A 57,671-nucleotide genomic window follows, 5' to 3' on the forward strand; every position below is an offset into this window, starting at 1 on the left:
ATTAATAAAAAATTTAAAGTAAGCAGAGTCAAAGGTTTCTTAAGCTTCGCTGCTTTACTTTAATTGAATGGCTAAGTTTTTGGCGAGTTTTTCAAATGCACCAATTACTCTTTCATACTCATCTATTTCTATTGTTTTTTTCTCCATCCCAATCACTTTTTCAAAATGAACTACAAGTAGTTTTTTCGAATTAATGGTATCGATAAACTCAATTGTTACAGACAATTTAGCAGGTTCTAATGCATAACCCGGATAAATCCAGGTTAAATTCACCTTCATTAAATAGGGAGAATCAACAACAATTTTACGTTCTCCTTTTTTAAAATAATTATTAAAATAATTTATAAATGCCGGATTATAATATTGATCCCGGTTTGAAAACCAATCCCGTCTGAAAGCTGCAGCTTTTTCAGGATTAGCTTTTCTTTTTTCCATTTTTTCTTTTAAAAAGTCTTCTTCTGATTCAAAACCATGAACTTGAATATTTTCATAATTAAACGCTACGTTGAAGGATTTAATATCACTTATGTTTTCAAATCCCCCTTCATATATTTGATATCTTTGAGCATAACTAAATGATGTAAAAACAATTGAAAAAATAATAATTACTTTAATTTTTCTATACATAATTTTTAAGTCTTCAATTTAATATCCTGAAAAAGCTTTCAAATACTCTTTTATTTAATAAACTCAACTGCCTTAACTAAAGCTTCAGCAATTCCGTTAGCATTTTTACCTTTTCCTGATGCAAAAAATGGTTGTCCTCCTCCATTTCCTTCAATATACTTTCCTAATTCCTTAATCACAGCATTTGCATTTAAGCTTTTGCCTGCTACCAATTCTTTAGCAATATAACAGTGAATGTTTGGCAAACCGTCTTCTACTGAAGCCAGGAACACAAACGAATCTGCTTTTGAACTTCCTAAAGCCGAAGCTAAATCTTTTGTCGAAGCCATGCTTAAATCTACTTGTTTGGCAAGGAAATTTACGCCGTTTATTTCCTGAAAATCTTTTTCAAGTTCCGTTTTTAAGGCTCCAACTTTTTCCTTAAGCAACTGCTCAATTTGTTTTTTCAGTTTCGCATTATCATCCTGCAAAGAAGCCACTGATTTTAAAATATCCTGTGGATTTTTTAATGTTTCTTTTATTTCAGCTAAAATATTCTCCTGATTTTGATAGAAATCTTTTACGGCATCACCTGTAATCGCCTCAATACGACGAATTCCAGCTGCAACTGCACCTTCAGAAATGATTTTGAAATGCCAGATTTCTGCTGTGTTTTTTACGTGAATTCCACCGCAAAGTTCTTTACTCTCACCAAATTCAATCATACGGACATTATCTCCGTATTTCTCTCCAAATAAAGCCATTGCACCTTTATCCAATGCTTCTTTAATCGGAATATTTCTGTGTTCTACCAATTGCAATTGTGCCTCAATCTGCGCATTTACACTTGCTTCAACCTGACGCAACTCCTCATCTGAAACTTTAGAAAAATGTGAAAAGTCAAAACGTAAATAGTTCGGATTTACCAGGGATCCTTTTTGCTCTACGTGAGTACCTAGAAGGTTTCTCAAAGCCAAATGCATTAAATGCGTAGCCGAGTGATTTTTAGAAGTTGAACCTCTCAAATCGGTATTTACTTTTGCTGTAAAACCAGCCTCAATATTTTCCGGCAATTGTTTTGCAAAATGCAGAATCAGGTTATTTTCTTTTTTTGTATCAATGATTTCGATAGTCTCATTGGCAGAAACCAACGTTCCCTTATCTCCAACCTGACCTCCGCCTTCCGGATAGAATGGCGTGTTGTCTAAAACAATCTGGTATAGAATTCCGTCTTTTTTACTGTCAACTTTACGAATTCTGGTAATCTTTACGTCATTCTCTAACTGATCATAACCCACAAAAGTCTCTACATTTCCCGGAATTAAAACCGACCAGTCTTCCGTTGAAACTTCTGAAGCGGCACGCGAACGATTTTTTTGTTCCTGCATTGATGCATCAAATTCCGCTTCGTTTAAAGACATATTTTTTTCTTTCAAAATCAAGGCAGTCAAATCTTTTGGAAAACCAAAAGTATCATACAATTCAAATGCTTTTGCTCCTGAAACTTCAGCGCCTTTCGTTTGCGCAATTACATTATCCAACAACTGTAACCCCTGATCTAAAGTCCTTAAAAAAGAAGCTTCCTCTTCACGGATTACGTTTGTAACCAATTGCTGTTGTGCTTTTATTTCCGGGAAAAATTCTCCCATCTGATTGGCTAAAACCTCTACCAATTTATTGATAAACGGCTCTTTGGTGTTTAAAAATGTAAATCCGTAACGAATCGCACGACGCAAAATTCTGCGAATCACATAACCCGCTCCTGTGTTTGATGGCAATTTTCCGTCTGCAATTGCAAACGCTACCGCACGAACGTGATCTACAATTACACGAATGGCAATATTGGTTTTGTTTTGTTCTTCGCTGATGTTTTTAATTTCATCAGAAGTATATTTTAATCCCGTAATTTGTTCTACTTTTTCGATAAGAGGTGTAAAAACATCGGTATCATAATTAGACGTTTTTCCCTGTAATGCCATACACAAACGCTCAAATCCCATTCCGGTATCCACGTGCTGTGCAGGAAGTTTCTCTAATGAACCATCCGCTTTACGGTTGAATTCCATGAATACATTATTCCAGATTTCAACTACCTGCGGGTGATCATTATTGACAAGGCTTTTTCCTGAAACCTGTGCTTTTTCTTCTTCAGAACGTAAATCAACGTGAATTTCAGAACAAGGTCCGCAAGGTCCCTGATCGCCCATTTCCCAGAAATTGTCTTTTTTATTTCCAAGGATAATACGGTCTTCATCGATTAATGTTTTCCAGATATCCCATGCTTCCTGATCGAAAGGCACATTATCTTCTTTACTTCCCTCAAAAACAGAAACATAAAGATTTTCTTTTGGAATCTTATAAACTTCTGTAAGTAATTGCCAAGCCCAATTGATCGCTTCTTTTTTGAAATAATCTCCAAAAGACCAGTTACCAAGCATTTCAAACATGGTATGGTGATAGGTATCAAAACCTACATCCTCAAGATCGTTATGTTTTCCTGAAACACGAAGACATTTTTGCGTATCGGCTATTCTTTTACTTTTTGGTGTTCCGTTTCCTAAAAAGTATTCTTTAAACTGGGCCATTCCCGAGTTGTTGAACATAAGGGTTGGATCGTCTTTAAGAACGATTGGAGCAGATGGAACGATTAAGTGTCCGTTGCTCTTGAAAAAGTCTAGAAATTGTTTACGTACGTCTTGTGATTTCATATTTTATTAATGTGCCAATTTGAAAATGTGCCAATTAGATAATTACTGAATATGCTAATTTGAAAATGTAAAAATTTTAAATTAAAAAACTTACGTCCTTAAACAATAAATCATCCAATTCATACATTATCTAATTATCAAATTAACTCAATTATCTAATTATTTTATTCTTGAAAAAAAGCGGCGAACAACTGAAACATTTATTAAATTTGTTCGACTAACAATTTTACAAGCTGCAAAAATAGGGTATTTTAAAATATGGCGAAAGTAAAATATTATTACGACTCAGAAAATCTGGCTTATACAAAAATAAAAACCAGAAAGAGAATCAAAATCGGTTATGCTTTGTTGTTTTTACTGGCCTCAGCGCTGTTTGGATTTTTAGTTTTCGTTCTTTTGGTTAACACTCCTTATTTTGAAACTCCAAAAGATCGTCTGCAGTCACGTGAAATTGAAAATTTGAAGTTGCAGTATTCGATTCTGAATAAAAAAATGGATGAAATTAATGAGGTAACGGAAGCGATAGAAGACCGGGATAATAATATTTACAGGGTTTATTTTAACAAAGCTTCAATTCCCGATTCTATACGAAAATCAGGTTTTAAGGACCTGAAGCGATATAAAGATTTAGAAGGCTATAACAATTCGCAACTGGTACTGAATACGACCAAACGAATTGATAAACTTTCGAAACAATTGGCCATTCAGTCCAAATCACTGGATGAGATTTTGAAATTGGCGAGTGTCAAAGGAAATTTGCTTTTGGCAATTCCTGCCATTCAGCCAGTCCGAAATGAAAATTTAAAACGGGTTGCTTCAGGATTCGGGTATCGAATTGATCCTTTCACGAAGGTGCGAAAAATGCATAACGGAATGGATTTCACGGCCAGTACAGGCTCTCCCGTGTATGCAACAGGTGATGGTGTCGTGGCAAGAGCTGACAATACAGCGTCAGGTTTTGGAAATCATGTGGTCATCAGGCATGGTTTTGGATATGAAAGTCTGTACGCGCATTTAAGCAAATACAACTGCAGAACCGGACAGCATGTCAAAAGAGGCGATGTAATTGGCTATGTAGGAAGCACAGGGCGTTCTGAAGGCCCTCATTGCCATTATGAAGTGCATAAAGATGGAAAAGTGGTGAATCCGCTGAATTTTTATTACGGAAATATTTCGGCAGTAGAATACGTTGCCATTTCACATATGGCCAATCAGGAAAACCAGTCATTAGATTAACACTGCAAAAAGTAGTAAGTTTGAAGTAAAATACAGAAAAATATAAATCATGCATATTGAGCTTTCTAAAGATAAAAGATATTTCAGCATTGGCGAAGTTGCCAAAGCCTTTAATGTCAACGCATCTTTGATCCGATTTTGGGATAGCGAATTCGATATTCTGAAACCTAAAAAGAATGCAAAAGGCAACAGGATGTTTACACCGGATGATATTACCAATTTACAGTTGATTTATCATTTGGTAAAAGAACGTGGTTTTACACTTGAAGGAGCCAAGACCCATTTGAAGGAAGGACAAAAGAAAACATTAGATAAATTCGAAATAATACGTAAATTAGAGTCCATAAAAACACAATTAACAGAAATCAAAAACGAATTATAACATAATTATTAAAATTAGAAACCAACTTAAATCAAACAAATATGAAAAAATGGTTAATCCCCGTAGGAATTATTGTAGCACTAGTTGCTATTATCGCTTTTTGGTCAATTGGAATTAAAAACACCGGATTAAAGTACAATCAGGCAGTGAATAAAGAATGGGGAAATGTACAAACGGCATACCAACGAAGAAATGATCTTATCGGGAATTTAGTAAATACGGTAAAAGGTGCTGCTGATTTCGAAAAATCAACTTTAACAGCAGTTATTGAAGCCCGTGCAAAAGCAACATCGGTAACAATTGACCCAAGTAATGTAACACCGGAACAATTAGCACAATTTAATCAGGCTCAAAGTGGAGTTTCTTCCTCTTTATCAAGATTATTGGTTTCTGTAGAGCAATATCCAACACTAAAGGCAAACGAAAATTTCCTTAAATTACAGGACGAATTAGCCAGTACGGAAAATCAGATTCTAACAGCGAGAACACGTTTCAATGAAACAGTTCAGGAATATAACGGTTACATCCTTTCTATACCAAACAAATGGTTCTTAGATTACAAAGAAAAACCATATTTCGAAGCCGTTACAGGTGCTGACAAACCAGTCGAAGTAAAATTCTAAGGTTAGATTCTTAGATTTTTAGACTTCTTAGAAAAATTAGATTAGAAGTTTGTAAATCTGCTTTTAAAAATCAAATAAGATAGTATCGATTAATTCTTTTAGAACTTTATTCTAACAAGAATTAATCTTCATTTAAAAATAATTTCAATGTCAAAAGTAGAAGATTTTTTAACCAAGGATGAAGAACTAATAATTGTTGAAGCGATTCGCGTGGCCGAAAAAAATACTTCTGGCGAAATTAGAGTACATATAGAAAAAACTAGTTCTAAAGCTCCGTTTGAAAGAGCTTTAGAACTTTTTCATGAATTAAAAATGGATGAAACCCAATTACAAAACGGGGTTTTATTTTATTTTGCTGTCGAAGACCAAAGCTTTGCCATTTGCGGCGATAAAGGCATAAATGATGCTGTTGCCGATGATTTTTGGGATTGTACAAAAGATGCAATGACAGAACAATTTAAATTAGGAAATTTCAAACAAGGCATTGTTGATGGGATCCTGAATGCAGGCGAGCAATTGAAAAAATATTTTCCGTGGTCTGACGGCGATACAAACGAATTATCTAACGAAATCTCAAAAGGTTAAATAAATGAAAATTTTCCCAAACAAAACATCCAATTCAAAAGGAATTTTTCAATTATCCTTTCTGTTTATAGCCTTTTTTACCTCTACTTGTATTTTTGCACAATTTACAATTCCGGAAAAACCAAGTTTTCAGACGTCAGTTTATGACTATGCCAACGTTTTAAGTAAAACGGAAAAAGCACAATTAGAAGAAAAGCTTATACGATATTCTGACTCTACCACCACTCAAATAGTTGTCATTACCATTGAGAGCCTAAAGGGTGAAGATGTCAGCCAGTTAGCAACCAAATGGGGACAAACCTGGGGAATTGGAGGAACAGCAAAAGAAGACAACGGGGTTATTATTTTATTGGCTAAAGCTGAAAAGAAAATAGCGATTAATCCAGGCTACGGAGTTGAAGATCGTTTAACAGCCGGACTTGGAGGAACTATAATTCGAAATATCATTATTCCGGAATTTAAAGCCGGAAGTTTTTACAACGGACTGGACAAAGGAACTGATGCTATAATCGATGTCTTTAAAGGAAAATTCAAAGGAGAGCGAAAACAAGCCAAAGGCAAAAGTTTCCCCATATTGCCCTTTATCATAATTGTTGTAATTGTATTAATTTTACTGTCCCGAAATAAACGAGGCGGAGGAGGAAATTCAGGCAATAATGGCGGAGGTCCGAGCCTGATGGATGTAATTCTGTTAAGTAGTCTTGGCAGAAGCAGTGGCGAAGGCGGATTCGGTGGCTTCGGAGGCGGATCATCAGGTGGTGGCGGTGGAGGCTTCGGCGGTGGTTTTGGCGGCGGAGGTTTCTCAGGTGGAGGCTCTAGCGGAGGCTGGTAGGGTTTTAGTCGCAGTATTCAGTCACGGTTTACAGTCGCAGTCGAAAACTTATAATTCATAATTTATAATTCATAATTCAATACAGATGTTATCACATAAAGCAAAATATGCCCTTAAAGCCTTACTTTATTTAGCAGAACAGGACGAAAATCACATTTCTAAAACAATAGAAATTGCTGATGGTGCCAACATTCCCAAAAAGTTTTTAGAGCAGATTTTACTGGATCTGAAACGAGGGCGTTTTGTGAGCAGTAAGCAGGGAAAATTTGGCGGATATTATCTGATAAAATCTAAAAATGATATTACTTTGGCTGAAATTCATCGTTTATTTGACGGTGCAATTGCGCTTTTACCTTGTGCTTCGTTAAACTTTTACGAACCCTGCTCCGACTGTAAAACTGAGTCAGAATGCAGCCTACATCATGGTTTAGTGCTTATTAGGGACAAAACTTTAAAAGCTATGGAAGGGATCACTATTGCCTCACTGGTGAAGAAATAAAAAAATATCTTCTAAACTATACTATATTTATAGAATTTATATATATTTGCAAAAAAAATTAACAAACAATTCCAAAATTCTAACCTATGAAAGTACATTCCAGTCTGTCAGATGTATTGAAAAATCTTTTGCAAAACAGTCAATTCACAACAGTGAAAAACCATTCTTCTTTAATGTGTATGTGTTGGTAAAAAAAATTTAATTTAAATTCTACTAATTACATATACTTAATATAAAATGAAAACATCTATAAAAAATATACTTACACTATTGTCTTTTTTAACCTTCTCTATCGCATTCGCTCAAAACATAGAAGGTGTCGTAACAACAAATGAAAATATACCTTTGGAAGCTGCCAATGTTGTAATAAAAGGAACAACTTTCAGTACCATTACAGATGCCAGCGGAAAATTCAGCATCAATACACAGGGAAGGCTTCCCCTGACGCTTTTAATTCAATACACAGGTTACACAACAGCAGAATACAATGTTTCTACTTTACCGGCAACTCCTTTACTGGTAACTCTTAACGAAGAAAATAAACTGGTAGAAGTAGTCGTTTCTTCAAGACGCCGTATCGAAAAAGTTCAGGATGTGCCAATTGCCGTTTCGGTTATTACGGGTAAACAGGCTGAGCAAACGGGTGCTTTTAACGTAAATCGTATTAAGGAACTGGTACCATCTGTTCAATTGTACTCTTCAAATCCAAGAAATACAGGAATCAATATCAGAAGTTTAGGTTCACCTTTCGGACTTACCAATGACGGAATAGATCCTGGTGTTGGTTTTTATGTGGACGGTGTTTATTATGCCCGTCCGGCTGCCACAACACTTGATTTTATCGATATCGAACAAATTGAGGTATTACGCGGACCACAAGGATCGTTATTTGGTAAAAACACGACTTCGGGAGCTTTTAATATTACGACACGTAAACCAAGTTTTACCTCTGGTGCAGACTTTGAAGTGAGTTACGGAAATTATGCTTTTTTACAGGCAAAAGCCTCTTTTACAGGAGCTTTGGGTAAAAAAATAGCGGGTCGTTTGTCTTTTTCAGGCACACAACGTGACGGTCTAATTGATAATGTCGCTACAGGAAGAGCTACCAATACACTCAATAATCAGGGAATCAGAGGGCAATTGCTTTATACTCCTACAGAAAATACAAATATTATACTGGCAGCAGACATTACAACACAGCGTCCTGACGGATATGCACAGGTTGTTGCGGGTGTTGCTCCTACTCAACGTGCTCCTTACCGCCAATTTAATGCAATTATAGCTGATTTAAATTACCAATTACCAAGTCAGAATGCTTTCGACCGTAAAATTGATCATGATACGCCTTGGCGTTCCGGACAGGATATGGGCGGTATTTCTCTTAACATTGATACTAAAATCGGAAGTGGAACACTTACGTCTACTACGGCCTGGCGTTTTTGGAATTGGGATCCTTCAAATGACAGGGATTTTACAGGATTGCAGGTATTGGCCTTATCTCAAAACCCTACAAGACAGACACAATTTACACAAGAAGTTCGTTATGCAGGTCAGCTTAGCTCCAAATTGAGCGGCGTTGTGGGTGTCTTCTTTATTGATCAGACTTCACAAACCAATGGTACCGAAGAATCCGGAAATGCACAATGGAGATTCTCTCAAAGTTCTACAAGCAATTTATGGAAAACTCCGGGTCTTTTTGAAGGATACGGAATCAAAACAGATGCCCGCATAAGAGCATCAAGTGCAGCCGTATTTGGCCAATTGGACTGGGCTATTACAGAACGTTTACATGTACTGCCAGGTTTACGTTATAACTTTGATAAAAAAGATGCAGATTACACCCGTACCACTTACGGAGGATTACAAACAACAGATCCGGCATTACTTGCTTTGAAAAAACAAGTGTACAGCGACCAGGCTTTTGCATCAAATACAGACAATACCGATTTCTCCGGAAACTTAACAGTTTCTTTTAAAGCTACAGACAAAATCAATGCTTATGCTACTTTTGCAAAAAGTTACAAACCGGTTGGTGTCAATGTAGCGGGACTTCCAACCAATTCAGCTGGTGCTCCTTTATTGGAACTTGCCGTAATTAAACCGGAAGAAGTAAATCATTATGAAGTTGGCGTAAAAACGTCTCCTTTTAAAAACTCAATTTTTAATTTAACGTTCTTTAATACGGACATTAAAAATTTCCAAACTAACGTTCAGGCAGCAGAATTAGGTGTCAATCGTGGTTATCTTGCCAATGCTGATAAAGTTCGTGTAAGAGGTGCTGAACTGGATGCGAGTTTTGTAGTGAGCCAGCATTTAACGATCAATGGAGCCGCAACTTATACAGACGGTACATATGTGAAGTTTACCAATGCACCGCTTCCTTTAGAAGAAACAGGAGCTTCAGTAGCCTTTAAAGACGTTTCAGGAACTAATTTACCTGGTGCATCAAAATGGGCAGGATCTTTAGGCGGTGAACTTTCTGATAATGCCCGATTCTTCGGAAATGCGGGTAAAGTTTTCGTAGCAGTTGATTCTTATGCTCGTTCTGAATTTTCATCAAGTCCTTCTGCTTCAAAATATTTAGTAGTTCAGGGATATGCTCTTTTTAATGCGCGTCTGGGTTTCCGTGCTTCTCAGGGATTATCAGTTCAGTTCTGGGGACGTAACCTTCTGAACAAGGATTATTATGAGCAATTATTACCTGCAGGAGGAAATACAGGACAATATGCAGGTGTTTTAGGCGATCAAAGAACGTACGGAATCACTTTAAAATATTCTCTGTAAACAATTTTGTTTTTTTGTTAATAGCAATTAACGGGATGCGTGATCTAAAACGTATCCCGTTTTTTTATAAGAGATCTGTATTGAAAATCACAAAATAGCTTTCAAAACGAATTTAAAAACCTATCTTAATTTCTGTAAATACTTTCGGGTTTGCCTATATTCGCAGCCTGAATTTATACAGATTAGATGAAAATCCTCCAAATAGTATTCCTTTTAGGGTTTACAAGTCCCTTTTTGCTGGCTCAGACAAAGACGGATCAACAAACCCTGACCTGGATTCGGTACTACAATATCTTTCCTCTAACCGAAAAATGGGCCATTCACTCTGAGTTTGACAATCGCAGTTTTGTCAATCCTGTTCATGAAAATCTTTTTGTGATACGTATTCAGGGTCGTTACAGAGCCACTAAAATAATAGATTTAGGCGGTGGATTTGCTTATTTTAATGTCAACACTCAAGATCCCTATACCGATCCAAATTTTTCAGTTCCGGAATACCGGGGCCAGCAGGATATTACCTTTATTACTGATAAAGCAAAAATCACTTTCCATAACCGTCTACAGCTTGAAGAACGTTTTATTCAAAAAGCGACTAAAACGGAACTACTGGACGATTATTCTTTTTCTCTTCGATTCAGATACCGATTACAGTCGATGTTTACACTTTGGGAAAAAGACAAACGCAGCATAAAAGGAACTATTTCTGATGAAATTTTATTCAATTACGGGAAAGACAATAAAAGAAATACCTTCGACCAGAACCGTATTTATGCTGCTTTACGCTATCATTTCAATCCCAATATCGGATTAGAACTGGGCTATTTAAAAAGCTTTCAGAGACGTTCAAGCGGTATCGATTTTTACGATCGTGACATTATCCGATTTACTGTTTATCATCGGATTAACCGAAAAACAAAAGCTTAAATTTTTACATTTCTCTTTGTCTTCTTTTTGATTCTTTTTCTTTCGAGGCAAAATTTCCAATTTTATAAGACAAGGAAAACATTACATATCTTTTTAGAACGGTATTCTCTTCATCCCGAATTGAGGTTGCAGAAATGGTTCTTACAGCACTCTGATTTTGATTCAGGATATCATATACTTTTACTTTTGCGTAGATTTTTTTATCAAAAAAGCCATACGACAAACTGGTATTCCATAAGAAAAAATCTTTCTTGAAATTACCTGAAATATTTGAATTGTAATTGTAACCGAAATCATTTCCAAAAATCAGATTGGCCGGCCAGTAGGAAGTCGTCTGCAAATTGATTCTGTGTACTACATTTGAACTCGCGTCCCTGGTAAAGTTCTCATATTTGGTTTCATTATAAGATAAACTGTACGATGGCGAAATCGTGAGCAAATCTCCGTATTCGTAAGTCAGGTAAACTCTTGGCGTTACTGCTGTAGATTTAGCCGTATAAACGACTGCATTTGTATATCCTTTATCAAAGGAATAACTTCCGTTGATTCCAAAGCCGTATCTCAAAGCGTGAGCATCTCTTTTTACAGACTGATTCCAATTGGCACCAACGGAAGCAATATAAGTTCCGGAAATATTGGCATAGGTTGTTGTTCTTTTTCCGCTATCATCGTAAATAGAAGTAGAAACTACATCATTATTGTAGTAATCCCCCTTTACATATAAGCTATAACCGGATCGCGTACGGAAATCGAAATTTTTAAAATCGATACTGGCCGTATTTTTTTCAATCGGATCCAGATCCGGGTTACCAATTAAGGTATTTAACGGATTCGTCAGATTCAGCACCGGCATTAACTGAACTGCAGACGGAAGTGCGTTCGAATAATCGTATCTAAATGTCAGGTTTTTTGATCGGCTGAATTTATATCGAAGCTGAAGGTTTCCAAAAGGCAAAGCATATTTTTTATTCAGATCGGTCTCCTTATTTTGGTATAAAGAGTAATTATCATAACCGATAATTGACGTTTTCGAATTCATGTTCAGGGTGAATTTACTTTTCTGCCACGTAATCCCAAATTTAGGACTTACCGAATTTTGACTTGAAGTGGTATAATTCGTCAGCGATTCATTCAAATCCGAATAAGAATCTGTTGCTGCGTTAAAATTGAACGTTTTAGCATCGTTTACGCTACTTGCCCAATCCAGATTAGAACCAAATCTAATTCTGAGCGAATCCGTAACGGGTTCTGTGTATTCCACATCAAAAGAATACGAATCAGAACTGCTGTTATTTTTGCTGTTCTGGTTTCTTTCATCATTTGGTTTGTTGTCCTGATAAAAAATGGTCTCAGAAACATTAAATCCGTTTGAATCACTTCTTGAATTGCTGTTGTTGAAAACCAAACTCAGGTTACGTGCTGCTTTCTCAAAAGTTTTATTGAAATTAATACTATTGGAAAAATTGGTGTTTGAGCTTTCGTTGTACGAATCTGCAGTACTTTCGTTTAAAGACTGTCCATTTTCATCTTCCGAAAAAGTGGAAGACGACGACTTGCTGTTAGCATGTGATTCATTCAGTTTCGGAGCCACAACCAGTCGGGTTGTCGGGTTGATTTTATATTCTAATTCAAAATTAGCATTATTCCCGGTGTTTTCATTTCTCGTTTTGGAATCTGCAGCTGTCAGGATATTTCCTGTTGGCAAAAAACTAATCTGATTGGACTTGCTTTCGTTTTTATTAACCGAATTCGAAAAATTATAACTGCTCATAAATTCCAAATCTTCCGTCCAGTCATCTGAATAATTAATTCCGGCCAGATTCGATTGTGTAATTCCTTTCCCGCTTCCGGAACCTGAACCCTTAGAACTAGTCTTACTATTTCTTCCGCCACCCATATTATCAAATACCTCATCTTGCGAAAATCCCGTAGAGTTGATATTATTGGAGGAGGCCAGAACACTTATCTTTTGTTTGTTTTTAAAGAAGTTCAGAATCAGACTGCTTTCATAACGATCGTCAGAGCCATATCCGCCGAGGATTTTCCCAAAGAATCCTTTATTTTTCTTTTCGTCGATAGTGATATTAATGCTCGAATAATCTGAAGTTGATTCCTGCTTAGAGAGTTCTTCTTTTTTAGTCTTAAAATCCGAAACCTGAATTTTCTTTATGATTTCCGCAGGCAGATTTTTTAAGGCAATCGCGCCATCTTTATCAAAAAAAGTCTTTCCGTTCACCAGAAGCTGTGTCACTTCCCTTCCGTTTACGGTTATTTTGCCATCGTTATCCACATCAAAGCCGGGCAATTGTTTCAATAAGGTTTCTACATTAGAATCCGGACGTACTTTGTAGGAAGCGGCATTAAATTCTAAAGTATCTTTTTTGATGGTAATGGGAGGTGCTTCTGTTTTGATGACCACATTATCAAGGGCGTTTACACTTTCAAGCAGGTATAATTTCCCAAAATCCTTACTTTCCAAAAGTTCCTTTTGTTCTTCAACCAAAGGCTGATATCCCATATAATTCACTTTTAAGAAAACCGGTTTTTCAATTTTTTTAGTATTAATCCTGAAAACGCCATTCTTATCCGTAGTAGCATATTCAAGTACAGTAGAATCTTTTACGGTTGTAAAATACACGGTAGCCATTTCGAGAGGCAATTGTGTATTGATATCAATTATAGTCCCTTTAATAGTAATATCATTTTGAGCACTTGCAGAAAAATAGGCTAGAAAAAAGAATACAAGGTAAGACAGTCTGGTCATAAGATAATTGATTTGAATAGTAAGACTACAAAAAAAAGAAAAGGTTTAATTATGACTTTAACATTTATTTAAGCCTTCTGAAAAGACATTTGAAAAACTCTTTTGAAAATCTTTTTCGCCTAATGCAATTTCAATATAAAAACCTGAAAAACAATATTTTAAATCACTAAAAAAGGGGGAAATTGCCCGATTAAAAACGGTATTTAGCCTGATCTCTATTGTATCAAAATACAGAACCTTTGTTATCAATAATTTAAAAAAATAAGGAGCGTTCAGAAAATCCTAAAAAGAGTATGACAGAAAAGTCGAAAACTGATTAGAGTAGGCAATTTAAAAACAAATAATTATGAACACTATTTTTAAAGGTTCCTTAAGGGGATATGTTTGCGAAGACTGTCGCGAATTTATATCAAATGTTGACGTTTTATTATACTTGCCGTATAAAGAAAGACGTTTACCAGATTCACCTGCTAATGCAAAAGACGCATTTCATGTAGTTACCAAAGAAGAAGCAGAACAAAGAAAAGGACTACTTATAGACAAAAAAACAACGGATATAAATGGAGATTTTGAGTTTGAAATTAACGAAAGATACCTTAATTCGGATTTCGATATTGACTTTGTCTGTGGTTCCGTTCCGCCAAAACATCCCAAACCAAAAAGAGAGGAACTGGTACAATTTCATATCACCACTTTATCGATGGAAGCAGAGCTTGAAAAACAAGCACAAGACCAAAATTCCAGATGGAATTATACCATCGCTCATAAATGGTGGTGCTACATTAGAGGTCACTTCTTTGATGCGTGGGTTATTTGCGGCCATTTGATGAACTGCAAAACAAATAAACCTATCGCCAATGCAACAGTTACGGCAATGGATGCGGATTTCCTGACCGATGATACTTTAGGAGCTGCAACAACCGATGCTAACGGACATTTTAGAATTGATTATTCGGCTGCAGATTTTAAAAAGACCTTTTTATCTCCGTGGATCAATGTAGAAACCGATCCCAATTTTCTTTCCTTCGAAAGTGGTCCGGATGTTTACTTCAAAGCCGAATTGGCCGGAACTAAATTAATTGACGAAACCAAAGCAGATGCACGCAAAAATGTGGGCTACTGCCTATGTGTCAATTTATGTTCAGAAATAGGGGTGACTCGTCCCGAAGAAACTTTTCCCAGTGCGTGGTCAGGAATTGGAAATGCGTTCAGTTCTTCTTACGGAACAGGTATTCATGATTTTGATGTTAATGGTTTTGCCGGTTCAGGTAAGAACGTTTTATTTTCAACAATACGTTTAACGGGACAGGCAGCTTTAAAATCAGCATCTGGTTATCCAATCGAATATCGTTTTAGAGTTAGCCATACAACCGATTTAAATACTGCGGCCAGCCTTCCCGAAGCAAATTTTACTAAAACTGTTGGCGTTACCCCTGGTTTGTTTGTTAAAAGCACTGTTTCTAAATTAAGCCGTATCGTTCCTGCTCCTCTTCTTAATGAAATTTTTGTGGAAAGCGATCAAAGTGATTTTGATGCTGAAGGCTGGTTTGATGTCAATCATGCCATTGAGAGAACCTTAATTAGCGTTGGTTTAACGCCCGCAGATTTAGCGCTGTACAATGTTATAGAAGAAGACACACTAATTTCATTGGATACCACTACGTTAACGACGGAGCCAAATGTTCCGAATATTTTTAATGCAGGGCAAATTGTTCCTGATGCAAACAAAATTGATATGGAAAAAATTGCCATACGATTTGAAATCCGTGAGGTAATAAACAAAGCCGCTAATGATTTTGGAGTGATTGGAGGCGATGGAAAAACGCTGAATTCTATTGTAATTAATAATAATCCGATATACAAAAAGCTAGCTATTAAAGAACTGGAAGACAGTACACTTTGCAGTCCGATTACCGGAATTATACATCTGAAATATACCTTATACCATCCCTATTTATCGACCTGCTCTTTAACAATAAAAAAGAATAGCGATACTGACGAAACCTATATCAATGATGGTGTAATTGATAATCCTGTCCTAGTGGATCAAAGAACCAATGCCAGTTCTGAAATTAACAATCCGCCGACTATGGCACGCTGTACTTACATCGTAAGGCTTTATTCCTCTACCAGAAAACACAATGGTGATTATGGTGATTCTGATGGCAGCTGGCCGGAAGAGCAATTATTCTTTTATAATGGTTAACTGATACGAATGACCTAAAACAAAAAGCAACATTTTCAAATTTGAAAATGTTGCTTTTTATCTTTCTGAAAGAGAATTTTATTTCTCTCTGATATAAATATCAATTGGCACTCCTGAAAAGTCCCAATTTTCTCTAATCTTATTTTCAAGATATCTCTTATATGGTTCCTTAACGTACTGTGGCATATTGGCAAAAAACACAAACTGAGGAGTCAATGTTGGCAACTGCATACAATATTTAATTTTCACGTACTTTCCTTTTGTTGCCGGCGGCGGATAAGCTTCAATCACCTTCAGCATAAATTCGTTGAATTTAGAAGTTGGGATTCTTTGTTTTCTGCTTTCAAAAACCTGAACCGTAGCTTCCAGTGCTTTCAATAAACGCTGTTTCGTCAAAGCCGAAACGAACAAAATCGGCACATCTGTAAAAGGCATTAATTCTTTTTTGATTTTCTCTTCGTAATCACGAGTTGACATGGTATCTTTTTCTACTAAGTCCCATTTGTTTACTAAGATCACAACACCTTTACGGTTTTTCTCTGCCAGCCAGAAAATACTTTGATCCTGACCTTCAAATCCACGGGTTGCATCGATAACCAATATACAAATATCTGCATGCTCAATCGCACGAACCGAACGCATTACAGAATAAAATTCTAAATCTTCCTTCACCTTCGCTTTACGACGGATTCCCGCAGTATCCACTAAGTTAAACTCAAAACCAAAACGATCAAATTTGGTATCAATTGCGTCACGTGTAGTTCCTGCAATATCGGTTACCATAAAACGTTCTTTACCAATTAATGCATTGATAAAACTTGATTTCCCTGCATTTGGACGTCCCACAACAGCAAAACGAGGTAAAACCACTTCTTCCTGAACAGGTTCCGGTTTTACCGGGAAAGATTCAATTAGAGCATCTAATAAATCTCCGGTTCCGCTTCCTGAAATACTGGCAAAAGTAAAATAGTCTCCTAAGCCAAGATTGTAAAACTCCAATGCGTCTTTCTCACGCATCGCATTATCTACCTTGTTCACAGCCAATAAAACTGGTTTCGTCACCTTACGCAACAAGCGTGCAACTACATCATCCATTGGTGTAATCCCTTCCTCAACATCTACCACAAAAATGATAACATCAGCTTCATCAATAGCAAGCTCCACTTGTTTACGGATTTCACCTTCAAATACGTCATCACTTCCGCGAACATATCCGCCGGTATCAATTACAGAAAACTCTTTTCCGTTCCACTCGCTTTTACCGTAGTTTCTGTCTCTGGTAACTCCTGAAACTGAATCTACAATAGCTTCTCTTCTTTGTATCAGCCTATTAAAAAGGGTTGATTTCCCTACATTAGGTCTTCCTACTATCGCAACAATGTTATTCATTTTTTTGAATTTTAGATTTTGGATTTTAGATTTTAGATTTTTAGTTCCCTAAAATTCTATCACTTATAAATCCAAAATGCTGTATTTTAATTTTTTGCAAAGGTAGGTAAAAAAGTGGCTAAGTCGCTAAGTTTCTAAGTACCTAAGTTTTTTATTCTTTTTCCTGTTATATTAAGGAGTGTTTTCAGGAGCTATTTCCTGCTATCCGTTTCAATCTTTTGTTGCGCTAAAGCTTCACAAAAGGATTTCCACTTCTATCAGGGCTAGGGATTCAGTTTTCAGTTTTAAGTCTCAGTTAAAACAAACGCCTGAAATTTCAAAACCTAAAATAATCTGAATATCCGTTTTTATAATTTCAAATCTGAAACCATTATCAATTCCAATTCAAAACTGAGACTGAACACTGCGACTGAAAACGCTCTTATTGGTTATACCCAAATCGTTTCAGCATGTTCGCGTTGCTTCTCCAGTTTTTATTAACTTTTACAACCAGTTCAATGTGGATTTGTTTTCCGAAGAATTTTTCCAGATCGGCACGGGCTTCGGTACCTACTTTTTTCAAAGCAGCGCCTTTATGACCAATGATGATTCCTTTTTGGGTTTCGCGTTCTACCATAATGATTGAACGGATTCTGATGATATTTTCGTCTTCAAAGAATTCTTCCGTTACAATTTCAACTGCATATGGAATCTCTTTACTGTAATTCAATAAGATTTTCTCGCGGATAGTTTCGTTTACGAAAAAACGTTCCGGTTTGTCTGTTAACTGATCTTTTGGATAATAGGCCGGTGATTCCGGTAACAATTCGATGATTCGTCCGAAAACTTCCGGCACATTAAAATTCTGCAAGGCTGAAATTGGAAAAATCTCTGCGTTTGGTACTTTAGCTGTCCAAAAAGCTACCTGCTCTTCCAGTTGTTCCTGATTGGAGTTGTCAATTTTATTCAACAATAATAAAACCGGGATTTTAGCGTGAATGATTTTATAAAAGAAAGCTTCGTCTTTTAAGTCCTGCTCCCCTATCTCTACCATGTAAACCAGAATATCCGCATCTTCAAAAGCCGACTTCACGAAGTTCATCATCGATTCCTGCATTTCATAAGCCGGTTTGATGATCCCTGGAGTATCCGATAATATAAGTTGAAAATCCTCGCCATTTACGATTCCAAGAATACGATGGCGTGTTGTTTGTGCTTTTGATGTAATGATTGATAATCTTTCTCCAACAAAGGCGTTCATCAATGTTGATTTTCCAACGTTTGGATTTCCTATGATGTTTACAAAACCTGCTTTATGTGACATTTGCGTAATATTTATTTTTACTCCGTACAATTCGACCTACGGTCTAGGGTGCAAAGGTAATCATATCAACTCAATACAGAAAATAAAACATTTTTTAAAGTTTTCGTTGTTTTTCTCAGAAATCGGCGTATCTTTGCACCCGAAACATCGCGGGATAGAGCAGTAGGCAGCTCGTCGGGCTCATAACCCGAAGGTCACAGGTTCGAGTCCTGTTCCCGCTACTAAGAAAAACACCACTCCATAAAAGTGGTGTTTTTTCGTTTACAACACTTTGTATTTATGGAAGAATTTGTGGTTTACATTCTTTATTCTGAAAAATTTAATAAAAGTTATACTGGTTATACTTCTAATTTAATTGAAAGATTTAAATCTCACAATTTTCTTGAAACAAAAGGATATACTTTAAAATTTAGACCCTGGACTGTTATTCATGTTGAATTTTTCAAATTTAAAGCTGAAGCTTTGAAAAAAGAAAAATATTTAAAAACAGGAGCTGGAAGGAATTTACTAAACAACTAATTCAAAAATCATAGCTCATCGGTCTCTTATCCGCCGCAGCGGACACAGGTTCGAGTCCTGTTCCCGCTACTAAGACAAAAAGCTTCAGAGAAATCTGGAGTTTTTTTTGTTTAATACTATTTGACACCGTTTCATTGTGTTCACGATCGGGACGCACTTTCCAGCCGGGGAAATTATATTTTTGAAATGTTGTGATTTATTCATACTTTACGTTAAACTTGCTGGTAAAGTCCTGACACTAAAATAGGTGTAATATCTGATAAAAAGGATGTTTTACCGGATATTTTTTTATCTTTGAAACTCACAATTTTAACCCAAATGGTTTTATCTTTGAGCCTTTAGAAAATGGATACTATTATGGAACAGAAAATACATCAGGGAAGAAACGTTAAGCGTTTCAGGGAAATGCTTGGCATCAAGCAGGAATCATTGGCTTTTGATCTGGGAAATGACTGGAATCAAAAGAAAATTTCTATGCTGGAGCAAAAAGATGTAATTGAAGACGATATACTTAATCAAATCTCGGAGGCATTAAAAATTCCCGTGGAAGCTTTTCAGAATTTTGATGAGGAACAAGCAGTAAATTTAATTTCGTGTAATTTCTCGGATAATGCAATGTTCAATAATAGAATTGAAGTTTTTAATAACAATCCGATTGAGGAGATCAAAAAACTTCACGAAGAAAAAATTGCTTTGTTTGAGCGTATGCTGAAAGAAAAAGATGAAATGATGGCAAGGCTTGAAAAATTGATTACTAAATAATCATTGATATAAGATATATTAATTTCATAAAGAGACTTTAAAGTCTCTTTATTGTTTTGCAACCACTTCATTTTACCTCCTAGAATTACCGTTGTTTATATTCTTTCTCCTTCCGATCTAATTTGTGTAAAGTCTTCATATTTGGTAAAATACTCTAGTCCTAAAACTAATAGTATCGCACTTGCATTATATACTTTCTGCATTATGACTGCCAAATCCAAATAACCAAACCCAAACAGGAAAAAGAAACAGTAAAAAGTCAATAAGCAAATAATACAGCAAAATTTAAGCAAATGAAGTTTTGACTTGAGGATAAATACAGTGATAATAAATAAACCAAACAAGGTTAAAATAATCGATATTGCTCCCAGGTCATGCAAGGGGGTTGCAATTAAGAAAATAAATAATATATTGGTCACGCCTATAAATTTTAAAATATTGGCCCATTGTCCTGAAGGTATTTTTTTTGACATATTGATGAAAAAAATTCCATATCCAACCGAGTAGAATGCCATTCCGACAATTGCCCAAATCCTGCCAGGGTTTTCTGAACCATTTATCGCCTTTGTTGCAAACAAATTGCTTAGGAAATTTTTTGACCACTGAAACCCTATAGAATTTTTGTCAAGCAATGAGCCACCCGGATAAAATAAGGTTGCTACTACTATCAAAATCACGGAAATTGCCAAGCATATTAAAACCGAATATTTCTTAATCATTTGCTTAATTCTTAAAATTTCCATTTTTCGACTAAGTGACTTGTTAGTTAGTTTGCAATGACCGCTAACATTCTTGTACTAAAGCGGGTTTGGGACTAAATTAAGCTCTATTTTCGGATTTGCCAAATCATTCCAAATACAAAATCCGATATGCGAAGTCTCCTGACTTCTTACCCTCTCCAATATTCTATTTTGATTGTTACTAATTTTTTCAGACTTCTCCTTGTCGATTGTCTTTATTGGTGAGAAGTCAGGAGACATTCGCCAGCTTTCCATAAGAATGTTTAGCGAAGCTAGTGACAACAATATTTTCAGAATCATTAAAAAAAAGTAAAATATTTTTTTGTGTATTTTAAAAATAGTTGCATTTTTGCACCCGCATTAGAAAAACAGGCCCGTTCGTCTATCGGTTAGGACGCATGGTTTTCATCCATGTAAGAGCGGTTCGATTCCGCTACGGGCTACTAAGACAAAGCTTCAGAGAAATCTGGAGCTTTTTTTTTAAATGTAAATTGTCGCGCCTGTATTCTGTTCCGGCACGTCATTGAATCCTATGTTTGAAAATAATTAAAAAAGCCCCAATTTGCCTAATTTTATTTTTAATCTAAAAGTAACCAAGTTATCCTGGCCTTTAATATCAATTCTTTTGATTTCGTAGTGATCTTTAAACGGAAAACTATTTGGACGATTCCCTATTCTTAAGCCAAATTTTATATTGTTCTTAGCCAATATTTGTTTAAAATGTGCATTCTCATTACCCTTTCTAGGATAATTGCCATGTGGGTAAGCCAGAACCGGATATACTTTTAAGTCATTATTGATAATCACTTCTTCACATTTCAGAAAATCGCTTTCTATTTCTAAAGTCGATAATGAACTGTATTTTTTATGCTCATAGGAATGATAACCTAACTCTATTCTATCGCTGTCTAATCCTTTTAACTGCTCGATTGTCATGATTTTATTTTTGAAAATCCCTGCGTTATTTATCCATAAATCTGTTTTTCCGATATAAAAAAAAGGGATAAAAAAACTAGCCTTTAAGTTGTATTTTTCTAATAGCGGAACAGCATAAATAAGTTGATTTTCAGTAACATCATCGAACGTGATTACAATGCTTTTTTTGGGAATAGCTTTCATTTTCTCCAATTCTTCAAAATGAAATGTTTGGAAATTATTGTTTTTTAAATACTGAAACTGCTGCTCTAATTTTTGCAAAGGAACGGTCAATTTATTGCTTTCAGTTTCACTAATGTTATGGTACATTAAAATGGGAAGTAGGGACATTATTATTATTTAATTTATGAGACAAAATCTTAAAACGCACTACTTGTTTTGTTTTTGAATTTTCAAAAGTTTTAAGTATTTCATATAAGAAAAGAAACTCTGAATCATGGCAAATGTTAGCCCATTGATGCCATTAAAAACACCTTTCTTAAAAAAATAGCAGCGAACAAAAGCAACCGTTCCGTTAAGAAGGGGCTTGTAAAATTTTATTCTTTTACCCTGATCGAAAAGCTGTTGCGCCTGCCAGGTAGAATATTGATTCTTTTTTATGATAATCTGACTAAGAGAATCCCAAGCGTAATGCAGAATATGTACCGGCACCTTTTTAACTCTATGGGCCACCACCCTTTGATGAACAATTGAATTGGATGGATGTGCTGTCTTTTTATTAAATAGCCGAACGGTGTGATCGGGATACCAGCCTGAGAAATCGATCAGTTCATCCGCTAAAAAGTTTTTTATTCTAAAGCTAAAAGCGTCATAATTGCCTTCTAAATATTTTTCCGCAAAAATAAAGTCTTCCGCATCCTTATCTAAAAATTCATCAGCATCTAGATTAAGAATCCATTCATTTTTACAATAAGGCAACCCATAATAACGTTGAGGGCCATCTCCTAAAAAAGATTGTTTAATAACAGTCGCTCCTTTTTCTTCGGCTATTTCAACTGTTTTATCTGTACTGAAGGCATCAATTACAATTATTTCATCACAAACTCTCAATAAGGCATCAATACATTTTCCAATATTTTTTTCTTCATTCAAAGTAATTACCAAACCACTAATTTTCATGTCTCCTACTTTTACAATCAATAACCAATTCTTCTACTGACCACCTTTTAAGGTGATTGTTTTTACTATTGTAGATAGTAAATCTGCACTATGTAAAACCGAAAAGATAGTTTCAAAGTTATGGGCAGTAAGGAGCGTCCATTTTATAATTGTAATACTTGGAGGCGTTTATGAAATAATCGGAATGTTTGTAGCTAAAAAAGGTAAAACTGATCAGATCAATTGTTTTGCTACTGCGCTTTTGTTTTATAATCCTTTTCAGGAGAATAACCAATAGTTGCTCTCCACAACAGTTGTGTGAAACTTAATTTTTATTTTCATTTTCACACAATAAAAAAGGCTTTATTAAATCTTTACAGCAAAAGGAAGTGAGCTAATTTTCGCACGTTATGAACTCCGAAAAACTATCCCAATAATTAAATATTATATTTTCCGATAACTGCGGTTATGTTCGTAAATGTTTTTATAAATTTGCAATCTCGTATCGAAAGCCACTATTTTGAATTCAAAATTATGCCTTTCACATCATTAGCTTAAAATCTTTATTAAAAACAAATTATATTATAATCATAATTAAATCCAATGTTTAAGAACAACAAACCCCAACTTCTGCTTTTTATTTTTTTAAGTTTATTTTTTTCCATTCAATCATTTTCTCAAAAAAATCTGTATGCCGGAATTGAAATCGGGCGCAGAGCCATAAAAACTTCGGTTCTGGATGTAAGTAATATCAGAAAAGCAGATTATAAAATTCTCTACTTCTCGAATGAAAGAATTAGTCTTGTCGACCACGTTACGGCTCAGGGCGAGTTTCCTGTAGACGATATCAACAAAATTACTGCGATAATTGTTGAGCAGATCAACAAAATAAGAACCGAATTTAAAGTTCCGGAAGCCCATATATTTATAGTTGCTGCTCCCGCTTTTTCTTCTGCCCGAAACATTGACGTTCTAAAAAATAAAATTACGACCCTTACCAACAAAGATCTAGAGGTACTTAATGTTAACGAAGAACCCAAAACGCTTGTTAAGGGTGCTATTCCACCTGTTGATTATGCTAACGCTTTCCTGCTTGATATTGGTGCACAAACTACTAAAGGCGGTTACATTGATGAACTTGAGGACGACAAATTAGAGTTTATTCCTTTGGAACTTGATTTCGGTACCATGACACTTACCGATGCCGTAAAAAAAACAGTAGCAAATCCAAACCAGGCGAATGATATGGCAACCTACCAGGAAAAGTCTTTTGATTTTAACCCGGTATTGCGTAAGAAGATAAAAGTAATGCTGGATGCCAATCCTCTTTTATTAAAAAAAGAAAAAATGTATTTATCCGGTGGAGCTGTATGGGCGTTTGCAACGCTGTATTATAATGAAAACGTTAAAGAACATTATATCTCTTTAAGCCTTGAAGATGTTATCAATTACGATGCAATATTAAAGAATAATTTTGTCAAATATACGAACCTGGCTAAAACCAATAAGGAAGCAGCCAGAGTTTTGAGTACTTATGACCAGCAATATCTTATTTCAGCCAATAACATACTTTTGAGCTGTCTGGAAAGCATTCCAAATTTAGACACAAAGAAAATATATTTTGTAAAGGAAGGGCAAACCATCTGGCTGATCTCTTACATTGCAGACCGTTCTAAAAAAGTAAATACTAAGTTTTAAATTATATTTTTACATTTTTATAAAATCAAAAGGCTCCATATTTCTCTGGAGCCTTTTGATTTTATAGTTTTTTTCAAACTGAGCGAAATCGAAAAGTCCTCACATCATCAAACGTTGTGAAAATCTTCAATGCGTATTTGATTAATTTCACTTAATAGCTCAAATTCATCCAAAGGGAACATCTCGAGTACCATTTCTAAAATGATCGCTACATCAATAGCTTGATTTTGATTTATGTCAGAAATTTTATGCTCCTCTTGATTCAGTGCCAATACACACATTTTTAACATATTGGTAATGGCACAGCCCAGCTCATAATAATTCAGCATTTTAATTTGAGCCTTATAAGCTACGGATTTATCATTAACCGATTTTAAAGTGTTGAAATGCGAAGCAATTAATTTTCTAAGATTCTCTAATTTTTTAATTTCATTTGTTTCCATGATTGTATATTTATTTTTTTTCCATTTCATATTTTAGTTATCATAAAAGATAACCAGTTTGAGCAAATATATAACAAAATTTGGATTATCATAAAAGATAATTCAAATTGGAACAAACTATACAACAAAAAGTCGGAAAGAGAATTCAGGAAATAAGAACAAAGAAGAATATTTCACAACAGGATTTGGCCTCAAAATGCAATTTTGAGAAAAGCAATATGTCCAGACTCGAAAACGGAAATGCCAATGCAACACTTTCAACTCTCGAAAAAGTCTGCAATGCATTGGAAATAGATTATATCGAATTATTTACGTTTTAAAGTCTGAACAACCGGATTTTCTTATTTACTGCTCTTCAGCGCCTCTAATAATTCCACCATATCAACAGTAGCGTAAGTAGACGAATAATCGGATACCGCGTAAGGTAAGATAAGGCTGTTGTTGTGAATCATGGCTCCACAGGAATAGACCACATTAGGCACATATCCTTCGCGTTCGTCTTCTAAAGGCGAAAGTAAAGGTTCTGAAAGTCTTCCTATTTCTTTAGACGGATCATCAAGATCAAATAAAGAAGCCCCTATACAATAACGTCTCATTGTACCTACACCGTGGGTAATTACAAGCCAGCCTTCCGGTGTCCAAAGCGGTGAGCCACAATTTCCTATTTGTGTCAGTTCCCATGAAAAACGGGGTTCCTGAAGAAGAACAGGGTCATTCCATTGTGTGGCTCTGTCCGAATACATAATGTAATTGTTTACTCCATCAATTCGGGCAAGCATGGCGTATTTGCCTTTTATTTTTCTGGGAAACAGGGCCAGGTTTTTATTTTGGGCACCTGCTCCATGCAGCGGCATTACCCTGAAGCTGTAAAAATCTTCGGTAGAAATCAGTTTAGGCAGTATGGTATGTCCGTTATAAGCGGTGTAAGTTGCCATAATTCGAACGGAATCGTCATCGTCTACAAAGCGCACAAAACGGGCATCTTCTATACCGCGGCTTTCCGATTCGGATATTGGAAATATAACGCGTTCTGTAATATCAGAATCGTGCGTAAATTGTAAATCATAAAATGAATTGGCCAACCAGAGTATTTCCTGCAGTGCCATTTTTCTTTCTTCCCTGATTAAGGGATCACCCAGGGAGGTGTTCAGACTATTTTTGAGGATCGCAAACTCGAATTCATCCGGCAGATCCTGCATAATCTGAGTTATATATTTGTCCTCGGTATGCATTTCTGCCAACTTGGTTAAAAATCGTTCCTTGTTGAATAAAGTCTTGTGTTCGATCTCCGCTTTATCAATCTGATTCCCAATTTTCATTATCGTCAGATTGTTATCCTTATCCAGAATTCCTCTTCTGAAAACAATAGAGGAAATATGACCTTCACCCGTAGCCCTAAAAGAAATGACTACCCGTTTTTCGCCTGCTCCCAAACCAGTCTGGTCAAAATCTTCTACAATCGAAGGATTAAAAATAGCGGCCGATTCTATGGCATATTCCATGGTACAGAAAGAACCTATTAGCATTTTTCGATTGAGGGATATTCCTTCATAATCTATTTGCATGTCTTCGATTACAGGTCTTATTTTTTCGCAATGTTTAAAAAAAACGGCTGAAATATTTCGATGGCGTCTGGCAAACTCACGAAGCGTCTGCTCTAAAGTTTGCAGTACTTGTTTTTCATCGAGCAGCATTATACGAATTACCATTTGCTTGGTCCGTTCGTTACCATTCATAAAATATCGGGCAACAACTCTTCTGGAATCTGGTGTAAATTTTACATTTTTTCGTATTACTGATACTCGCATAATTTGTTTTTTATTTTTAATAATAAGGAACGGCAATTATCTAAAACAAGGAATTCATTTCTATTGCTATAACAAGTTAATAATTTTGTTAATTAAAAAGCTTAATTTTTTATTAAAAATTCTTTTTAGCGTTTTTAATTTTCATCAGATTGAGACCGACAGCTTCCTCAAAGAAATTGGAGTTCTGAGTTTTCGCGGCAAAATTCAATAAAAAAGGCACAGTATTAAACTGTACCTTTATTTGGCATTATTATTTCTAATCCGATTATTGCAAATCGATAATTATCAAATTAGGTTTTGTGTTAGAATATTTAATCCAGATGGAATCACCTATTTTCAAACTATTATTTCTTACAGCTTCAGACTCTTTGTATGTTTTATCCCCAACTTTGTATGCAACAGTAAGAGTCCATGTTTTATACGTTGATTTATTTGTAATCTTAGCTTTAACATAGGAGTAATCTGATTCTATAAATTTTACTTCTTTTTTATTTGACTTCCAACTATATTCTAAGAATAAAGCAAAAGCTCCAAACAAAATAATAAATGCAATCAGCAATTTTAATACTCCCCTGGTTGTCCATTCTACTTTTACCGGTTTTAATTTTAAAGTTGCTTTAGCTGCTTCGTTTTTTTTCTTTTTCATAAATCATTTGTCCTTACTATTTTTGTGAACACCGTTTTCAAAATTGGTATTACTTTTTCATTTGATTTCAATAGTATAATTTTTAATGACATAAGTATCAAAAATAGATTTGCTATATACGATATGCAATGTATATTTATCGATTATTTCTTTTCTGGTTAGGTGACTGGTATTATTATAGTGTACACTGTATCTTTTATCTTTAAAATAAAAATAAAGTAAATCTGTTCTTCCTGAAACAAAATTGTCTATTGGTACTTTTGTTTCTTCAGTTATTATTTCTTCTGCACTTTTTACGGTATAGTAGTTAATCGCTAATTTCAGCAGGATAAATATAAAAAATGCCAAAATCAGAATTCCTAACAGATCAATTATGGTATTGCTTTTATTCTTTGCCTTTCCGTTAATTGTATCTGCAAAGAAAAATTAATACGATACCGAACGACAGCACAAAAACCGATACATTTAGAGTCAATGGAACATTTAATATCATTCTGTCTTCTTTTAAAAACAGCACTAATAAAAGTGCCATGATTATAAAAATCCACTTTTTTGCAAATATCTTTTCTATCATTGTGTAGGGTTTCTTTCTTTACTTACTTTTTTAGCCACGCAGCCCGTGATTATCTTTTCAGCGATTTTAGTTTTTAACACCAAATGGTCTTCCCCCGCAAACTTAAAAAACAAAAGGCACAGAATTATACCGTCCCTTTGTTTTTAACATTAATTATCTTGATTTAAAATACTTGATTCTGAACTATAAAATGATCCTTACAACTATTCTTTTTTCTGTTTGGCTCTGTTAATACTTGGAAAAGATTCCAAATATTCGACCTTAATTTTATCCCCTATCTTATAGCCTCTTTTTTTAGAATCCCCATCATATAGTTTTCCATTTGCAGAAAATTCATATGAGTAGGTAAACATTTGTGTTATTACTCTCTTTCCAAGAATATTCTTTTCATTAATAATTGTTGCTTCTTTTTCAACAGCATAATTATCTAATAAAGAATTATAAATTGGCCACCTTACTATACTAAAAGCAAATACAAGATTGGACTTAAGGCAATTAACAGGTATATTCTTTTTTTTAATTTTTGGAGCATCTTGTGTTTATTTCCGAAGCAGTTATTATTCTATATTCTTGTATAGTTTTTCACTTTTTTTTATAAAAAATTGGCCGTTTAAATTGTAATCATAGGTTGAAACAAAAATCTTATCTCTAACATTAATAAAAATATTCATTGTCTTATTATTAGAAAAAACTAAACTATCAGAAAGATATAAAGAAACCGTGTTGTTTTTTTTATTAAGAAATAGTACTTTTTGGTTACCTGGATAAGAATTATATTTAATACTAGAATCTTCAAAAACAGCTAAATTAATTCCGTCTGGAATTAATTTAATTTTAGTTTCTTTAAATCTAGAAGTGCATTCTAAATCATTTAAATCATATTCTTTCTTTAATACTTCATGATATATTGTACTACTAGCATTTTTTGTTGAATATTTATATACTGAAAAAAAATTCTTTTCTCCTGAAAAAAAATTTTGTGTTGAATCAGGATATAGAGAACGTAAAACACTATCCGTTACGTTTCTTAGCAAGAAATGCTCATTATTTGTCTTTTCCACAGACATATATTTATTTTTATTATGTGTAGAAGTTTTTTTTTCTTGAAAAAAATTACACCCACAAATAATCAATGCAATTAACAGTACATTAAATTTTATATTAACCATAATTTTACTATTTATTTATTTAGCTTCATCAACCATTTTTATGACATCTTCTTTATAATCTTCTTTTCTTTTCGAACCATTATAATCTCTAATAGCATTTTCCCACTGTTCTCCTCCAAACCATTTCTTTGTTTGAGTAAGTCCTCCATTATCAGGATCCCTCAAACCTTTTTGAAATAAGATACCAATACCTGCTTTGATACTTTATGCAGGTGTTGCTCCACCTCCTTTTGTTAAGCCAAATTGTTTTTTATCTGAATTCCAATCATTACTTGTTGAACTATAATAGACATTTGATTGCATTATGTCTTGAGTTGGATCATTACTACCGCCACTTTTTCCACTTCCCATAACCGTTTCTTCCATTATTATTGCCTTTACAATTGTTGGATCTAAATCTGGAACCTTACTTGATGCATCTGACAACATTTTTCCTCCGGTTGTAGGTACAATATCCATTTCTTTATTTTGATTGAAAATATAGGTAAGTGCTGCTATCATGTAATCGTATTTCTGATATTTCGAACCTGTCGTATTTTTAGTATTACCATTACCATCTGTATAAGTCTGTATTGTTTTAGGCATTGGTACTTGAACAAAAGTGCCAAATGGCGATGTTCCTGGGTAAATTGAGCCTTTATTACTCGAAACATATGTTTCAAATACTTTATCATTCTTGATACGATTAATTTCGGCGCCCTGAGAAGTAAAGAAAACTATGTCTTCACCATTTGGATCAATTGCATTAATAGGATTATTTGCGACAAAAACATAAGATCCCATATCTGGATATTTCTCCATTTTAGGATCAACCGTTAGCCATAATGATGTTTTCATATCCAAATACCTAGCTCCATAATAACTTAGGTTGGTCTCACGATCTAATTCCTTTCCATTAAATAAATAAGGGCTAGAAAAACTAGAACTATGTTCCTCAAACAAAACTTCTCCAAAAGCAATATACTCCACATGCTGTGAAACAGAACCATTTTTAGTGGTAATATACGAAGTACTTCCCAAATGATCCGGATGAAAATAAAAAATATCATTCTCAGACAGACCAGTTCCCGTAGCTTCTACATTTTTTTGTTTTTTACATAAAAAAACCTCGTTTACGCGAGGTTTTTTACTTTTATTATCGTCACACACACGAAGGATTCACGGGGGAGCGGACGTCTGAAAAATTATCTATTTTTTTTAAATACAATTAAATTAAAAGCCACAATTAAAATTATAATACCACATATATATTTTTCCTGTTTTTTTGAATTATTAGGATAAAAAAAAGTATCGTACTTGTCACTATAAATTAATTCTATTTTGGAATTAATATTTAATTTATTGCCCTGAGCTTCGATAATGTACTCTTTTTTATTGTAAACAATAATATAATTTACGCCTCTCCCTGGGGAATATTTATTTTTCACAATATAAGTATTACTTTCTCTACTAACTATCTCTTTTACTTCTTGATAGTAATAAAAAGAATAAATTAGTGATACTAGAAAAACCATATTTAATATAAAAATTATCTTTTTATTAATCATCTTTTGTCGTATAATTCCCTGAACTTTCTCCAGTTGCATTTTTAATTATTTCTTGTGTCTTCTGTTTAGCTCCTTCAACAAATTTCTCAGCCTGTGCTTCTGATAATTGTCTTCCATACTTAGAATTATTCCCGCGCATTTTTACCACTGGTTTTAATTTTGCAATTCTTTCGGCAGCTTTATTTATACGTTTAGTATATTTTCTAGGTAGTGGAATACTACCAATACCTACTTCAACCAAAGCTCCTTTTATTGCTTTCTTAATGCTTTTTACAGTTATCTTTTCATCATTAAAATAATCTTTTGCAACGTTTTCTATTGTTTCTGCGACAAGATCAATTACTTTTTCAATCCCAAATTCTATCACTTTTCAAGCTCTTGGATCTGAAACTAGTTTAGCAATTTTATCATATCCCCCAGTTATAGAACCGGTAATTCCACCTATTGAAGCAGCGACAACAACATTTGAAATATCAATTTTACTCATAGAACTTTCGATACTATACTTATTAACAAACATATTGTAGCCAACTTGTGCTACAATTTCAGATAATGCACCTACTACAAATCCTGTTAAAGCTCCTGAAATAGCTTGTTTCCCATTTGGATCAACTAGAACAATTGGATTCTGATAACAATATCCGTATGCATTTAAATTTTTAGCATTATAAACCCCTCCGTTATGATCACCATCAAAATAAAATTCATCTTCTTTTGCTGGATTATATAATGCTAATGGATCCACATTCAACCAAAGACTAGTTTTCATATCTAAATACCTAGCTCCATAATAACTCAAATTTGTCTCTCTATCCAACTCCTTACCATTAAACAAGTATGGACTAGAAAAAGAACTGGAATGTTCTTCAAACAATACCTCCCCAAAGGCAATATATTCTACATGCTGGCTTATACTCCCATTTTTCGCTGTAATATATGAAGTACTTCCCAAATGATCAGGGTGAAAGTAAAAAATATCATTCTCCGGCAAACCAATCCCTGTAAATCCTTCTCCGGGTTTTACTGTCGTAGGTTCTATTGGCGGACCAAATTGTACGGGCGGTCCCGGAACATCGCCCGGAGCGTTAAAAATAGGATTTCTCGGCCAGCCTTCCGGTGGTTCCTGATTTTCTTCCACAGGTTTTAAAACTTCACTTGGGTATGGATCACCTGTAAATTCCGGTGTCGCGTAGATACCCTGTTGCGTAGGTGGTCCCGGAGGAACTCCTAAACTTTTTACGTATGTATCTAATGCTTTTTGTTGTTCTGCTGTTAGCTTGGTATAATTCACTCCTCCAGCTGTAATACCTAAAGGATAAGTGCAATGCTTTTATTTCGTATTTTCATTTTTAAACATAAAAAACTTCGCATTTCTGCGAAGTTTAATTTTTCTATTCTTTGTCGATTTTCTTTGACGGTTCGAAGTCGGGAGACTTCGAACAGCTGGGATTTTTTATTTTTATTCGATTTCTCTTTGTCGATGAGCTTTACAGGCATGGAAAGAATTTCCGCGCTATCGTTGCATATATTAATAGAAGTCGAGTTTTATAATAAGTTAAACTTTTTATGTAATTGCAAAGTTTCTCCATCATTATATTTTAAAAAATATGTTATTTCATTAATTTCATTTTGAATATATATGTACTTAATCTCTAAAGTACCATCATTAAATTTAATAATTTCACTTTCTATAAACCCATCTTTGTTTAAGACATATTGAAAATAACTTATAATAGAATTTTGAGGTATAAATCTCTCCATTGTAGATGGATTAAATGTAATGTTGAGTTTTATTCTTTTTGATTTAAATATTGTTTCACTATTTTTATCTACTTTTTTGAAAATCTTGTATGTTGCTTATTAAATTTTGAAGGTCACTTACCTCATTAACAATCATAAAAGGTTTATCAATTTTAATAGATTTCTCAATTAAAAATTTATTATACAATTCAATGTCTATATAGTAATTGGATAACCAATCATCTTTTGATTTATTAGATCCTAAAAATACAAAATCAATTTTATCATCTTTATACTCAAAATTAATTTCATTTTCTAATTCACCATTATTAAGATATTCACTAATTTTCATTAATCTACCTGAATTATTAAATTCATAATCAGCTCTCTTTTTACTATCTTCAATTAATTCAATGATTGAATAGTCCGTTTTATTTTTTATAACAGATTTTTTATTTTGAACTACAGAGATTTCATTTTTGACCGTATTATTACAACTTCCAACTGTTAGTAACAATATAAATAGAAATTTTGAGATTTGCATTTTTATTATTTTTTAAAATTATCTAAAAAACCAGGTTCAACTGGACGATTTGGAATACTCCAAGGATAAGCTTTAATTACATCTTTCCCTTTTAATGTTTGCCAAAAAATAGTTTTATTATAAACAGCTGTAGATTTAAGATTGATTCTACCAGCCTGATAATATTTATTGTATTTAGTATCTGAATAAGGAGTAAAACTCATTTGAGGAACTCTGCATTCACTAGCAAGATGCTCGCGCTAAATGAATTATCTTTTTCAAGTAAATATAAAACGAGCATGCTTTCAAAATAATGCGGTTATAATTTGCTTTTTGGAATTTCTAAAACATAAAAAAACCTCGCAATTTCCAAGGTTTAGTTTTTCTATTCTTTCGATGCGATTTACCCGCAGGGAAAGAATTCCGCACTATCGTTTTGCACAGCCGATACGTAAAATCTAACCATTATTTAACTCCCTGTATGCAATACGTTAGCAAATTCATTAAGTTTATAAGTTAATGAATATCCTTGTTCAAAAACAATTCTAACTTTATCTCTATATAGTTCAAATTTTTTAAACTTATGATTAAAAATCTCATTTGGTAATTTTTTAAAAAATAATTTTCCATTTTTTCTATTAAAGAAAAAAACATTACTATCCTTTTGAAAAAATAAAATTTCACTTTCCGAAATTTCTACAATTTCGTTTTCGAACTTATTGACATCTATCTTATCTTTTTCATTATTTAAACTACATGTTATTAAATATCTGTAATTAGTACTTGAACCTTGTGTTAAAACAATATAATCAGTTTTAAACAATAATTTTGGAATCATTCCATTATAAGAATTACAATCAAAGGAGTAATTACTAAGGGTATCAATAATCCCACGTATTTTTATTTCAATACCATAACTCTTCTTAAGAGGCACAAATCTAATATAATCTCCATTTTTAAAAACTGTATCCTTAGCTGTACTGCACTCAAAAAAAGCTTCCTTACTTAGATTCTTGTTTAAACCAGCTGGAAATTTACTTTCATCTTTTTTTAATTGATCTTTTTTTTGACAATTAAAAAAAAATAAAATACATACTAACAATAATATGTTATAAAGGCTTGCTTGTCCTCCCCTTAATCTTCTCATAATTTATATTTGGATTAAAATTTGTACTTTTAATAGAAAAATTTGGAGTTGCTTTCCAAAAAATAGTTCCTCCATATGCTGCAGAAGAATTATAAAGAACCATTCCTTTAAAATTTCCTTGGCTTGCCGGCGAGTATGTTAGTAAACTTCCGGTCATATTAAAATCTGAATTAAAAACAGCATTCTTATTCCCTGAATATTTAGCCAAATTTGCATCGGTCCAGAAGCCTTTAAATGTATTAAAATCTGATGTGCTAATTCCTAATCCAACCGTTCTAGATTTAATATGATCCCATCCTTTTGTTGCTAAATCAAACCCATCCCATCTTGTTGCACCATTTGAATAATCAATACCTCCCATTACTGCATTCATTGCAGCTTGCATACCATATTCTGAATTATTATTATATTTGGTAGAATTACCACCATTACCATAACCATATATTCCCTCAGTTTTTAGAGTAGACGCTATAGTCTTACCTTTATAATTGGCTAAATTAACAATTGAAGATGCTAAAGCAAAAGATTCTTGCATATTGCCACTTGATTCCTCAGCAACTGTATTTGCGAGTTGATTTAATACTGAATTTTTAACTCCTAATTCTAGTTTATCTTTAGCAGAAACAACATTTCCTTTACTATTTTTAGTTACACTACTTGCATAATATGCTTTGTCATCATTAATACCATCACTACCAATATTCTTTCCATTTTCATCATAAAAATCTCCTGCTAAACGTCCATCGGGATCAATAAATCGTACTGGATTATTAAAACTAAATACATATGCTCCAAAATTTGGCATTTTCTCCGCCAGAGGATCAACAGATAGCCAAAGTGAGGTCTTCATGTCCAAATATCTCGCCCCATAATAACTCAAATTCGTCTCACGATCCAACTCCTTCCCATTAAACAAATAAGGGGAAGAAAAACTAGATGAATGCTCCTCAAATAATACTTCTCCAAAAGCGATATATTCTACATGTTGTGATATAGAACCATTTCGGGCTGTAATATACGAAGTACTTCCCAAATGATCAGGATGAAAATAAAAAATATCATTCTCCGGCAGACCTATTCCTGTAAATCCTTCTCCAGGTTTAACTGTTGTTGGTTCTATAGGCGGGCCAAATTGTACCGGTGGTCCCGGAACATCGCCCGGAGCGTTAAAAATAGGATTTCTTGGCCAGCCTTCCGGTGGTTCCTGATTTTCTTCCACAGGTTTTAATACCTCTGTTGGGTATGGATCTCCCGTAAATTCCGGTGTAGCATAGATACCTTGTTGTGTTGGAGGACCAGGTGGTACACCTAAACTTTTTACATAAGTATCTAATGCTTTCTGTTGTTCTGCTGTTAGTTTGGTATAGTTTACACCTCCGGCTGTAATTCCCAAAGGCTGTGCAAAAGTTCCGTTTCCTAACTTACTTACAATACGTCCTGCACCCTCAAAATAATGTTTGGTAAACTTCCCTTTACTTATTACAAAATATGGGCTTACATAACCTGTATAATCATCAGTATGTACAATGGTTGCTGCTGTTTCTCCGTTAATGGCGACGTTTTGAGAATCTCCTGAGCTTTTAATAACTCTTTCTCCGCCTGCATCATAAGTAAATTGATGAATCCTTCCATTATCATTAATACCTGATAAACGGTTTTCTTCGTCCCATGTCATTTTTCTGAAACTCTTTTCTTCAGAGTAACTCGTTGGGTTTCCATTGCCATCGTAATCGTATTGCCTTGACCCTAATTTTCCTGTTTCTGCAATTTTACTTGGCGCATTAGGATGCAGTTCGTTATCGTAATTATAATCTAATATATAGCCTTTTTGTTCATTATTTACCGTATGTATTAAGTCTTTCCTGGTGATATTATGCATTTTGTTATAGCTCATATTTAGCTCATAACTCGCCTTGGTAAACTCTCCCTGATAGGTTGCTTTTGCCGATTTTAACCTGTAAAAATCATCGTACTGGTATTCATGATTCGAAGTTCCGCCCAAGGTGTTGTTTACTACCGGAGCGGTATTTTTAATACCCAAAATATTCCCCACCAAATCATAACTATACGAATTGTTCATGACTTGTCTGGTACCGCTCTTTACCTGCAATTGTTGTAGCCTTCGCATAACAGCATCGTAGGTATAGTTGGTCTCAGTTTCGTTCCCGTACTTTAGGTACTTGCGCTGCTCAAACTCATCATAACTCAATTGTTTGATGTAATCATAAGTATGGCTTTCTTTTTTACCCTGCATGCTTTGCAGGTTTCCTGCACGATTATAGGTATACTCCACCACTTCACCATCAGGATAAGTCATTTTCTGAATACGGTTCCAGGTATCGTATTCGTATTGCGAAATATAGGTCTGTATATCCGTTGGTGTAATACGAAGGGTACGAATTTCTTTTTCGACCTCTCCTAGTTTACCGTAGAAAAATTCCTGTCCTCCGCTGGCATCCTGTACAAACCATAATCTTCCTCTGCGCGCTACTGTTCCATCGGCTTTACCATAATTGTATCGTACATTATTCTGTGGGTTTTTAGGATATTTAATCGTTTCTAAACGGTTATAATTGTATACATATTCTATCGCGCCAGCATTTGGAACGGTATTTTTAATATCCTGCGTAATGCGGGAAATTAGATTTCCTGCTAAATCATACTGCATAGTAATAGTTCCCGCATCAGGATGTGTAAACTCAACTCGTCTGCCCAACCAGTCGTAACTGCTTTTGGTGATATGATCCATGGCATCGGTTACTTTTATGTTTTCTCCTAATGCATTGGTTTCAAACTTGGTCAGCAAATCATTTTGCAGACTGGCCATATTCTTGCCCATAACATCAGTATAGGTCTGATTTGTTTTGTTTAAAGCATCTTTTTGTGTGATGCGCAATACTGGAACTCCTTCATAATTATCAAGAGCAAAAGTTGTTGTATTAGAACTTCCGTCCGGGAGGGTTATTTTTACGGCACGTCCTGCGTCGTCATATTCTGTCTTAGTAGGTGCTACATTTGATAATGCGTTACTAAAGTTGTTATCTACGGTAGTTGTTGTCGTTGGGTAATAACTGGTTACTGGTCGACCCAATCCGTCGTAAATAATTTTTCCGGAAACAATCTGAGCTTCCTGATCTGCACTGCCAGCCGCTGTAAATAAACTGGCTGTTTTCTTTACCTGCAAAGCTCTTCCTAATCCATCTGTATACGTAAAAGTTTCGATGTCTTTGTCTAATTCCGGATCGTAATTTTTGGTTTTGGCATACGGTACTTTGGCTTCTGGGAAATATTCATACGCAATAGTGTATGATTTGCCTGAGGCAATTTCGTAAGGTCCTTTTAAAGTCGCTACACGTCCTTTTGCATCTAACGTCATGATATTGCCCTGATCGTTACGATCGGTAGTTTTAACAGGCACTCCAAAACGATAATCGAATTCTGTTTTGTTCTGGTAACCAAAAGCATCTTTGATTTCCGTCATGAACTGATGATTGTCCGTATCATACGTATAATCCAATGTCATACGCTGCCCTTTATGATTGGCAGGACCTGTTATTTTTTGCAGGTTTCCGTACGTATCGTAAGCAAGATCCGTAAGTGCAATTTTATCTGCCGCGCTGTAATTTTTTATTTGGGTAACTTCGGCTGTTGTGGTGTTGATTGTGGTCGCTCTTTTACGACGTAAACCTTCGTTTGTAAATACTTCCAATTGTTTTGGAATTCCGCCATAGTAAGGCGTTGTACTTTCGTAATAACTTATTTTTGCCGTTACTTTATCATTGGCTGTTCCATTTCCTAGATCTTCATATTGTGTGATATTTCCGTTGGCATCGTAGGTATTAAATGTATTGGTTTCCAGATAATCACTTCCGCCTTCGAACACTTTTTGATTGGCATGAATCATTCCGACAAAAATACGTTTATCATCACATGATGCTAAATTAAGTTCCGATACCGGTACACTAGCCTGCGTTGTAACATCTGTAAAACTATATTCGTTTTCAGATTCCTGACGCATTTTGTTATTTTTATCTAAAGCATAAGAACGCTTTACAAGATTTTTACGGAAATAATCCTGATTGTAAAATTCCTGAACTGTTGTTGCAAAAACGGAGTCATCAGCAGCATCAATCTGTTCCTGGATTACTTTTCCGAAACCGTAAAATTCTCTTTCACGACGATCGTAGTATCCGTCTTCGTACCTGAATTTTGCAATAGAGTGATCGATACCATCACCCACATACCCATCAAAAACATCTACGGATTGCAATACCCATTTGGCTGATGGATTTTCGTAAGTTGGTTTTATTAACTCATAATCTACTACATAACTATTTCCGGCACCATTGGTTACGCCTTTAAGTTTGTTGGTTCTTTTGATATTGGAAAGGCGTACTACTAAATTATCTTCATCTTTTGATAAGATATAATCTAAATTTCCATCACCGTCAATATCTGAAAAAGAAGCTTCGGAGCGAGAGGTATTAGCACCAAAACTTCCTCCAAAACTTGGTGTTAATTTCATTACAACAAATGGCGGAATTAAAGGAATATCATACGATGCCCCAACACTTCCTCCGTAACTTACCCCTGTATTTCGTGTCATCGCTTCGTATCGGGGATAAGTAATGGCAGGGGCAAATGAGTTCCCCATATTTAATTCGACCAAAACAGTATTGTCTCTATATTCGATCTTATCTGCAAGACCATCACCATTGATATCTAAAAAGGAATGGCTGTTGTCTGAGGTGCTTCTGGAATAATTAAGCCCTCCTGAAAAAGATCCGTTCATAACACTGTATCCGGCACTTCCACCAATATCAAGCGAAGTTCCTTTGTTAATTACATTCATGTTTTCCCAACGCTCAGCCGGTAAAAATCCGTAACCGGTATTAAACGAAACCGTTTCATTGGTTTCGATTCTGTCTGCAAGTCCGTCACCATTAATATCCGAGAAAATTTGTTCAGAGCGATCTTCTCCTTTTCCTACAGTACCTCCTAAACTAATGGTTCCTCCGGCTTTCAGAGCATCTTGTATACTACCATTTGCGCCTGAAGTAAATTTAACTTTCCCCTTGCTAACGGTCATTTGTAGCGAACTTTGTGGTGCACCATGATTGTAGCTTCCTGACAAACTTCCGCCGGTACTATTGGTCTTAGAATGACTAAACTCACCTATACCTGTTACATCGCTACTTTTTCCTCCAATTGGAGTTGTATACTGTACTTTATTATCTATGATATAATCCGGAAAACCATCGCCGTTTAAATCACTCATGGTTTGAACTACATAAGTATCACCCGAAGATTTCGTTAATCCTCCGCTAATACCACCTCCGGCGCCACCTACACCGGCACCACCACCAATACTGCGGCTTTTGCTTTCGTTGATCATATCAAGAGCTTCAGTTTCTCCTCCTGATAATGGACCAGTTAAAGGCGAAGAGAAATCAGTATATTCAGCAAAATCATCTTCCCCTAAACGATTGGTTCCCATATACTCGTTCTGAATAAAACTGGCTTTTTCACCTCCGTATAGAATGTTATCAGAATAAACAGCGCTCATTGGCAAAAAGTATTCTTTCCCTGTATCGAATTCTCCAGGCATATTCTCAGGATCTAAAGTATTTGGATCCGGAAAATTATTAGGATCAATACCGCTATTATTTTCAAATTTAAGTTTTGCCTGATCGATTAGATTGCCTGCAAGATTACCGTTTATAATAAAGCGTCCCCAATTTTTATATTGCAAACCAAAATTATTTTCGGTTTCACTTAAGTCGGTATAGATTGAAAAATCATTTGTAGCTTTTTCCCATAACACCGGAAGCGCAGGATCTGTAACTGAATCTGTTATTTCGTAATTAATGTTTAAGGCTCCTAGTTTAGGATATGTTGTTAAAACTTCATTCAGAACAGGATTACTTACATATACTTCTAAATCTATTGGTACATCTTTTTGAGCATCTGGATAGTTATAATTTAAATCAGCAGTAGAAGTTGTAAGACTTAAAATACCGTTAGTGACAGCATAAGTGACACGGCCAACCAATAAACCATTTTGTTTAGCAGTTATTATTACTTTTCCGCTATATTTAGATCTATTCAAACTGGTAGTCAATGTATAATCCGTAGTTTTCACAAACAGCTTCAATTTTCCTGTTACGTCCGGTTTTACACCGTCAATTATATAATTTCCATCTATTTTAGAATAAAAACTATGTCCAACATCAACTTTACGTATGTTATCCTCAGGTATTGAATTTGGAATATTTGGCAGAATCAATGACGGATTTGCAAATAATAGGTTAAGGTCAATATTTGTTGATGATTCTAAGGTTGTTGTAATGAATATATTGTCATCAGGTATTGAAAAACTCAGTGCTGACAAATCAAATTCAACCACTTCTGATGCTAAAAATTTTCTCTCATAAAGAATTGTCGTGCCGGTCGTATTGATTACATTTTTGACAATTTTTAAGGTAATATGATCTGAGGTAACCGGTTTTTTAAATGTCCCTGAAAATGATATTGTTCCCGCTTTTGGCACTACGATAGAATTGGCCTGGCTGGCAAAAAAATCTTCAGCTGCATGAAAGTTTTTCAATGTGATTAAATTTGCATCTTTTGCTGTAGCATTTATTGTTTCTAAAGAATTTGATGTTGTAGTTCTTTTTTCAACCTGAGTATATTCTATTTTAGGATCCCAAATCACTTTATCGTAATTTCCATCCTTAATAGAACTTATTCTGAAATACAAGCGTTCTCCTTTCTCTACATTAAGTGTTTGAGCTGGTTTTGTTTTTTGATTATAATCTAAAGCTGTAATGACTTCATCCCAGATTATAGCATTATTCTTCTGGAAATACAAATGTACTCCGTCAGCTTTATCCAAGCCATTTCTTGTTTTGTATTCCTGTCTTTCATCAGAAAGATCTTCAAGAAGCTGATAGTTTTGATTCACAATAATAGTACCTTTTACAGGAGCTTGCCAAACACGAACGACATCATGCAATGGATTTTTATCTAATAATTGTTGAAGTTCCAATGTACGGTCCGGCATAGTAAGCGCTAAATCTCCACCGCCTGAAACCGGTGAAGGCGTTTGTGCACTTGATGTCATGAATACAGGAATACCATTTACAATTCGGTTGTAATAAACCTTTCCATTGTTAACAAAATCAATTAGTCCGTCACCATTAAAATCCATAAAATAACTAAGCGTTCGATTGGTTGTACGCTGTTCGTCATAACCAACATTAGCTGAAGCTACTCCAAAACCTACACTGGCATCTACTCCCCAGCTAAATGATTTATTTTTGTTGATTCCCAGGTTTTTTATTCCCTCGATTTTTATCGCTTCTCCAAATAAATTTGGGTGCGTAGCATGTAAATTTTTACGGTAATAAATATCATTTCCTATTTTAAATATTTTATCCGGATATGAATCGCCATCTAAATCTTCCAGTATAATTGATGTCTCTGATTTTCCCCAATTGTTTCCTCCATGAGCACCAATCGTATTATTTTTGAAAGTGCCAAAAGTTGGTAAGCCTACACCTATTCTGTAATTAATACCCGTTGATGTTCCGTTGGTACTTCCTGCCAGCGTATGATTGCTTTCAAAATCTTTTATTCCCGTAAATCCCTGCTTGATATTATCACTCGGAACAGTCCAGACTTGTTCGGGCCCAAACGGATTGTATTTTCCCGAAGCATCACGAACATCATCAAAATAATCCAGTGTATTGGTGTAAAACAATTTAGACTCCGAATCGTATTCTGAAACCGATTGAAGCAATGTTTTCTTAAAAGCACCTTCTTTGTAATTCAGCTCGTAACTGCGGATCATCTGATTCTTATAACGAACTTCGATTTTTCGCAACAACTGATTGTTTAACTGCTTAAAACCAAGTCTGGCCGAAACCTGAACATCAGGCCTGTTGGTTTCACCCAAATCGCCATTGTTGATAAACGAAACGCTATAGTTTCCTTTCTCTGCACCAAAACCGGTGTAGTATACATTCTTAAGATAAATTTCGCCGTCTTTTTTATCGTATTCGTATTGTACGGTATTCCCTTTTAAATCGATTTGAAAGTAAAGTGCCCAATGTCCTATATTTCCGGAAGCATCCTGCAAGACCGCATTGGCAGCGAGTCCTGATTCATTTCCTCCGTAATAACTGGCGACACCGGATTTATCCCTTACTACCCAATAATAATTTTTAGGAGACGATCCTTTTCTGATAATCTGCTGAAAAGCACCTTCTCTTCTTGGATAAAACTGCTTGTCGGCTGTTCTTCCTACCCAGGCTGCCCTGTGCGTATTTGGAATCAGCTGCTCGCCTGCGATTGCATAAGTTTCGGTTTCGTTCTGGGCATCATAACGTGGTGCTCCCCAACGGGTTTCAATACTCACCGCAGGTACCGAAATATCCCAGCCCGTTCCCGCCCAGCTGTGTCCGCCATCACTGTCGTACTGCAGGCTAAACGATGGCTGCATACCGCCTCTTCCGTTTGGAATAACAATTCCGAAACCTGTGCTGGCCGTTCCTTTTCCGTTTGCTGATGGAGGTGCTATAGACTGAATGCCAACTAACGGACTTGCCGCTTTTAGATCTTTGATACTGGTTGGCGTATAGCCTGAAGTTTCCGGAGATTCAGGCATTTTTATAATTCCGGCAATAAAATCGGTAAAATGAGTGGTTCTGGCCTTAATAATTCCTTGTTTGATATCCAGTGAATCTTTGGTTACTTCCTGCCACAATCTTTTATTTTCATCAAAATAAAATACGTTGATGTCTTTCTCTGTATAACCTTCCGGGATTGTTTTTTTATCGTAAGGCAATGACAAGGTTACGGCTTTCTCGAAAATGGTTCCGTGTGGCAATAACCTGAAACCTGCATTGGTTCCCGTAACGTTGACCATGGCAGAATTTAGCGGGGCAATATCTATTTTACGTAAACCGCTTACCGATACCTGAACATTTGCTTTTAAGGCGCCTATTGGAAAAACGGCCAGAAATTCTTTATATTCCAATCTGTTTTCCGTTTGGAAATTGATGGTCTTAGCAAAACTTTCCTTTGCCTTTTCAAGCGGCCTGAAGCTGTCTACTTTTAAGAAGTCATTACTTTTAAGTTTTTCAGTAGTTATAACTCCTGTAGTAGTTTCTTTCGTCACAATAACAGATTGGCCGGAACTGAAATCTTTCTGCTCCAGAATCAATTCAAATTCGGGCTGATTTACATCGATGGTAACACCGCCAACCGTTAGTTTTTTTATATGGGAAGGAAAATTGGTTCCTTTGATATATAGTTTACTATCCGATTTTAATAAGGTATAAGGAGCAGCAACTTGTGTAGGCTTATATACAATTCTTACATTTTTTATCTTGTAATTATTGGAAATTCCTTCGGGTGCGGTAAATAATAAAACGTTGTCTCCCTGACGCAAGGATTGCTCCGAAAGCAATTCCGATTGTGAAGTCCATTCGTTGTTTTTTGATAAAAACTGACCTCCTATACTGGCCTGATTGTTTAAACTTCGCGAGATGGAAGCGGCCTGATCGTATCCGTATAATTCATATTCCAGAAAGGCACTTTCATAAACGGAAGGAAGAATATTCACCGCCAGATGAAACACGTTATCGTACGCATCATCGGTATCCGATTCGTCTTTAACACCAATAAACCCTTCTTTAATATCGGCATTAAATACCTGTGTGGTCTTAGCTGTTGCCGGAGGTGTCTTAATCGGATCTAAAACGGCTGCCGTGTTTTCATCTTCAAAAAAATCACGCGAAAATTTAGAAACTATATCGTAGTTTTTAAAATTTACGGCAAACAAAAATGAACTTACTAAAAGTACAAGAATTATAATTTTATTTTTCATACTATAATTAAATCGTCTATGAGGCAATCGTTTATTATTATTTTATCAAAACCGGATTATTTCACAATCACTTTAAAAGTCTTGGTTCCGAAATCTGAATTCACCGTAACGAGATACATTCCTGATGCTGCTTTTATCACATCATCGTAGATATAATTTTCGATCTGGGTAAACTGTTTCTGCTGAAGCAGCGTACCTGTAGGAGTATATACGGTTATGGTGGCATTTGTTTTATGTGCAAACTGCATGGCAATCGTAAAATGACCGTCGATTGTTGGATTGGGATATAAAATTAAAACCGTAGCCTCCGGATTTTCCTTTCCGTCTGTCTTCACTGCAATTTTACTGGATGTTTTACACTTCTGGTCACTCGATAATCGCAGTTCGTAGTTACCGGGCTGGTCTACTAAGATCTTCGGATTATTATCTAAAAAATTACCTTCGTAATACCATTCGTATTCATAATTCCCTTCCGGCAGGTCAAGGCTCGCATCGAGAATTACAGCGTTTCCGTTTGCCAGTTGGTATTCCGGTTTTAAATCAGGAAATGTTCCCTCTTTATCGGCCACAAAAACGGTTTCTGAATATAAATTGCCTTTCGAATCCCGAACGATATAATCATAATTCCCGGAAGAAAGGGAAACACTCGTACTGCTTTTTGCGGTCTGGCTCCACTGTTTTAAAACGGTGTCACTCCCTTGCTTTTTAACAGTCACGGTAAAAGGAGCTTCTCCGCCTTCAATGCTATAATTTAGTTCACCTGAAGCATTCACATTACAATTCGCCTGCGTAATCCAGACACGGCTGAACATTTGCGGTGCTACTTTCAATGTAAATTTGGTTGTACCGGACAGCTGTTTGTCCCAGTTAAAGTCTTTTAAATTCAGCTTTTCCTTACTCGAAGTGCTTCCCAACTTAATGTATTCGGAATTATTTTCATCGAAAGTCCCTTTTCCGGAATGGTCTACCAGCAGCCAGTAATAACTGTCTTTCGGAAGGGTTCCTTTTATAAATTTCGGATCAAAAGTCCAATCCAGCTTTAAATCTGAAGTGCGGGCAAAATCAATCTGCCATTGTCTGTCAACGCCTGTTGGTTCCCCTTGTTCCTGTTTTTTAACCAGTAGATTTTTTGCGTTATCACTCCAGAAAACAAAATAATGATCCGGAATTGTATTGCTCTTGCTTTTCAGTTCCATGGTCAGCAAACCTTCGTCGACCATATTACTGCTTTTTACCTGCAATAAGCCACTTACATCGTCTCTTCCGACTCCTGTGATAGAGGACTCAAAACCTTTATGCTTTTCAACATCCCAAATCGTCTGACCCAGACTGTTGAGATAATTTTTAATTTCAAACTGAGAAAGCGAAATACCGTATTTAACGGCCAGATAACTTGCTACTTTTTGGGTTTCGACTCCGGATAAAATGCGGTTGTACACGAGGATTTCACTTATATTGCCGTTGAATTCTTCCGGCGGTAATTTTTCAAATTTCGATTTTAAACCAATGGTCAGGGATGATGGCTTTGCAACACTGTCTGTGATATTTTGCTGAAAAAAGTGAATATTGGCTTTTTGTGGTTTTACCTTTTCGCTGTACGACTGGTAGTTGTATTTATTTAAATCGGCCAGGCGTTTATTTGTTGCAACAGAAACCGTTTTTTTCGCATCATTGATCGTCCATAAAAGCTGTTCTTTCAAACTGTCTTTTACTTTGTAAACCATAAATACGGTCTGTCTTCTTTTAGTGTCAGTACCCAAAGGCAGGATCAGGGAATCTTTTGCTTTATCAAAAGCGATACTCGGATTGAAATTAAAAGCGCCTCCTTTTTGCGTATTGGCGGGTATTTTTGCTTCTTTCTTTGTGAGGTTTTCCCAATAATAAGCATCGCCATTCGCTCTGGATTTGATCCAGAAAAAAGGTTCGTGAACATTTCCGGGCCTGATTTTTTGTTGTGAAAAAATCAAATTACCGGTCGACACCGATAGTAAAATTACCAGTAAAAAAATCTTCTTATTCATAATAGGTAATGATTTTTAAGATGATTATTTATTAAAAATTCCCCAGGTCGTCAAAGTCGAATGAATACCCGATAATCAATGAAATGCTGTTGATTTTATTTTTGTTTTCGCTGTAACGGTGTCCGTTTTCTTCTGTTGTCAAAGCATCTGTCAGACCTAAAGTATAACGTGCTCCAACAGATAGATTCGAACTGAATTCGTATCCTAAAGACAGCATCCCTGAAAAATAATTTTTACCGGTTAAGGATTCCTTTAAGACTTTCTGCACATTCGCATCCGGCTCAAAATAAGCCCCCGAACTGCCAAATACTTCCTGGCTGTTTGACGTGTACTTTATATTGTCACTGGCAATATTAAAACTAACGTAAGGTCCCACACCAATATAAAATCCTTCAACAGGATAATATTTAAATTGTGCACCAACATTAATATAGCTGTAACCAAAAGTCATTTTATATTTCAGTCCTTCTGTGTCTTCATAATTCAAATCGGTACTTTGACCGGAATACGAAACTTCGGTTTGAATACTCACTTTGGCATAAGGATATTTCCAATTGATAAAGAAGCCGCCTGTTCCTCCAAACTTGCCTTCTTCTTTTAAGGTATATCCTTCGTAAATACCTTTGGGAACTATCACATCAGGAAGATTAGATAATGTTGAATGAATACCTCCGGCAAAAATACCATAGGTGATCTCTCTGTCACCTTGTGCCAAAACAGCTTTTGTGCTTACTAAAAGAAGAAGCAGAATAAATTTTTTCATTTTTTTTATTGAAATTACCATTGATGAAAACTATAGCCTACAGAAAAACAAATCACACCACTTTTATTTTGATTTTCTATAAACTGAAAAGAAGAAGCATTACTTTTTACCACATCTTTTACGCCTAAATAATAACGTAAATCGAAGTGAATACTTTGATGAAGTTCATAACCTGCCGCAAAACACAGAGAAAAATCATCTGCACCCTCAAGTCCGTCCTGATAGAACTGCCTTGTTGCCACATCGTACATTCCTCCTGCTTCATTAGAAGTATAAGTAACATTATTTGGGGATAAACTGATGCCGTAAAAAGCACCAAAACCTAAATTTAATCCCTGGTATGGATATACTTTATACAAAGCTCCGATCTGTAAATACGAATAATGAAGTCCTAACTCAAATTCTTTTCCCACAGCATCGCGGTACGTAACTTTTTCTCCGGATTGCCTGAATAAGATTTCCGGCTGAATGGCAACGCGCGTATCATAAAGTTTGAAGTTTAAAAAGAAACCGCCTTCTAAACCATAAGCCCCTTTACTTTCCATAACACTGTTATCAAATGTATTGTCCCTTCCCTTAATACTTTCCGGAAGATTACTAATTCTGGATTGCAGTGCACCAAACTTCAGTCCATAGGTGATATTGGTTTCATTCTGACTATAAACGGAAGTGTTAAAAAAACAACAAAAAATTGATAAGTATAGTATTACTTTCATGCGGGAAAATTTTTGCGAATATATGTATTAATAATTGAAAGGTAATCCTCATAAGTCGACAAAATATCAAAATAATCGGTCTAAAAGATTCTTTTATCATTAAAAAATAGAAATAAAGATTTATTCTGATTTTATTCCTGCTGATCAGCGGTTCTTACTCTGTTTTCTATCCCTTAATGTCGCGGTTTCCATTAAAAGAAAATTATAAAACAGAAATCACTATTTTTGATTACGATTCAGTAACCAAAGCTGAAATTATCAAACCAACAAAACAACCTGAAAAAACCAACCTTCCATGACCAGAAAAACAATACTTTTAATTGGGTTTATTATTCTGAAATTTGTTTTGCAATGCGTTCTACTAAGTCCCGAATACGATTTACAGCGTGATGAATACCTGCATCTCGATCAGGCGCATCATCTGGCCTGGGGATATTTATCGGTTCCTCCGGTAACCTCGTGGATTTCTTATCTAATCTTTTTACTCGGAAGTTCTGTTTTCTGGGTCAGGTTTTTTCCTGCGCTGTTTGGCGTTCTGACGCTGGTTATCGTCTGGAAAACTATTGAAGCTTTAAAAGGAAATCTGTATGCTTTAATCCTGGGGGCAACTTGTATTTTGTTGTCATCGCTGCTTCGGATCAATATGCTGTATCAGCCCAATTCATTAGATGTATTGTGCTGGACCGCGTTTTATTATGTTATTATCCTGTACATCAAAACCGAAAATACAAAATGGTTTTATATTAGTGCTGTCGTATTTTCTTTCGGTTTTCTAAATAAATACAACATTTTGTTCCTGCTTATCGGTCTTCTGCCTGCTCTTCTGCTTTCTCCTCAAAGAAAGATTTTAGCCCAAAAAAAGATGTATTTCGCCTTACTCCTTGGACTATTATTAATCCTTCCGAATCTTTTATGGCAGTACAACAATCAGTTTCCAATTGTGCATCATATGAAAGAATTAGCGGAAACACAATTGGTCAATGTTGATCGCATGGGGTTTTTAAAAGAACAGCTTTTGTTTTTTATCGGCGCTGTTCCGGTTATTATTGCGGCACTGTATGCGTTATTATTTTATAAACCTTTCTCGAAATATAAATTGTTCTTTGGAACTATTATTTTCACACTACTTGTCTTTTTATATTTCAAAGCCAAAGCCTATTATGCCATTGGTTTGTATCCCGTTTATATTGCTTTCGGATCTGTTTTTCTTTCCGATATTTTAAAATCCGGCTGGAAACGGTATCTGCAGCCTGTCTTTATACTGATTCCTGTACTGTTTTTTATTCCGATCTACCATTTTGCTTTTCCCAATAAGAGCCCGGAATATATTGTACAACATCCGGAGCACTATAAAAAACTGGGAATGTTACGCTGGGAAGACGGAAAAAATCATGCCCTGCCTCAGGATTTCGCCGATATGCTGGGCTGGAAAGAATTGGCCCGCAAAACCGATTCTGTTTATTCCTATTTGCCTAATCAGGACAAAACGATAGTGCTTTGCGACAATTACGGACAGGCCGGGGCGATTAATTATTACACCAAAAAAGGAATCAAAGCAGTTTCTTTTAATGCCGATTATGTCAATTGGTTTGATCTTACCATAACATACAAAAACCTCATCAGGGTCAAGGAATATGAAGAAGAGGACAATGAGTTTAAAGAAACCAGTCCGTATTTTAAAACGTCACGGATCGCTGGTGCAATAAACAATCCCTATGCCCGCGAATACAAAACAACTATTTTTGTATTTACAGCTGCTACCGTCAACATCAACAAAAGGCTGGAACAGGAAATCAAGGACGAAAAAGATTATAGTAAGTAAAACCAAATGACTGACTTCACTACTCTTGACTATTTAAAAACCGGAAATACAAAACAAATCCGTGCCTACGAAGTCTTAACTCAAAATAAGATTTTGTCTCAGCTTGCTGAATTTGACCCTGTTTTAGTCGGTACCATTCCGATAAACATTGCTATCGAAAACAGTGATCTCGATATCATTTGTTATTGGAAAGATAAAACCCATTTTATCGAAAAGCTAACCGCTATTTTTGGAACTGAGGCTGAATTTACGATTAGGGAAACCAGAATTAATAATCAGGAATCGATTATTGCAAACTTCAGAACAGAAGGTTTCGAAATTGAAATCTTCGGACAAAATATTCCGGTCCAAAATCAGAATGGATACCGACACATGATCATCGAAAACAACATTTTACAATTAAAAGGTGAAAAATTCAGGCTTGAAATTATCCGGCTCAAACAGAATGGTTACAAAACTGAACCTGCTTTTGGTCTTTTGCTAGGGCTAAAAGACGATCCTTACACGGAATTATTGGACTATAAATTTTAAAGGTTTAACTTATTAAAGAGGCTCCTCGCCTATTATTCCTTTTAAACTACTAACCACCAGCAAATTAAAAACCAAAACTGCTTAAATAAAAAAAATCAGTAATTCCTTTGCTAAACTGTATTTACTACGTATATTTGCACCCACATCGCGGGATAGAGCAGTAGGCAGCTCGTCGGGCTCATAACCCGAAGGTCACAGGTTCGAGTCCTGTTCCCGCTACTAAGTAAAAACACCACTCCATAAAAGTGGTGTTTTTTCGTTTATAACATTTTGTATTATGGACTGTTGTTCATGTTGAATTTTTCAACTCTAAAGCTGAAGCTTTGAAAAGAGAAAAATATTTAAAAACTGGAGCTGGAAGGAAATTTATTAAACAACTAATCCAAAAATCATAGCTCATCGGGCTCTTATCCGCCGCGGCGGACACAGGTTCGAGTCCTGTTCCCGCTACTAAGACAAAAAGCTTCAGAGAAATCTGGAGCTTTTTTGTTTATATTACTTTTTTTCGAACGAGGCTGAAAAACAGCAAAGGAGATTAATTTTTATTTTCTTTTCTCCATTCTTCGAGCGACAATAATTTTTTACTTTTAGGATTAAAAAATTTTATCTCAAAAGTTTTTTGATAAATGTAATAATTGAATTCTTCCTTATCTTCATTTGTAACTCTAACCCAGTAATAATTCTTATCATTAATTTGTGGCGATTCTATAATACTTGTTCCAGCCCATTCTTGATTTTCTGGAAGGTTCTGCATTAAATTGAAAATTTTGGTTCTATTCTCATTGTCAGAATCTGCTGTTTCAAAATTTGGGTTTTGAGTAGGGTAATAGATTTCCTCTAGAAGTTTTACATTATTTCTCTGGAGTTTATAAAGCCTATTTACTGCTAATTTGTAATAAGCATAATGCTTTATTGTTTTGTCTTCTTTTATTTCTTTATATATTTTTAATGCCTCGGTTTTATTTCCGACACATTCATAATAATTTCCCAGAGCATAATCATAAATATAGTAACCTATTCCTATACTATCAATAAATGATTTTGCTTTTTTATAATCTTTTAATTTGATATAATTTGCTGCATAAGCGGCTGCGACATCACCGGATTTATATTCGTTATTATTTAACTCTTTAATTGATTCGTTGTGTTTACCAAGTTTATAATATAATTCAGCTTTAAGACTGTTAATACCTTCGTTGATATTAGACTTAATTTGAGACTTATATTTGTCTTTTTCTTTCTTATTGAGAGCAATTAAATTGTCTACCTGCAAAAGCACTTTTCTAGGATCTTTTTCTCCATCAATATAAAGCTGCACTAAAAGACTTTGAAATTTCTGATATTCCCTATCGACCTTCTCCATTTCTTTATGTAATTCCATATGTTCTTTTTCTCCATCCGTGTAAGGAGTTTTCTTATTATTACAAGACAGAACTGTAATGATTATTAAGATCAAAAAGAAATGCTTCATATTTTTTAGATAAATGGCAAACAAATATAATATATTGATGAATTTTATTTGGCTAATATAGCTAATTACTTAGAATTGAAATTACTCGGTTTTTTGATATTAAATTTAAGATGCTATTGCATAATAATCCTTAATAATCTGGTTAGATATTTGAATGCTTCCCACTACTAAGACAAAAAGCTTCAGAGAAATCTGGAGCTTTTTTGGTTTTAAACGAAAACGTAAAAAGTCGGAGACTTTTATCAGATTTAATTTTCATTAGAGAATAAAAGAAATACGCAAAGTCAGAGACATTTGCGTAGCTTTTCATAAGCAAAACTTCAGAGAGTAGGTATTTTATTTCAAAAACAGGTATTATCAACTATTTAAAAAAGAAAAACAGGTATTTATAGCACAATAAATTAATTAAGCCCTCTAAATAAGGTTTGCAAAACAAGATCTATCTTTGTTAAGATCTGTTGTGTTAACGAGCGGGACGCTCGCGTTCGCGAGAAATTTTAAATCAAGCTTAATGAAACAATTTGATATTATATACGATTTCGGAGTTTTGGAAGTGATACGAAAATCATGGTTCCTAGTTATACCTCTGTTTTTATATTGGCTAGCAGTTTATAAGCTCCGAAACGATGAAGATATAGAAGGAAATTTGATTCAGAATCTTTTATCGCAAAGCAAAAGCTTCGAAAATACAAAAATACAAATAATCAAATATGCTTCAATCATCATTTTTGTGTTTCTGGCCATTTTGCAAACAATAAAGATATACCGAACTTACAGCATTTTGAACAATGGCTTAAAATCAATAGAAGGTTATGTGAATGACTTTCATGGAATGCCTTCATCAGGACACGATACTGAACGATTCAAAGTTAGAAATGTAAAATTTGAATTTTCAGATTTCGACTTAACTGACTTTGGATATAATAACGCTAAATCAAAAGGAGGCGAGATAGATGAAAACGCCTATATTAGATTAAAATATTATCAATCAAACAATCGAAATGTTATACTTAAATTGGAAAAGAGAAAATAAAAACTTTAACTAACATCTGAAAAAACGGACATTTAAAGGATATTTTTTTATCTTTGAAACTCAGAATTTTTAAGCCAAATCGCTTTATCTTTGAGCCTTTAGAAAATTGATACTCATTATGGAACAGAAAATACATCAGGGAAGAAACGTTAAACGTTTTAGAGAAATGCTTGGCATTAAACAGGAAGCATTGGCTTTTGATCTGGGAAATGACTGGAATCAAAAGAAAATTTCTATGCTGGAGCAAAAAGATATAATTGAAGATGATATTCTTAATCAAATCTCAGATGCATTAAAAATTCCTGTAGAAGCGTTTCAGAACTTTAATGAGGATCAGGCTATAAATATTATTTCTAATACTTTTGGAGATAATGCTTGTGTTGGAAAAAATCCTACCTCTACATTCAACATCAATCCTATCGAAGAGTTAAAAAAACTTCACGAAGAAAAAATTGAATTATACGAGCGCATGCTGAAAGAAAAAGATGAAATGATGGCAAGGCTTGAAAAATTAATCAACAAATAATTTCAGAAAAAATTCTTATTCATTATTTGGAAATATTAAATGCGAAATAATACGTTATAAAAAGTAACACAAACAAAGCTTCAGAGAAATCCGGAGCTTTGTTTGTTTCAATAAACTTTATGCTATTACTGAGAGGTCCGAAATCTTCAAAATAAAATTTAAAGTTGCTTAGATCCACAATGACAAAGAGAGTTTTTTGGGTGGTTTTCTTTCATTTCACATGTTCATTTGGGAATATTACAGCTAACGTTACCTCGCTACAAGAGGTTTATAACTAAATTAGCGTTAGTTATTTCATTAGCAATTTATATTTTAATTTAGCATCATTGTCTTCCGGCTCTTTTTCAATGTATAACTTTAGATATTCAATCGCTTGTTTTTTTCGACCTGAAACCCTATATGCCTCACTTATATAATAATAGCCATAGGTTGAGTCTGGAAAAAGGTGATTATTTAACTTAAATAAATCTATTGCCTGATTAGTCTTTTTTTCGAACAATAGCTTATAACCATATCTTTCAATAACACTTTCTCTTAATGAATATTTTTTTGAATTTTGTTCTATTTCCTTTATGCCAGCTTCATAACCTTTATTGCATACTGTCTTTATTATATCTTTAGTGTAAAAAAAATTGTCAATTGATGGTGTTGAACCCACTAATTGTTTTTTAATCAGATTACTCACTTCCCAATAATTTTCGACTTCTCCATTTGTTAGAATAACAACAGTGTAGCCCAAATCCGGATAAATCATTAGTTCACTAGCAATACCATCATGCCCACCAGTATGTCCAATGACCCGATGTCCGTTTATTGTATCCTCCATAAAGCCATATCCATACATTCCATCTCTAAATTTCACCCTGCCAGAAGTGTAAAGAGCTGTACTTTCTTTGCTAAGTAAAACATTGTTTTGTAAAGCATTGGCAAAACTCAACAAATCGTCAACTGTTGAATAGCCACCACCAGCAGGAGTTCCTTTTGCTAGATTTGAGAAAATATTATTTTTCCATTGCCCTGGTTCTTCCAATGACATTGTATAGCCAGTAGCTAAATTTGGAATAGCATTATCCAATTCGTAAGCATCAGTGTTAATCATTTTTGCAGGTTTATATATATGTTCTTTTACGAAATCAAAATAATTTTGACTCGACACCTTTTCAATGATTAATCCTAAAACCATGTATCCAGAATTGCTATACAAGAAGTCACTACCTGGAGCAAAGGCTAGTTTTTTATTAACAAACAATGGAAGGTAATCCGAAACTGTTTTGAATTTTTCTTTTGCAAGCTTGTCGTATTCCTCCCAAAAACTGTTCATTCCTGAAGTGTGCGTTAATAATTGATGGATTGTCACAGAGTCGGCAACAGTTTTATTAGGATAATCCAAAAGATATTTGCCTACTTTATCCTGAAGTGAAATTTTGCCAGATTCCACCAATTGCATAATAGCCATTCCTGTGAACATCTTGTTTATAGAAGCTAAGTTGAACTTCGTGTCCGGTTTATTTTTAATACTGTCCGGCAAATTTGCAAAACCAAATGCTTCTCTATATATTGGTTTGCCATTTTTTGCAATAAGAACGACCCCACTTAAGTTATTTTCTTTTTCAAGATTTTTTAAGTGAGACCTTATCGGATAAACTATACTTTCCAAATTTTGTGATCTGACCACGATAGGTTGTAAAAGAGCTGTGAAGAAGATAGAGGTAATAAAATATATTTGACGGGTTGTCATATGGGTATCATTTTATGATTAAGTGACAAAAGTACTTTAATCATAAAAGGAAAAATTGTACAAATGTAAACCTGTCTATAAAAACAGCCAGTGAATTTGTTTTTTTTCTAGCGCAGTCGTTTTTTTAAAAAAAATCTTAGGAGAGAACCCTGTCAATGATTTGAATTCTCTTATCATATGGGACTGGTCAAAATAATCAACACAATATGCAATATCCGTTAAGTTGTTTCCTGCGTTACTTGATGCGTATTTATTAACCGCATTTCTAAATCTTAGTATCTTTTTAAATTGAGATGGTGTTTTGCAGATATGTCTGCCAAAGTGTTTGTTTAATGTTGTACGTGAAATAGCATTTTTTTTGCATAGTTCTGTAATTGTTAAAGCTGCATTTTCTTCACACATAATTTCAGACAAAATAGTTTCAAGGAAATTATGCTGAAACCCTATTAATTTGGATAACCAATAACTTTCAACAGCTTGAATTTTTTCGGTATCATTTTGCAAAGAAAGAATTTCTATCATAGCTTTTCTATAATCTTTAAAAGGTGAAAATTCAGAAAAACTTGAACTGTTGTAATGGTTTAATTCATGCTCCAAAAATGAATTAATAGCTAGCGGCTTAAAGTAGATAGTAATTTCTTTTATTTCCCCTTCGTACTGGACATACACCGGCTTATTGAAATTAGATACCAAATTTGTTTCAACCTTATTGTCGTCGCATTGCCTGATGATTAATTTATTCCCTTTATTAATAGTTTTTGATTTTTCACTTATTGATACAATGGTAAAAATAGATGGGAAGGTTATGTATTTGGCGGGTTTTTCTTCAGATGTATGTGTGAGTATATAAATACACTCTATGTATTTTTTAAGTAAAGGATTTAAAGGGGAATAAACTTTTATTTTCATAGGTTGTAATTGGGAGTTAGAGCCTAACTAACTGTTTGTACACATATTTGACTAAAATTGGATTCACTTGCTGTCAACGAGCCTTTTAATTTGTTATACATTAACAAGTCTTTTGTCGTTGGCTCACTAAAATTACCGCTAAGTTATTTATATGTGTGACAAAACAACACAAAGTCATCCAAATTTGGGTAGATATGTATGATAAATTTCATACATTATTTATTTTCAAATATTTTTTTTTCAGTACAAATTATCAAAAGGCCTTTTAATTTGATTGATGCTTTTTGGCATTTATATGAGTGGCTATGCAAACAAAAAGAAGAGAAAAAGTTAAGATCCGCATTCTAAAATATTGTACTAATCAAAGATAATCTGCTTGGATATTTGAATGCTTCCCGCTACTAAAACAAAGCTTCAGAGAAATCTGGAGCTTTGTTGTTTGAGACTTCTTTTTGCAAAGCTGTTTTTGACTTGATTTAGATTGCGGGTGCAAAGTCAGGGGACATTCGCAGCTTTCATGAGAACTCTTCTGGGAGCGGGTCATTTTAGTTAATCATTTCTTAATCCCTTAAGAAAGTTATCAGTATTACTATAAATTCGCCTTATCAATCCGTATGAAATAAGCTATGTTTTAAAGAATGACCTGTTACCATGATATCCCAAAACAAATCCTAAAAACAACTTTTATCTTAAAAAATTGATTTATACAACACTTTTAAATATTGCGATTTTTCAGGGAATAATCTTAGGCTTAATTATTTTAAAGTCTTCCTTATTCAATAGTAATTCAAATAAATATCTGGCATATTTACTATTCACACTTTCAATTATTTTACTGAATCATGTTTTTGAGATTGAAGGTGCCTTTACTCCCTATCCTTTTCTACGCTTTATTGACCACATCGAGTGGGTATTTCTAATACCTGCTTTCCTATTCCTGTTTATCATAAACCGGATTGATGATACCGTAAAAAGCAAACAAAAATTTTATTTGTGTTTTATTCCATTTGCCTATTCCGCTCTCCTTAACATTACATACGATCTTGATCGTATTGCAGGAATTTATACAATTCCTGAGTCGGGCATTGGTATCATTCAAATACTTGGTCTGATCCAACTTGCTTTAGCCGTTACATTCATACCATTCCTGCCGCTTTACTCTTATTTTATGATAAGACATTTAAAAGATTCACAGGAAAAAAAATGGATCATTACCTTACTCACAATTGTTTCTTCACTGCTAATTGTTTGGCTTATTACTGCTCTGGCCGGCTTATTTCTTCAATATGACATTTCTTCTACTATGAATGCTGTGGCTTTATCTGCAACATTCATCATTCACTGGACAGCTTATATAGGCATTTACAAATACAAACTTGCCAAAAACAAAGAAGCTATCTACAATTTTTTAAATGAAGATTTAGCTATTTCGCATACCCATCTGCAAATTGTAGAAAATAAAAGGCCAGAAGAATATAAGGAATCTATCACGGCAGATAATCTTTATTTTCAAAAACTGGAATTTCTTTGCAAAGATCAGCACATTTATGCAGACAGTACATTAAACAGAGAAAAAGTCGCTGAAAAATTAGGCATAAGCGCCGGATATGTTTCACAAATTATAAATACGATAACAGGAGAAAATTTTGCCCATTACATCACTCAATATCGAGTTGAAGCTGTCAAGGAAATGATGTCAAATTCTGAATATGAAAACTATAATTTGTTGACGATGGGATTAGAATCCGGATTTACTTCGAAAGCTACTTTTTATAAAGCCTTTAAAAAAGTTACTGGTCAGACACCAAATGAATATAAAAATACCAGCAAATAGGTATCAGTTTGTACATTTTTAAGCTTTTGATACCTTTTCCACTTTTTCTTATGCGAATTTTGGATTTAAATAATTCAAAACACTTTTTATGAGAAAATTTTTAGTACTAGCTGTAGTTACAGTTTTAGGATTTACAAATGTTAATGCCCAAAAAATTAAATTTGGTGCTAAGGGAGGTTTAAACTTTGCCTCTGTAAGCGGAGATAATACCAAAGGTATTGGTG

At 34.7% G+C, this 57,671-nt stretch carries 48 protein-coding genes and 3 tRNA genes (1 of these 51 only partly in view); 22 read left to right on the plus strand and 29 right to left on the minus strand.

Going from position 1 to position 57,671, the window contains the following annotated elements; translation table 11 throughout:
• Window positions 1–54: 54 nt before the first annotated feature.
• Together HAV12_RS19120 and alaS are read right to left on the minus strand one after the other, a co-directional pair.
• Complete coding sequence (locus HAV12_RS19120) at window positions 55–627, minus strand: hypothetical protein (RefSeq protein WP_171571040.1); 573 nt, start codon at window positions 625–627, stop codon at window positions 55–57.
• Window positions 628–677: 50 nt separating this feature from the next.
• The gene (gene alaS / locus HAV12_RS19125) at window positions 678–3,314 is read right to left on the minus strand and encodes an alanine--tRNA ligase (protein WP_171571041.1); all 2,637 of its coding nucleotides are present in this window, start codon (window positions 3,312–3,314) and stop codon (window positions 678–680) included.
• A 258-nt stretch (window positions 3,315–3,572) separates the two neighbouring features.
• Between alaS and HAV12_RS19130 the strand changes: the two genes are divergently transcribed.
• The 8 genes from HAV12_RS19130 (at window position 3,573) to HAV12_RS19165 (ending at window position 11,179) form a co-directional block, all read left to right on the plus strand.
• Window positions 3,573–4,550 (plus strand): M23 family metallopeptidase, encoded by a 978-nt coding sequence (locus HAV12_RS19130; protein WP_171571042.1) that lies wholly within the window; start codon window positions 3,573–3,575, stop codon window positions 4,548–4,550.
• 49 nt (window positions 4,551–4,599) lie between these two features.
• Window positions 4,600–4,932, plus strand: coding sequence for a MerR family transcriptional regulator (locus HAV12_RS19135; protein WP_127340335.1), 333 nt, complete (start codon window positions 4,600–4,602; stop codon window positions 4,930–4,932).
• A 41-nt stretch (window positions 4,933–4,973) separates the two neighbouring features.
• On the plus strand, window positions 4,974–5,555 hold the full coding sequence (locus HAV12_RS19140; RefSeq protein WP_171571043.1) for a LemA family protein: 582 nt from the start codon (window positions 4,974–4,976) through the stop codon (window positions 5,553–5,555).
• A 147-nt stretch (window positions 5,556–5,702) separates the two neighbouring features.
• Window positions 5,703–6,140, plus strand: a complete 438-nt coding sequence (locus HAV12_RS19145) for a TPM domain-containing protein (protein ID WP_171571044.1) — start codon at window positions 5,703–5,705, stop codon at window positions 6,138–6,140.
• Window positions 6,141–6,144: 4 nt separating this feature from the next.
• Window positions 6,145–6,972, plus strand: coding sequence for a YgcG family protein (locus HAV12_RS19150; protein WP_171571045.1), 828 nt, complete (start codon window positions 6,145–6,147; stop codon window positions 6,970–6,972).
• 85 nt (window positions 6,973–7,057) lie between these two features.
• Window positions 7,058–7,471, plus strand: coding sequence for an Rrf2 family transcriptional regulator (locus HAV12_RS19155; RefSeq protein WP_047777994.1), 414 nt, complete (start codon window positions 7,058–7,060; stop codon window positions 7,469–7,471).
• 237 nt (window positions 7,472–7,708) lie between these two features.
• On the plus strand, window positions 7,709–10,255 hold the full coding sequence (locus HAV12_RS19160) for a TonB-dependent receptor (RefSeq protein WP_171571046.1): 2,547 nt from the start codon (window positions 7,709–7,711) through the stop codon (window positions 10,253–10,255).
• A gap of 186 nt (window positions 10,256–10,441) precedes the next feature.
• The gene (locus HAV12_RS19165; RefSeq protein WP_171571047.1) at window positions 10,442–11,179 is read left to right on the plus strand and encodes a DUF2490 domain-containing protein; all 738 of its coding nucleotides are present in this window, start codon (window positions 10,442–10,444) and stop codon (window positions 11,177–11,179) included.
• Window positions 11,180–11,183: 4 nt separating this feature from the next.
• Here HAV12_RS19165 and HAV12_RS19170 read toward each other — a convergent pair whose 3' ends face one another.
• Window positions 11,184–13,943, minus strand: coding sequence for an outer membrane beta-barrel protein (locus HAV12_RS19170; protein WP_171571048.1), 2,760 nt, complete (start codon window positions 13,941–13,943; stop codon window positions 11,184–11,186).
• Between the two features lie 346 nt (window positions 13,944–14,289).
• Here HAV12_RS19170 and HAV12_RS19175 point away from each other — a divergent pair, with 346 nt between their 5' ends.
• Window positions 14,290–16,149 carry a hypothetical protein gene (locus HAV12_RS19175; RefSeq protein ID WP_171571049.1) on the plus strand — a complete coding sequence of 620 codons (1,860 nt, stop codon included), beginning with the start codon at window positions 14,290–14,292 and terminating at the stop codon, window positions 16,147–16,149.
• A gap of 78 nt (window positions 16,150–16,227) precedes the next feature.
• Here HAV12_RS19175 and der read toward each other — a convergent pair whose 3' ends face one another.
• Together der and era are read right to left on the minus strand one after the other, a co-directional pair.
• The gene (der, locus tag HAV12_RS19180; protein WP_132038131.1) at window positions 16,228–17,538 is read right to left on the minus strand and encodes a ribosome biogenesis GTPase Der; all 1,311 of its coding nucleotides are present in this window, start codon (window positions 17,536–17,538) and stop codon (window positions 16,228–16,230) included.
• A gap of 421 nt (window positions 17,539–17,959) precedes the next feature.
• Window positions 17,960–18,841 carry a GTPase Era gene (gene era / locus HAV12_RS19185; protein ID WP_171571050.1) on the minus strand — a complete coding sequence of 294 codons (882 nt, stop codon included), beginning with the start codon at window positions 18,839–18,841 and terminating at the stop codon, window positions 17,960–17,962.
• Between the two features lie 148 nt (window positions 18,842–18,989).
• Between era and HAV12_RS19190 the strand changes: the two genes are divergently transcribed.
• The 3 genes from HAV12_RS19190 (at window position 18,990) to HAV12_RS19200 (ending at window position 20,122) form a co-directional block, all read left to right on the plus strand.
• Window positions 18,990–19,062, plus strand: a tRNA-Met gene (locus HAV12_RS19190).
• A 58-nt stretch (window positions 19,063–19,120) separates the two neighbouring features.
• A complete protein-coding gene (locus HAV12_RS19195; protein ID WP_171571051.1) occupies window positions 19,121–19,360 on the plus strand; it encodes a GIY-YIG nuclease family protein in 240 nt (79 codons plus the stop codon).
• Window positions 19,361–19,717: 357 nt separating this feature from the next.
• Window positions 19,718–20,122: a helix-turn-helix transcriptional regulator gene (locus HAV12_RS19200; RefSeq protein ID WP_171571052.1), complete on the plus strand. Its 405-nt coding sequence runs from the start codon at window positions 19,718–19,720 to the stop codon at window positions 20,120–20,122.
• A gap of 95 nt (window positions 20,123–20,217) precedes the next feature.
• Here the strand turns inward: HAV12_RS19200 and HAV12_RS19205 are convergent, their stop codons facing one another.
• On the minus strand, window positions 20,218–20,865 hold the full coding sequence (locus tag HAV12_RS19205) for a hypothetical protein (protein WP_197984819.1): 648 nt from the start codon (window positions 20,863–20,865) through the stop codon (window positions 20,218–20,220).
• A 368-nt stretch (window positions 20,866–21,233) separates the two neighbouring features.
• Between HAV12_RS19205 and HAV12_RS19210 the strand changes: the two genes are divergently transcribed.
• Window positions 21,234–21,305: transfer RNA gene (locus tag HAV12_RS19210), tRNA-Glu, on the plus strand.
• A 103-nt stretch (window positions 21,306–21,408) separates the two neighbouring features.
• On the opposite strand, the gene HAV12_RS19215 is transcribed toward HAV12_RS19210, so the two are convergent.
• Both HAV12_RS19215 and HAV12_RS19220 read right to left on the minus strand, forming a co-directional pair.
• Complete coding sequence (locus tag HAV12_RS19215) at window positions 21,409–22,128, minus strand: polysaccharide deacetylase family protein (RefSeq protein WP_171571053.1); 720 nt, start codon at window positions 22,126–22,128, stop codon at window positions 21,409–21,411.
• A gap of 39 nt (window positions 22,129–22,167) precedes the next feature.
• Window positions 22,168–22,917, minus strand: coding sequence for a glycosyltransferase family 2 protein (locus HAV12_RS19220; RefSeq protein ID WP_171571054.1), 750 nt, complete (start codon window positions 22,915–22,917; stop codon window positions 22,168–22,170).
• A 582-nt stretch (window positions 22,918–23,499) separates the two neighbouring features.
• Here HAV12_RS19220 and HAV12_RS19225 point away from each other — a divergent pair.
• Window positions 23,500–24,594: an exopolyphosphatase gene (locus HAV12_RS19225; RefSeq protein ID WP_171571055.1), complete on the plus strand. Its 1,095-nt coding sequence runs from the start codon at window positions 23,500–23,502 to the stop codon at window positions 24,592–24,594.
• 107 nt (window positions 24,595–24,701) lie between these two features.
• Here the strand turns inward: HAV12_RS19225 and HAV12_RS19230 are convergent, their stop codons facing one another.
• The gene (locus HAV12_RS19230; RefSeq protein ID WP_240345193.1) at window positions 24,702–25,067 is read right to left on the minus strand and encodes a hypothetical protein; all 366 of its coding nucleotides are present in this window, start codon (window positions 25,065–25,067) and stop codon (window positions 24,702–24,704) included.
• Window positions 25,068–25,144: 77 nt separating this feature from the next.
• On the opposite strand from HAV12_RS19230, the gene HAV12_RS19235 reads away from it, so the two are divergent.
• Entirely contained in the window at window positions 25,145–25,357 is a 213-nt protein-coding gene (locus HAV12_RS19235; protein ID WP_171571057.1) for a helix-turn-helix domain-containing protein, read from the plus strand.
• A 21-nt stretch (window positions 25,358–25,378) separates the two neighbouring features.
• Here the strand turns inward: HAV12_RS19235 and HAV12_RS19240 are convergent, their stop codons facing one another.
• The 17 genes from HAV12_RS19240 to HAV12_RS19320 all read right to left on the minus strand — a co-directional run bounded on the left by HAV12_RS19240 (window position 25,379) and on the right by HAV12_RS19320 (window position 47,583).
• The gene (locus tag HAV12_RS19240; protein WP_171571058.1) at window positions 25,379–26,845 is read right to left on the minus strand and encodes a glycoside hydrolase family 130 protein; all 1,467 of its coding nucleotides are present in this window, start codon (window positions 26,843–26,845) and stop codon (window positions 25,379–25,381) included.
• A gap of 265 nt (window positions 26,846–27,110) precedes the next feature.
• Window positions 27,111–27,491 (minus strand): hypothetical protein, encoded by a 381-nt coding sequence (locus HAV12_RS19245; protein ID WP_171571059.1) that lies wholly within the window; start codon window positions 27,489–27,491, stop codon window positions 27,111–27,113.
• Window positions 27,492–27,548: 57 nt separating this feature from the next.
• Window positions 27,549–27,839 carry a hypothetical protein gene (locus tag HAV12_RS19250; RefSeq protein ID WP_171571060.1) on the minus strand — a complete coding sequence of 97 codons (291 nt, stop codon included), beginning with the start codon at window positions 27,837–27,839 and terminating at the stop codon, window positions 27,549–27,551.
• Window positions 27,840–28,622: 783 nt separating this feature from the next.
• Entirely contained in the window at window positions 28,623–29,234 is a 612-nt protein-coding gene (locus tag HAV12_RS19255) for a hypothetical protein (protein WP_171571061.1), read from the minus strand.
• A gap of 15 nt (window positions 29,235–29,249) precedes the next feature.
• Window positions 29,250–29,399 carry a hypothetical protein gene (locus HAV12_RS19260; protein ID WP_171571062.1) on the minus strand — a complete coding sequence of 50 codons (150 nt, stop codon included), beginning with the start codon at window positions 29,397–29,399 and terminating at the stop codon, window positions 29,250–29,252.
• Between the two features lie 39 nt (window positions 29,400–29,438).
• Entirely contained in the window at window positions 29,439–30,383 is a 945-nt protein-coding gene (locus HAV12_RS19265) for an RHS repeat domain-containing protein (protein WP_240345194.1), read from the minus strand.
• A 35-nt stretch (window positions 30,384–30,418) separates the two neighbouring features.
• Window positions 30,419–30,781: a hypothetical protein gene (locus tag HAV12_RS19270; RefSeq protein WP_205423335.1), complete on the minus strand. Its 363-nt coding sequence runs from the start codon at window positions 30,779–30,781 to the stop codon at window positions 30,419–30,421.
• Window positions 30,774–31,148, minus strand: a complete 375-nt coding sequence (locus HAV12_RS19275; protein WP_171571064.1) for a hypothetical protein — start codon at window positions 31,146–31,148, stop codon at window positions 30,774–30,776. Before HAV12_RS19275 ends, HAV12_RS19270 begins: the two co-directional genes overlap by 8 nt.
• 3 nt (window positions 31,149–31,151) lie before the next feature.
• Window positions 31,152–32,072: an RHS repeat domain-containing protein gene (locus HAV12_RS22960; protein ID WP_171571065.1), complete on the minus strand. Its 921-nt coding sequence runs from the start codon at window positions 32,070–32,072 to the stop codon at window positions 31,152–31,154.
• A 254-nt stretch (window positions 32,073–32,326) separates the two neighbouring features.
• The gene (locus HAV12_RS19285; RefSeq protein WP_171571066.1) at window positions 32,327–32,542 is read right to left on the minus strand and encodes a hypothetical protein; all 216 of its coding nucleotides are present in this window, start codon (window positions 32,540–32,542) and stop codon (window positions 32,327–32,329) included.
• Between the two features lie 64 nt (window positions 32,543–32,606).
• On the minus strand, window positions 32,607–33,065 hold the full coding sequence (locus HAV12_RS19290; protein ID WP_171571067.1) for a hypothetical protein: 459 nt from the start codon (window positions 33,063–33,065) through the stop codon (window positions 32,607–32,609).
• A gap of 5 nt (window positions 33,066–33,070) precedes the next feature.
• A complete protein-coding gene (locus HAV12_RS19295) occupies window positions 33,071–33,268 on the minus strand; it encodes a hypothetical protein (protein WP_171571068.1) in 198 nt (65 codons plus the stop codon).
• A gap of 245 nt (window positions 33,269–33,513) precedes the next feature.
• The gene (locus HAV12_RS19300) at window positions 33,514–34,191 is read right to left on the minus strand and encodes a hypothetical protein (RefSeq protein ID WP_171571069.1); all 678 of its coding nucleotides are present in this window, start codon (window positions 34,189–34,191) and stop codon (window positions 33,514–33,516) included.
• Window positions 34,154–44,083 (minus strand): SpvB/TcaC N-terminal domain-containing protein, encoded by a 9,930-nt coding sequence (locus tag HAV12_RS19305; protein ID WP_171571070.1) that lies wholly within the window; start codon window positions 44,081–44,083, stop codon window positions 34,154–34,156. The genes HAV12_RS19300 and HAV12_RS19305 overlap by 38 nt, the downstream gene beginning before the upstream one ends.
• Before the next feature lie 56 nt (window positions 44,084–44,139).
• Window positions 44,140–46,104, minus strand: a complete 1,965-nt coding sequence (locus tag HAV12_RS19310; protein ID WP_171571071.1) for a T9SS type A sorting domain-containing protein — start codon at window positions 46,102–46,104, stop codon at window positions 44,140–44,142.
• Window positions 46,105–46,135: 31 nt separating this feature from the next.
• Window positions 46,136–46,867: an outer membrane beta-barrel protein gene (locus HAV12_RS19315; protein WP_171571072.1), complete on the minus strand. Its 732-nt coding sequence runs from the start codon at window positions 46,865–46,867 to the stop codon at window positions 46,136–46,138.
• A gap of 14 nt (window positions 46,868–46,881) precedes the next feature.
• Window positions 46,882–47,583, minus strand: coding sequence for an outer membrane beta-barrel protein (locus tag HAV12_RS19320; protein WP_171571073.1), 702 nt, complete (start codon window positions 47,581–47,583; stop codon window positions 46,882–46,884).
• 295 nt (window positions 47,584–47,878) lie between these two features.
• Between HAV12_RS19320 and HAV12_RS19325 the strand changes: the two genes are divergently transcribed.
• The 3 genes from HAV12_RS19325 to HAV12_RS19335 all read left to right on the plus strand — a co-directional run bounded on the left by HAV12_RS19325 (window position 47,879) and on the right by HAV12_RS19335 (window position 50,155).
• Window positions 47,879–49,405 carry a glycosyltransferase family 39 protein gene (locus tag HAV12_RS19325; RefSeq protein ID WP_171571074.1) on the plus strand — a complete coding sequence of 509 codons (1,527 nt, stop codon included), beginning with the start codon at window positions 47,879–47,881 and terminating at the stop codon, window positions 49,403–49,405.
• A gap of 6 nt (window positions 49,406–49,411) precedes the next feature.
• Window positions 49,412–49,936 (plus strand): DUF4269 domain-containing protein, encoded by a 525-nt coding sequence (locus HAV12_RS19330; protein WP_171571075.1) that lies wholly within the window; start codon window positions 49,412–49,414, stop codon window positions 49,934–49,936.
• Window positions 49,937–50,082: 146 nt separating this feature from the next.
• Window positions 50,083–50,155, plus strand: a tRNA-Met gene (locus HAV12_RS19335).
• A gap of 316 nt (window positions 50,156–50,471) precedes the next feature.
• Here the strand turns inward: HAV12_RS19335 and HAV12_RS19340 are convergent.
• Window positions 50,472–51,407 carry a hypothetical protein gene (locus HAV12_RS19340; RefSeq protein ID WP_171571076.1) on the minus strand — a complete coding sequence of 312 codons (936 nt, stop codon included), beginning with the start codon at window positions 51,405–51,407 and terminating at the stop codon, window positions 50,472–50,474.
• A 511-nt stretch (window positions 51,408–51,918) separates the two neighbouring features.
• Here HAV12_RS19340 and HAV12_RS19345 point away from each other — a divergent pair.
• Window positions 51,919–52,440, plus strand: coding sequence for a hypothetical protein (locus HAV12_RS19345; protein WP_171571077.1), 522 nt, complete (start codon window positions 51,919–51,921; stop codon window positions 52,438–52,440).
• 118 nt (window positions 52,441–52,558) lie between these two features.
• The gene (locus HAV12_RS19350; RefSeq protein WP_171571078.1) at window positions 52,559–52,966 is read left to right on the plus strand and encodes a helix-turn-helix transcriptional regulator; all 408 of its coding nucleotides are present in this window, start codon (window positions 52,559–52,561) and stop codon (window positions 52,964–52,966) included.
• A gap of 289 nt (window positions 52,967–53,255) precedes the next feature.
• Here HAV12_RS19350 and HAV12_RS19355 read toward each other — a convergent pair whose 3' ends face one another.
• Complete coding sequence (locus tag HAV12_RS19355; protein WP_171571079.1) at window positions 53,256–54,704, minus strand: serine hydrolase domain-containing protein; 1,449 nt, start codon at window positions 54,702–54,704, stop codon at window positions 53,256–53,258.
• A gap of 75 nt (window positions 54,705–54,779) precedes the next feature.
• Entirely contained in the window at window positions 54,780–55,613 is an 834-nt protein-coding gene (locus tag HAV12_RS19360; protein ID WP_171571080.1) for an AraC family transcriptional regulator, read from the minus strand.
• Window positions 55,614–56,310: 697 nt separating this feature from the next.
• On the opposite strand from HAV12_RS19360, the gene HAV12_RS19365 reads away from it, so the two are divergent.
• Both HAV12_RS19365 and HAV12_RS19370 read left to right on the plus strand, forming a co-directional pair.
• Window positions 56,311–57,447 carry an AraC family transcriptional regulator gene (locus HAV12_RS19365; RefSeq protein ID WP_171571081.1) on the plus strand — a complete coding sequence of 379 codons (1,137 nt, stop codon included), beginning with the start codon at window positions 56,311–56,313 and terminating at the stop codon, window positions 57,445–57,447.
• A gap of 88 nt (window positions 57,448–57,535) precedes the next feature.
• Window positions 57,536–57,671, plus strand: the 5' portion of a protein-coding gene (locus tag HAV12_RS19370; protein WP_171571082.1) for a porin family protein. It continues 419 nt past the right edge of the window; only the first 136 of its 555 coding nucleotides appear in the window; the start codon lies at window positions 57,536–57,538; the stop codon falls past the right edge of the window.

Source organism: Flavobacterium sp. CLA17 (genome assembly GCF_013112255.2).
In the GTDB taxonomy this organism is placed as follows: Bacteria; Bacteroidota; Bacteroidia; order Flavobacteriales; family Flavobacteriaceae; genus Flavobacterium; species Flavobacterium circumlabens.

Coding starts and splice junctions, on each gene's coding strand:
- HAV12_RS19120 (WP_171571040.1), bottom strand. CDS start 627: ATGTATAGAAAAATTAAAGTAATTATTATTTTTTCAATTGTTTTTACA.
- alaS (WP_171571041.1), bottom strand. CDS start 3,314: ATGAAATCACAAGACGTACGTAAACAATTTCTAGACTTTTTCAAGAGC.
- HAV12_RS19130 (WP_171571042.1), top strand. CDS start 3,573: ATGGCGAAAGTAAAATATTATTACGACTCAGAAAATCTGGCTTATACA.
- HAV12_RS19135 (WP_127340335.1), top strand. CDS start 4,600: ATGCATATTGAGCTTTCTAAAGATAAAAGATATTTCAGCATTGGCGAA.
- HAV12_RS19140 (WP_171571043.1), top strand. CDS start 4,974: ATGAAAAAATGGTTAATCCCCGTAGGAATTATTGTAGCACTAGTTGCT.
- HAV12_RS19145 (WP_171571044.1), top strand. CDS start 5,703: ATGTCAAAAGTAGAAGATTTTTTAACCAAGGATGAAGAACTAATAATT.
- HAV12_RS19150 (WP_171571045.1), top strand. CDS start 6,145: ATGAAAATTTTCCCAAACAAAACATCCAATTCAAAAGGAATTTTTCAA.
- HAV12_RS19155 (WP_047777994.1), top strand. CDS start 7,058: ATGTTATCACATAAAGCAAAATATGCCCTTAAAGCCTTACTTTATTTA.
- HAV12_RS19160 (WP_171571046.1), top strand. CDS start 7,709: ATGAAAACATCTATAAAAAATATACTTACACTATTGTCTTTTTTAACC.
- HAV12_RS19165 (WP_171571047.1), top strand. CDS start 10,442: ATGAAAATCCTCCAAATAGTATTCCTTTTAGGGTTTACAAGTCCCTTT.
- HAV12_RS19170 (WP_171571048.1), bottom strand. CDS start 13,943: ATGACCAGACTGTCTTACCTTGTATTCTTTTTTCTAGCCTATTTTTCT.
- HAV12_RS19175 (WP_171571049.1), top strand. CDS start 14,290: ATGAACACTATTTTTAAAGGTTCCTTAAGGGGATATGTTTGCGAAGAC.
- der (WP_132038131.1), bottom strand. CDS start 17,538: ATGAATAACATTGTTGCGATAGTAGGAAGACCTAATGTAGGGAAATCA.
- era (WP_171571050.1), bottom strand. CDS start 18,841: ATGTCACATAAAGCAGGTTTTGTAAACATCATAGGAAATCCAAACGTT.
- HAV12_RS19195 (WP_171571051.1), top strand. CDS start 19,121: ATGGAAGAATTTGTGGTTTACATTCTTTATTCTGAAAAATTTAATAAA.
- HAV12_RS19200 (WP_171571052.1), top strand. CDS start 19,718: ATGGAACAGAAAATACATCAGGGAAGAAACGTTAAGCGTTTCAGGGAA.
- HAV12_RS19205 (WP_197984819.1), bottom strand. CDS start 20,865: ATGGAAATTTTAAGAATTAAGCAAATGATTAAGAAATATTCGGTTTTA.
- HAV12_RS19215 (WP_171571053.1), bottom strand. CDS start 22,128: ATGTCCCTACTTCCCATTTTAATGTACCATAACATTAGTGAAACTGAA.
- HAV12_RS19220 (WP_171571054.1), bottom strand. CDS start 22,917: ATGAAAATTAGTGGTTTGGTAATTACTTTGAATGAAGAAAAAAATATT.
- HAV12_RS19225 (WP_171571055.1), top strand. CDS start 23,500: ATGTTTAAGAACAACAAACCCCAACTTCTGCTTTTTATTTTTTTAAGT.
- HAV12_RS19230 (WP_240345193.1), bottom strand. CDS start 25,067: ATGAAATGGAAAAAAAATAAATATACAATCATGGAAACAAATGAAATT.
- HAV12_RS19240 (WP_171571058.1), bottom strand. CDS start 26,845: ATGCGAGTATCAGTAATACGAAAAAATGTAAAATTTACACCAGATTCC.
- HAV12_RS19245 (WP_171571059.1), bottom strand. CDS start 27,491: ATGAAAAAGAAAAAAAACGAAGCAGCTAAAGCAACTTTAAAATTAAAA.
- HAV12_RS19255 (WP_171571061.1), bottom strand. CDS start 29,234: ATGGTTAATATAAAATTTAATGTACTGTTAATTGCATTGATTATTTGT.
- HAV12_RS19270 (WP_205423335.1), bottom strand. CDS start 30,781: ATGATTAATAAAAAGATAATTTTTATATTAAATATGGTTTTTCTAGTA.
- HAV12_RS19285 (WP_171571066.1), bottom strand. CDS start 32,542: ATGGAGAGATTTATACCTCAAAATTCTATTATAAGTTATTTTCAATAT.
- HAV12_RS19290 (WP_171571067.1), bottom strand. CDS start 33,065: ATGCAAATCTCAAAATTTCTATTTATATTGTTACTAACAGTTGGAAGT.
- HAV12_RS19295 (WP_171571068.1), bottom strand. CDS start 33,268: ATGAGTTTTACTCCTTATTCAGATACTAAATACAATAAATATTATCAG.
- HAV12_RS19300 (WP_171571069.1), bottom strand. CDS start 34,191: ATGAGAAGATTAAGGGGAGGACAAGCAAGCCTTTATAACATATTATTG.
- HAV12_RS19305 (WP_171571070.1), bottom strand. CDS start 44,083: ATGAAAAATAAAATTATAATTCTTGTACTTTTAGTAAGTTCATTTTTG.
- HAV12_RS19310 (WP_171571071.1), bottom strand. CDS start 46,104: ATGAATAAGAAGATTTTTTTACTGGTAATTTTACTATCGGTGTCGACC.
- HAV12_RS19315 (WP_171571072.1), bottom strand. CDS start 46,867: ATGAAAAAATTTATTCTGCTTCTTCTTTTAGTAAGCACAAAAGCTGTT.
- HAV12_RS19320 (WP_171571073.1), bottom strand. CDS start 47,583: ATGAAAGTAATACTATACTTATCAATTTTTTGTTGTTTTTTTAACACT.
- HAV12_RS19325 (WP_171571074.1), top strand. CDS start 47,879: ATGACCAGAAAAACAATACTTTTAATTGGGTTTATTATTCTGAAATTT.
- HAV12_RS19330 (WP_171571075.1), top strand. CDS start 49,412: ATGACTGACTTCACTACTCTTGACTATTTAAAAACCGGAAATACAAAA.
- HAV12_RS19340 (WP_171571076.1), bottom strand. CDS start 51,407: ATGAAGCATTTCTTTTTGATCTTAATAATCATTACAGTTCTGTCTTGT.
- HAV12_RS19345 (WP_171571077.1), top strand. CDS start 51,919: ATGAAACAATTTGATATTATATACGATTTCGGAGTTTTGGAAGTGATA.
- HAV12_RS19350 (WP_171571078.1), top strand. CDS start 52,559: ATGGAACAGAAAATACATCAGGGAAGAAACGTTAAACGTTTTAGAGAA.
- HAV12_RS19355 (WP_171571079.1), bottom strand. CDS start 54,704: ATGACAACCCGTCAAATATATTTTATTACCTCTATCTTCTTCACAGCT.
- HAV12_RS19360 (WP_171571080.1), bottom strand. CDS start 55,613: ATGAAAATAAAAGTTTATTCCCCTTTAAATCCTTTACTTAAAAAATAC.